Here is a 57671-nt window from a genome sequence, read left to right as displayed (position 1 = left end):
TTATCGCCTTTAAAGATTAATGTAGTGAATTAATTCCCTACAAATGAATAAGGAGATTATATATGGAAGAACGTTATTATCATCTCCAAAATAGCAGAATAAAAAAGAAACGTAGAAGAAAGTTTTTCTTCTTTCTTATTTTCGCATTTTTATTTGGTAGCGTAGGACTTTATATGTTAAATTCCTACACTTCTCTCATGGGGATGTACAGTGGATTTAACCGTGAAAAATCTAAATTACGAGCAGAAGATGTGGAAATCACAAAAAAACCTTTCACAATACTAATTATGGGTATTGAAGATTACGCAACAGATGGTCAAAACGGTCGAACAGATTCACTTATGTTCGCAACAGTTAATCCAAACTCAAAAAAGATTTCACTTATGAGTATCCCACGCGATTCTCGTGTTAAGATTGTTGGCAAAAATAAAGAAGACAAAATTAACGCTGCTCATGCTTACGGTGGAGAAAGGATGACAATTGACACTGTCGAAGGGTTTTTAAAAGTTCCTGTTGATCATTATATTAAAATTGATTTCCAAGGCTTTAAAGGTATCGTTGATGCTGTTGGAGGTATTACAGTTGATGTTCCTTTTGATTTCGAGGAGCGCTCCGATATAGATTATTACAAATTAATTCCATTTAAACAAGGTAAACAAGACTTAAATGGCGAAGAAGCACTCGCTTACGTCCGCATGCGAAAGCAAGATCCTAACGGGGACTATGGTCGAGCTGCGAGACAAAGGCAAGTACTGGCGGCTGTTGCCCAAAAGTTAAATTCTGCTTCAACCGTATTTAAAATTAAAGATTTAACAGCGGTAGTTGGGAAATATATAAAAACCGATATTCCTATTTCAGACGGACTTGCTCTTTACAATAAAATCTCTGGATTCGATCCTTCTACAATACAAACGTTAAAAATTGAAGGAGAAGACAGAAAAATTGGCGGTATTTATTACTTCCTTCCAGATCCAATCAGTGTAGAGACTGTACGTAACGAAATTGAAAAGGAAATAGGAGAAAAAGCAAGAGTCTCAACAGAAACTACAAAAAGTGAGAATACAAATTCCGATTCAAATTCTAACTCCAGCGCAAAAGCAAAGAAGGAACCGAGTGAGAACAAAACACCACCTCCTCCTCCCCCTTCTACAAATGCTCATGCAGAGTGGATTATGAGGAATCATGAATAAAAAAAGAGCCAAATCGTATACGATTTGGCTCTTTTTATTTCCCGCAATTGTTGTGGGCTAATAATAAATGGAAGATGAAAACCCCATTTATTAAAGTTTCACTCTACTTGTTGAAGTGTTGTAAAATCGCTTCTACAATACGCTCTGATGCACGACCATCGCCGTAAGGGTTAGATGCTTTCGTCATCTTATCATGAGCTTCTTTATCAGATAACAACTCATCAGCAAGACCAAAGATTGTCTCTTCATCTGTTCCTGCTAATTTCAGCGTACCTGCTTCGATACCTTCTGGGCGTTCCGTCGTATCACGAAGGACAAGAACTGGCACACCTAGTGATGGTGCTTCCTCTTGTACACCACCAGAATCAGTTAACATTAAGTATGAACGAGCTGCAACGTTATGGAAATCGATTACATCTAGCGGCTCAATTAAATGAATGCGGCTATGCTCGCCTAAAATATCATTCGCTATTTCGCGAACAACAGGATTCATATGAACAGGGTATACAACTTGTACATCTTCGTGCTTATCAACAAGACGCTTAATTGCACGGAACATATTGCGCATTGGTTCTCCTAAATTTTCACGACGGTGTGCTGTCATAAGTACAAGACGATCATTTCCAAGTTTCTCTAACACCGAATGGCTATAAGTTTCTTTTACAGTTGTCTTCAGTGCATCGATCGCTGTATTTCCTGTTACGAAAATACGTGACTCATCTTTATTTTCTTTTTGTAAGTTCGTTGCTGATTTTGTTGTAGGTGAGAAATGAAGATCCGCCATTACACCTGTTAGTTGGCGATTCATCTCTTCTGGATATGGAGAATACTTATCCCATGTACGAAGTCCTGCTTCAACATGTCCTACTGGAATTTGATTATAGAAAGCAGCTAAGCTTGCAATAAATGTCGTCGTTGTATCACCGTGCACAAGTACGATATCCGGCTTCGCTTCTTTCATTACTTTATCTAAACCTTCTAAACCACGTGTTGTAATATCAATTAACGTTTGACGATCTTTCATGATATTCAAATCGAAATCCGGCGTAATTCCAAAGATATTTAATACTTGATCTAACATTTGACGGTGTTGTGCTGTTACAGTCACAATCGATTCAATCTTCTCTGGGTGTTTTTGCAACTCTAATACAAGAGGTGCCATTTTAATTGCTTCTGGTCGTGTCCCGAAAATTGTCATTACTTTTAAACGTTCAGTCATTTCATTGCCTCTTTTCTTTCACTAGTTAAAACTTCTATTATCGCATATAAAAATATGCATGTGAAAATACATTTTTTAACGCGCCTGAGAAACATTACTATTACAGACGTCTTTTCGCCCAACTGAGTAATAATTTAATCCATACTTCCCGGCATCCTCATTAGTATAACAATTTCTCCCATCAAATAGAATAGGTTCCCTCATAAGCTGCGCATACTTTTCTAGCGGATAATTTCGAATTGATTCCCATTCTGTTACGATAAAAACTGCATGCGCCTCTCTAATCGATTCATCTATACACTCAGCGTATCGTATCGTATTTCCAAATAAACCTCTTACATTTTGAATGGCTTGTGGGTCATATAAAACCACATTCGCACCTATATTAATTAATTCTTCTATTATAATAATAGATGGCGCTTCCCTAATATCGTCAGTATTCGGTTTGAATGCTGCACCAAGAACCGCAATTCGCTTCTTCTTCATATCTATAATTTTCTTCGCTTTTTCAACTAACAACAACTGTTGTTTATTATTCACTTCAATGACTGCTTTCAACAAGCGAAAATCATGAGAAACATTCCCTGCAATTTGCACAAGTGCTTTCGTATCTTTTGGAAAACAAGATCCTCCATATCCGATGCCTGCATTTAAAAAAGATGCACCAATTCTCTTATCCATCCCCATCCCTGTAGCTACATCTACTATATCTGCACCCACTTGCTCACATATATTAGAAATTTCATTAATAAAACTAATCTTCGTGGCTAAAAAAGCATTAGATGCATATTTAATCATCTCAGCACTTCGAATATCTGTAATATACGTTTTTAAGCTTAATTTACTGTACAAATTCTCTACTTTCCTTGCCGCTTCTTCACTACATGATCCAATTACGATACGATCACCCTGAAAAAAATCATAAATACCAGAACCTTCCCTTAAAAATTCTGGATTCGATACAATATATAATTCATGTCTACCTTGTAGTTTCTCCTCAATCCATTTTCTCATTACATCATTTGTCCCTACAGGAACCGTACTTTTCGTAACAACAATAATATCGTTATTCACATATGTTCCAATATCATCACAAGCACTACGAATATACGTTAAATCTGCTGTTCCATCTAATAAAGATGGCGTTCCAACTGCAATAAATATAAACTCTACATCATTAAATGCCGTTGATTTACTTGCTGTAAAAGTTAAATGATTATTTTCGTATGCTTCATTTATTAATTCATTTAATCCACATTCATAAATAGGTAACTTGCCTTGTTTAATCCGTTCAATTTTTTCACTATTTATATCGAAACATGTGACTGAATGTCCCAATCTCGCCAATCCTACTCCTGTAATCAATCCAACATATCCGGTACCTATTATCGTAATTTTCATTTTCCTTTCGCACAGGAATATACATAAGAAAATATACGAATACATAGAATTCCCCTGTGCTTCCCCCTCTCACACTAAGAATGAGAAAACTCTTTCACTTCTTTATTATATGAATTGTTTTTTTATTATTTTTTAAGATTTTGTAAAGTTAAATGATGCAATATATACAAAATGTAAATTCCCACAATTTAACACGGAACTTACTCATTTTTACGTGCAACACTTATAATACTGAAACAAAAGTCATCGCTATATGAGAGGAAAGTACAATGTCATATTACAAGCCACAATATGAGATCAACCTTCTCAAAGGACACAACATTCCATATCCAATTGTCATATATTCTATTCACTCCCCTTTACAGCCAAAAGAAAAAAAGATTGAATTCTAATCTTTTTGTGATACCATATGTTATGAGCCTGTAAATAAACATCATAATTTTTAGATAAATACGATTGAAAAAATTACGTTAAACTATAAAGGGTGGGGTATTAATGGACTCACAAGTGATTTATGCCATTTTGGCATCTTTCATCACTGTACTCGTCGTTACTCCTTTAGTTATTAAATTAGCTTTCAAAATAGGAGCAACAGATAAGCCAAACGCGCGTAAAGTACACCAAAAAATTATGCCTCGTCTTGGCGGGTTAGCAATTTTCATTGGTGTAGCTGTAGGATTTGTTGTCGGTGGATTATACGAACAAAGAATGCTATCGATAACTTTAGGTGCTATCATCATTGTTATCATCGGGATTTTAGATGATATGTACGAACTATCTGCGAGGGTAAAATTCGGTGGACAACTATTAGTTGCCATCATGATTGTCAAAAGTGGATTATTAGTGCAAGTATTATATATTCCAATCCTTGGAGATACTGAACTCGGGTGGCTTGCTTATCCAATTACAGTATTTTGGATTGTCGGTATTACAAATGCCATCAACTTAATTGATGGATTAGATGGATTATCCGCAGGGATTTCATCTATCGTACTTGCAACGCTAGCATATATGGCCTTCACTAGCCCATGGGGTACTGGAGCAGCTATTATATTACCTCTAGCACTGATTACATTAGCAAGTACAATTGGATTTTTATTCTACAACTTCCATCCAGCAAAAATTTTCATGGGAGATACAGGAGCACTATTTTTAGGATACTGTATTTCTGTTATATCGTTACTTGGATTATACAAAAGCGTAACGTTATTCAGCTTTATCGTTCCAATTATTATTTTAGGTGTACCTATATTTGATACGACGTTTGCAATTATCCGCCGTATCGTAAATAAAAAGCCTATCTCAGCACCAGATAAGTCGCATTTACATCACCGTTTACTTGCAATGGGATTCTCTCATCGTAAAACGGTACTAATTATTTACGCATTTGGTATATTCTTTAGTGTAAATGCAATCATTTTCACTAGTGCGACATTATGGTTATCCATTATTCTTCTTTTCGTTTTAATCTTCTTTACAGAAATCATTGCTGAAGTAATCGGTCTTGTACACGAACGTTACAAACCAATTATTTCCTTCTATAAAAAAGTGAAAAAACGCGAAGACTAATTGTAGTATAGCCTTTACTATTATGAAATATTCAAATAGCATCCTCTTTTCATAAGAGGATGCTATTTTTTATTTTTTAATCCTTATTCCTCATTTCCAAAATATAGATTGTTTGAGAGTGCCTCTATTGGAGAAAGATATACGTATAACGAAAAAAGTATCAAATTTTCATTTTTACATCTTGATTGTCAAACTGAGGGTGAATGTTATGATCAAGCGATTACTTCAATGTATAATTTTATTTTTAACTATTACTATGTACGCATCATCGAATACAAAAGCAACTACAGACATTCAAGTAAAAGATTACGAAAGCACTCAAACTACCTCTCCTACAACAAAAATTGCGTACTTAACATTTGATGACGGACCAAATAAATACACACCACAAATTTTAAATATTTTAAAAGAGAAGAACGGAAAAGCAACTTTCTTCGTTATTGGCGGAAAGGTGCCACATTATAAAAAAACGATGGAACGATTGATTAAAGATGGACATTATATCGGTCTCCATAGTATGTCACATGATGTAAAACGTCTTTATACTGGCGATCCATCTGTTTTAATTGCAGAAATGGAGCAAACCCAAAACATTGTCCAGCAAGTTACACATTTAAATACACATCTCGTTCGTGTCCCATACGGTAGCATGCCTTACTTAAAAAAGAATTACCGTGATGCACTCGTATCTGCCCAATATAAAATGTGGGATTGGACAATTGATACATATGACTGGAAAAGCTATGATAATCCTTCCGCAATACTAGAAAGAGTACGAAATCAAAGCGATGAACAAGTAGAGGTTATTTTAATGCATGATTCTAGTGTCACAGTGCAAATACTCCCAAAAGTAATTGATTATTTGCACTCACAAGGATATAAACTACTTCCCTACAATCCATCTTCCCATCTCGAAGTGAATTTTTGGAAAGACACAAGATTGTAACAGCTTTAGTGCCTATGTACTAAAGCTGTTTTATTTTTCTCTTCCCACACTTCCCGTTTTTGTGTAAAATTCTAAATAGTGATGAAGTTTCGAGGTGAATAGAAATGAAACGAATAGATCTCATTTTTAACGCAATACAAAAAGGGAATTATACAGAAGGTGTAACAGCATCAGAACTCGCTACACTTCTACAGTTAGACCGTGCAAATGTTAGTAGCGATTTAAACAAGCTTGTGAAAGATAATCGTTTATTAAAAACGATTACACGCCCTGTCCGTTTTTATATAGAAACGAACACTTCATTGGAAACGCATTCAACAAAGGGCACTTCATTAGATACATTTGCTATTGAAAATACAAGCCTAAAAATTGCAATTGAAAAAGCAAAAGCTTCTATTCTCTATCCTCCAAACGGTATGCATACTTTACTACTTGGAGAAACAGGTGTCGGAAAATCGATGTTCGCTTCTTTAATGCACGAATACGCAATTGAAGTGGAACAACTTCCAAAAGATGCACCTTTTATCGTCTTTAACTGTGCTGATTATGCAAACAATCCACAACTACTACTTGGACAGTTATTTGGGATAAAAAAAGGAGCTTACACAGGTGCCAGTGATCAAAAAGGGTTAATTGAAAAAGCACATGAAGGAATCCTTTTCTTAGATGAAGTACATCGCCTTCCTCCAGAAGGACAAGAGATGCTCTTCACATTTATTGATCGCGGAGTATACCGCCGCCTTGGAGAAACGGAAAATGAACGTAAGGCACGAGTGTTGATTATTACTGCAACAACCGAAGAACCAAATTCATTTTTATTAAAAACATTTACAAGACGTATTCCGATGACCGTTACGCTTCCACCACTTCGTGAGCGAACACATAAAGAACGGTTTGCTTTACTACAGCTGTTTTTCACAAATGAAGCAATTCGTCTAAGGAAAGAGATTCATGTTAGTCCAAATACAATGCGTGCTTTCGTCTTTTACAATTGTCCAAATAACATCGGTCAATTGAAAACGGACGTACAAATTGCCTGTGCGAAAGCTTATTCTGATTTCGTGACAAAAAAACGTGATTCTGTCTGTGTTTCAAGTACAGATTTACCTTGGTATATGAAAGAGGGATTATTTATTGAAAGAAAGAGCCGTCATCTATATCAAATACCAAATGAAACATTTGTATTTACAGGTGATGAAGGTTGGAGTAAACATATAATAAAACCCGAAGGAAGTCGCTCTTCTATTTACGATTATATTGATTATAAATATGAAGAACTTCAAGCACGCGGCATTGAAGAGGAAGAATTAGAATTACTAATAGAAAATGATATTCAAAGCTTTTTCGTCCAATACTTTAACCAAATATCTAAAAAAACAAGTCATGAAAATGTTTTTAAAATTGTGGATCGTAATATCGTTTCCGTATGTGAAAAAATTGCGGAACTAGCTGAAAAATATTTATCTAAAACTTTCGATGAAAAAGTGTTTCTCGCTTTAAGTTTACATGTACAGACAACTCTACAACGTTTACAGGGCGGGAAACAAATTCACCACCCACAATTAAATCAAATTCGTACGAAATATAAAGAAGCTTTTTCCGTAGCTATGCAATGTATTCAGCTATTAGAAGAAGAATTACAAATAACAATGCCTATTGATGAAGCTGGCTTTTTAACAATGTTCTTCGTTGTTGATCCAATTCCTGCCTCACAAACAGAAGTAAAAGTATTAATATTAGCACACGGTAATGGCATCGCAACAGAAATGGCAAACATTGTAAACGAACTTCTCGGTATCGATGAAGTAACTGGTATCGATATGCCCTTGCATGAATCACCAAAAGACTTCTTAGAGCGTGTTAAAGTGTATATGAAAACACTTCAAAATGTAAACGGGCTTCTCTTACTTGTTGATATGGGATCTCTCGCTTATATTGGTGATATATTAGAAACTGAATTCCAAATCCCTGTCCGTGTTCTTTCAATGACGAGTACACCACACGCACTAGAAGCAGCTCGAAAAGCTCAGCTTGGCTACTCATTAAATGCACTATACGAAACAGTGAAGAACTTAACGCCGTTCTATTTAAACGTACAGGAAGAAAAGAAAAAGCCACTATCGCCAATGAAATCCGTGATTTTAACAGCTTGTTTAACTGGCGAAGGAAGTGCTTTAGCAATTCAAAAAATGTTAGAGAACTATTTACGCTTTGATAAAGACTTAATTGAAATTATTCCGATTAGCATCGTCCATGAAAAAGATTTAACGAAAATGATCGAGAACATAAAAAAAGAGCGTAATATCATTTGTATCGTCACGAATTTCGATGTGCAAATACCTTGCTTAACATATCATTTCCAAGACATTGTGAACTACACAGCTATTCAACCAATTCAAGAATTGATTACGTATGAAGAAACATATGCAAAAATGGCTGATATTCTTGAACAACAAATGCAGCGTAACGATGGGGCATTACTTATTAAAACGATTCGTTATGCATTAAATACAATTCAGGAATTGATTTCTTTACAGCTAACTCCCGACAGTTTAATGGGTGTGATTTTGCATATGAGCTGCATGGTTGACCGTCTTCAAAAAGGCGAAAGTCTCCTCCCTCATCCTGATAAAGAGAAACGAAGACAAGATGAGTACTGGATGTATATGAAAGTGAAAAAAGCATTGCAACCTATCGAAAATACATTTGAAATACAAATACCAGATGACGAAGTATTTTATGTAATGGACTTCTTCATCAAAAATCAACCTGTAAAAAGTTAAACTAGGTAATAGTGTAGCTTCTCTTTTCGAGTAGTACCCTAGTACGTAGTAAGTGAAATTATATTAGCGATTCTTAAAATATATCGATTTACCGACAATAATTAGCAATAGTAGCACTCTATATAATTAGAAAAGGCTGTTCCAAAATGTTTTTTTGGACAGCCTTTTCGCTTACTTCTTTACTTCCCTTATTCTCCCTCTTATTTCTCCCTTTTTATTAGATTTCGTATTAACATTTACATATACATTTGCTTGCATTATCTCTTGAAACAAACTGTCAAATGCTCTCCCCTGTAAAGGCCCTTCAAAATCCTCCACTTTAGCCACACCAGTAACGACTCCTTCATTCACACTAATTCCTTGCTCTAACGGACCAAACAAACTTAAAACAACTGGACCAATTTGATTCGCTTTTCCTAAATGAATTTGGCATGACGTGATTTTTTTTATGTTTTTTAATATGACCCGATATTGCAACTTCTTTAAATCTTCACTAAAAATGAGCTCTGTTACACCGTAAGCTTCTGTATTTACAGGAGGTACTTCCCTCTTCCCTGTTAACCTAGCAAAGAAATGTGTTGTCATACGGGCATTCTCCTCATATAAATTTCCCAGCACTACTTCTACTACTTTATGGTTTAGACATAATCATTTATGACTTTTCAATTTTTAATTACGAAGAAAAGGTTCACACAATCTTTACATTAGAATCATTTCTTTTGCTTGATGGCCTCTTGTATAATGCACTTAGAAAAACATTCTAGGAGAATTATACAGTAATCGAAAAAGCGAACAATCATAGACATATGTATTAAAACGTAATTATGTAACAATATGAACCAAAAGAATTTCCAGAAGTTTTCAACGTACCTATTAGACCATTGCAAAGTTGGGATAACCAAGTTGTTTTAACTGCTTACCAAAACCCAAAAGGTAAATGAAAAATGATCTCCACAAGAAGAATTTGTTCAAGATTTAATATCTATCATTCATATATATAGTTGTAGGATATATTGAGTGAGAAAATACAAAAAACGAATGTCGGAGGATAAAGAGGTATGCGAAGAGCGTATTTGATAGAGCTTAAACCGACAAATGAACAAATAACCAAGATCAATCAAACGATTGGAGTGTGTAGGCATGTTTACAATCTGTATCTCTCTAAAAATCAAGAGCTGTATGAATCCGAGGGAAAGTTTCTGAGTGGATATGACTTTTCTAAATGGTTAAACAATGTCTATACAAAAGAATATGACCAATGGATTAAAGGGGTATCTAGTAAAGCGGTAAAACAGGAAATTATGAATGGAGATACGGCTTTTAAAAGATTTTTTAAGGGCTTATCTGGATTTCCCCGTTATAAGAAAAAGAAGAATCAAGATGTGAGGTGCTATTTTCCTAAAAACAACAAAACGGACTGGGCAGTAGAAAGACATAGAGTAAAAGTCCCAACGATTGGTTGGGTGAGATTAAAGGAGTATGGTTATATCCCGAAAAATGGGATTGTAAAAAGTGGAACGATATGTAAAAGGGCAGGGAGATATTTTGTATCTGTGCTTTGTGAATTGGAAGAAAGAGCAACGAAGCCAACACTCAATGAAACAGGTTTAGGTATTGATTTAGGGGTGAAGGATTTCGCTACACGTAGCGATGGTATCGTTCATGAAAACATCAACAAAACAATAAGCGTAAAAAGGATAAAAAAGCGGTTAAAACGTGAGCAACGCTCTTTATCGCGTAAATTTGAAAATGTAAAAAAGAGAGGTGAAACATCTGCTACGAACAAAAGAGCGAATATAGATAAAAACATTCTTAGGGTGCAAAAACTACATGCTCGATTAGCAAATATTCGACTAGAGTATGTAAAGTCTATTGTAAATGATGTGGTGAAAACCAAGCCGACGTTTATTACAGTAGAAGATTTGAATGTGAAAGGTATGATGAAGAATAAACATCTATCTAAAACCATTGCCAAGCAGTGTTTCTATGCTTTTAAAACGTGGCTCTTGACTAAATGCGAGGAATACGGAATTGAATTACGTCAAGTAGATACATTCTATCCATCGTCAAAGTTATGTTCATGTTGCGGTCAAAAGAAAGCGGATTTAAAGCTATCTGACCGAGTATATACATGTGAGTGTGGAAATGTAATGGATAGAGATTTGAACGCATCAATCAACCTTTTACAAGCAAAAGAATATACAATACTAACGTAAATAGATTGTATATATGTACGGTGGGCTACATCGGAATTTACGCCTGTGGAGTGTTATATCAAACTGTAGTAGCGAATGATTGGCGAGACAGGACACATAGAAGCAGGAATACTCTAAAAATATACATTTGTCTATATCTTTAGTAGCAGGTAATTTTGAAAAACAAAAACTATTCTTTTCAATCATTATTAGAGATTTTTCTCGTCTCATTTAAATTAGGACTTACTTCATTTGGTGGTCCTGTCGCCCATCTCGGCTATTTCCACCATGAATACGTACAAAAAAGAAAATGGATGGATGAACGAAGTTACGGAGACTTAGTAGCACTATGTCAATTCCTTCCTGGCCCTGCTAGCAGTCAAGTCGGTATGGGGATTGGATTATTGCGCGGCGGATTATTAGGAGCCATTATTTCATGGATCGGATTCACTCTACCGTCTGTACTCGTTTTAGTTTTCTTCGCTTCATTCCTTAACCAATTCGAGCTTAGAAGTTCTGGTTGGATTCACGGACTGAAGCTCGTAGCGGTCGCAATCGTTGCTCATGCAATATGGGGGATGGCTCAAAAATTAACCCCGGACCGAAACCGGGCAACAATCGCTATCGTAACTGCTGCGATTGTCTTGTTGTGGCCAAGTAGCTGGACGCAATTCATTCTCATTATACTTTCAGGGCTTGTCGGCCGGCTTTTATATAAAGCTCCTCAGAACGCCCAATCATATAAAATACAAGTTTCTATTTCAAAGACGATGGCCAGTTCTTGTCTCATCTTATTCTTCGGACTATTATTATTGCTACCAATAATGCGACCGCTCTCTCCTTTCATCGCATTATTTGATAGCTTTTACCGCTCTGGTTCTCTCGTATTCGGAGGAGGGCACGTCGTACTTCCTCTTCTTGAAAGTGAGTTTGTACAAAACGGGATGATGACAAAAGAACAATTTCTAGCTGGATACGGATTAACACAAGCAGTGCCAGGGCCACTATTTACATTCGCTTCTTATATAGGAGCAGTGCTAAATGGAACCGTCGGGGCAGTTGTTGCAACGATCGCTATCTTTCTTCCTGCCTTCCTGCTCGTTGTTGGCGTTTTACCATTTTGGGACAGTGTAAGGAGAGTATCTTACATACAAGGTGCACTACTTGGAGTAAACGCAGCTGTTGTCGGTATTTTACTTGCAGCTTTTTATGATCCAATTTGGACGAGTACAATTATGAATTCTGTAGATTTCGTTTTTGCTTCTCTTCTATTTTGCTTACTCGCTTTTTGGAAAACACCACCTTGGGTTATCGTTATACTCGGGACCTTCGGTGGATATGTTCTATCCATTTTGTAAGCACAAAAAACGACGGCCCCATTTAGCCGTCGTTTTCCTATTAAAACTTCACAAGCTCCATTCCCTCAGGCAGCTCACTCTCCGTTAAAATACGCAGCTCTTTCACGCGATCCATTACGTAAGAAGAACGTTTCACAAGCTCTGGGTCAATATAAGCTGGATGCACCATAATTTCTACCGTTTGCTCGTCCTGCACTCTTTCCTTTAACTTCACAAAATAATCTTCCGTCACACCGTCAGCGTAAAAATCACTGTAAAACACATCTGAAAATGGGCGCACCGCTCGCTCTTCTTCACAACGACGAATCGGAACATTATATTTAATTGCTAATCTCTCAAGAACGTCGTGTAAAAGCGGTAACCCATGCACGTGATGATGACTATCTAAATGAGTTGGTATTAAACCGTAAGACAAAAATTTCTCAATTTGAGCCGTCCATTCTCTTTCTACCTCTTCTGGACTTATATTTCCTTCCCTTACGACGCTTTGTTTATGAAATGATCCATTGCTGCTTACAAGTGATGGTACGTCCTTGAGGAGCGGTTCTCCTGCCGTTAATACGAGATGAACTCCTACTCCTAACGTTTTATACTCCTTCGCTAAACGTACCGCATGCTCTGTCCCCGGCATATTCATCATCATCGTCGTTGAATTTACAAGTCCATTTATATGTCCATCAATAATGCCGTAATTTGTCCCTTCCGTAAGACCGAAATCATCTGCATTTACAATTAACTTAATCACCTTTATCCCTCCTACTGAAATAAAAAAAGCGGGCTAAATAGCGCCGCTTCTTATTTTTCTACCTTTTTAAAGAACTGTGGAAGATGTTCTTTATGCGCTTCCAACATTTCATCTAAAATTTGTTTTGCAACTTTATCTGATGGTACAAGTGGATTAATTGTCATAGCAAGCAGCGCTTTATGATAATCCCCTGTAACAGCAGCTTCAATTGTTGTGCGCTCAAATGATTTAATTTGCTGTACTAAACCGCGAACCGGTACTGGTAAGTCTCCAACCGCAATTGGTTTTGGACCTTCTTTCGTAATAATACAGTTCACCTCAACAGCAGAATCATGTGGCAAGCTTGCAATTGTTCCGTTGTTTCGTGTATTAACAGGCTGGATATCACCTTTATTATTGTAAATAGACGTAATTAAGCTACATGCTGCGTCACTATAATAAGCTCCGCCGCGTTTTTCTAATTGTGGTGGCTTAATATCTAAATTCGGGTCTTTATATAACTCGAATAAATCATCTTCTAATTGTTTTACTACTTCTGCACGTGTACCTTTTTCAATCGAAGCTTCTTTCTCTTCTTCTAACATTTCACGTGTTTTATAGTAGTAACGATGGTATGGACACGGAATTGCACGAAGACCGCGAATAAAGTCTGGCTCCCAGTTAAGCGCAGTAATGTTTTCCATCGTAATTTGCTTTTCTGGATCTGTTACAAGTTCTAGTACTCGATCCATTACGCTTACTCCATCTAAGTATACATCTAATCCGTATACCATATGATTTAAACCAGCGAAATCAACGTGTACCCGGCTTGCATCTACTTCAAGTAATCTTGCAAGACCCATACGAATTCCGATTGGAACGTTACATAGACCAACTACTCGTTGAATGTTCGTGTAGCGAAGTACAGCTTCTGTTACCATACCTGCTGGGTTTGCGAAGTTAATAAGCCATGCATTTGGACATAGTTCCTCCATGTCCTTACAAATATCTAAAATAACAGGAATCGTTCTCAGTGCTTTAAATAAACCACCAGGACCATTCGTTTCCTGGCCAATTACATCATATTTTAATGGAATTGCTTCATCTTTTGCACGAGCTTCTAATAAACCAACGCGAAGCTGCGTTGTTACGAAGTCAGCACCCTTTAATGCCTCACGGCGATCAAGTGTTAAATGAATATCAATTGGTAAACCTGATTTTTTCACCATACGCTTTGCTAAGTTACCAACGATTTCTAACTTTTCTTTTCCTGCCTCAATATCTACTAACCAAATTTCACGAACAGGAAGCTCATCATAACGTTTAATAAATCCTTCAATTAACTCTGGTGTATAACTAGATCCACCGCCGATTGTAGCAATTTTAATTCCAGTCATGCTTTATTCCCCTTTCGCTTCTAGCTTTTTATAAAGGTCAATAAATTCTGCTGCTAATTCTTTTACTGTAATAGAATTCATTAAATGATCTTGTGCATGAATTAAAAGAACACTAATCTCTGTTTTTTCCCCTCTTGCTTCTGATTGTATGAGCTCTGTTTGGAAATGATGCGCTTCATTAATCGCTTCTTTCGCCTTTACCATCGCTTCGTCTGCTTCCGCCATTTTCCCCTGTTTGGCAAATTGCAGTGCCTCCATTGCAAAGCTTCGTGCATTGCCACTATTTAAAATCAATTGGAATGGAATTTGTTCTGCTGTAGTCATCATAATTACCGCCCTCTCTATTATGGTTCAACCGATTTAAATACCCCTTCAGTTTGAACATGTCTATTAAATTATTATTTTATTAATGATAGTTTGGTGTTCTTGTAGATGTATTTCATCTTTTTGAACATGATATAAAAGTTAGTTGTTCTGACGAGCTATAAAAACTCGCCAGAACAATACTTTTTAAAGTGATACTGAATTGTCGCTTGCTTTTGCAGCATCTTTTGACGCTTGTACGTACGTACGGTCACACATTAATACGAATGGATAGTAAATAACTACCGCGATTGCAAAGTTTACTAGCTGCAATGCAGCACCAGCGATGCTTCCGCCTGCTACAAGATAACCACTAAAGATCGGTGGCATTGTCCACGGAACTAAAGCAACTGTTTTTGGTACCCACCCTAAGGAAATTGCTGTATAAGAAGTAATAACTAATACAACTGGTGTAAGTACGAATGGAATAATTAACGCCGGATTTAATACAATTGGCGTACCGAAAATAACTGGTTCGTTAATGTTAAAGAATCCAGGACCAATAGATACGCGGCCTACACCACGAAGCTGTGCGCTTTTTGCAACAAGCATTACTGCTACTAAAAATGCTAACGTCGCACCTGACCCACCGATATAAACGTATACATCAAAGAATGGTTTTGTAAAGATGTGTGGTACATCATATGCAGACATACCATCGTTAAATAATTTAATGTTCTTTTCTAGTGCTGGTAAATAGATTGGATCGATAATACCACCGATAATATTAGGACCATGTAATCCAAAGAACCATAATACGTGAATAAGTAACGCGATAATAATTGCACTTGGTAATGTACCTGCTAAACCTTGTAATGGTACTTGAATTGTTTCAAATACGAATTTATGAATACTTGTTCCTGCTAATTTCACTGCTAATTGAATGCCTGCTGTTACGATTAAAATAACGAATGCTGGTACTAACGCTGCGAATGACTTCATTACTGCTGGTGGAACACCATCTGGCATCTTAATTGTAATATCCTTTTGAACAAAGAATCGAAATACCTCCGTTACAAGAAGAGCAACAATTATGGAAACGAATAAACCTTGTGATCCTGTCCAAGCTAAATCAATACCGCCTTCTTTTGGCGTTGTCGGAGATATAATAATTAATGCACCGAATGTAATAATTGCTGCTGACAACGCGTCTACACCGTAAGATTTTGCTAAATTATAACTTATCCCAACTGCGGCTATGAGAGCCAATATTGCAAAGGATCCTGTCCACATACCACCGCCGACATCTTTCCAAACATCCCCAAATGCACCCTTCATAAGTTTCTGGAATGCATCAACTGGTAAATTATTTATAAGTACCGCAAACGATCCAACTAAAATAAGAGGCATAACTGCGATAAAGCCATCACGGATTGCAACTAAGTGGCGCTGCGATCCAATTCTACCTGCGACTGGGACTAAATACTTCTCCATAAATGCAATAAATTTTTGCATTTCGCTTCCCCCCTAATTATTTTTTAAGTGTTAATGCGTGATCTAAAACTGCTTCTCCATTCATCATGCCGTAGTGCATTGGATTAATAACATCGACTCCAACGTTTTTCTCATCGGCAAGCGTTTTCATTGAAGAAAGCATGTAACGAACTTGTGGTCCTAGTAATAATACATCTGCTTGATCGATATTGTTTTTTACTGCATCCCCAGATACAGCCCAAATCTTTCCTTCTAGACCGCGAGCTTTTGCAGCCGCTTCCATTTTTGTAACTAGTAAACTTGTAGACATCCCTGCTGAACAACATAATAAAATATTCATTTATAAATCCCCCTTGTGTGGTATAAAAAATTTATGTTTTTTATTTTTCTTTACGCTATTTATTAATGCAATTACCGTGCCAACTTTTAAAAACGCCTAAAATCAGCCTTTTTTCGAGTAATTTCTTTGTGTGTTACCGCTTTCAAACAGTGTGTCACCCGAAAAACACACAGTGTGTTATAAAACAACACGCTTTTAACACATAACTGTATGAAAATAGATTAGTGTTTAGCTGTCTAGTTGTATTCAAAACAAAAAAACACTAAAAATTTTTTTTCGCATGAAAATCTAGTAAAAAAATTAAAATATTTCGTCTCGATAAAAAACAACTCTCTCTTGAGTACACTCTTCTATCTATTGTCCAAACAAACTCTATTAAATTACATAGAATAGAATAAAACCATTCGAAAGGGGATTCCTATGCCAAAACATAGAAAAAAGAACAAAATGAAGATTTATAGAATAACAAGCTATAAAAAAGACAAGCGTTCTGAATTAGACTCTGACAAGTTTGAACTAGAACAGCAGGAAACAGAAAATAAGCAGGACAAACAAGATAGACACGATAAACAAGAAAAACAGGACAAGCCAACACAATTAGAACCTATAATAGAAACAAATTCACACAACTTAGATATATGGGATGAAATTTCTCTAAAAGAAATACAAGCTGGTGAACATACAAGTTTATTCGCAGAAAAAAGCAATTATCAAAATATTACTTTGCTACAAGTAAGTGATATCCGTCTATATTTGGACAAACAACTACAATTTAGTTCCGTTGATGAGCAAATTTATCATGAAGCACTTGTACATCCAATTATGTCGAAAGTAATTGATCCAAAACGTGTTCTCATATTAGGCGGTGGCGATGGTCTTGCCTTACGAGAAGTTTTGAAATATGAAACAGCGCTACATGTAGACCTTGTTGATTTAGACGAGGCAATGATTAATATGGCTCGTAACGTACCAGAATTAGTTTCTTTAAACGGAAACGCATTTTCTGATAAACGTGTGAATGTACACGTATGCGATGCAAAGGAATTTCTGAATTCTCCTTCCTCTTTATACGATGTACTCATTATTGATTTTCCCGATCCAGCGACAGAGCTATTAAGCACTTTATATACAAGCGAACTGTTTGCTCGTATAGCTACGTTTTTAACAGAAGATGGTGCGTTCGTCTGTCAATCTAATTCACCTGCTGATGCACCTCTTTTATATTGGAGTATCGGTAACACAATTGAACATGCTGGATTAACTGTGAAAAGTTATCATACAATCGTTCCTTCTTTCGGAACTGACTGGGGATTTCATATTGCCGCTAACTCTGCCTACGTACTCGATCAAATTGAACAATTATATGTAGTGCCATCTCCTCGAACATTGCCTTCTCTTCTTGCTCCTTTATTTCAATTTAAAGAAGAACATCTAGAGCAACGTAACCAAGCTCTTTTAAATTCAGAATCGAACCTTATCCTACATCAATGTTACAAAAAGGAAATGGAGTTTTGACGATATTATAGTAAGGAGTGCTACCCTATGGAATATTCTACTTTCGGTAAGCATATAATAGTAGATTTATGGGGAGTGGATTTTTCCCTATTAGATGATATTCACTTTTTAGAACGCCATTTAGTTGTCGCTGCCGATTACTCTGGTGCACATATTTTAAATGTAAGTACAAAAGAATTCCATCCGCATGGTGTTACAGTATTAGTGTTACTATCAGAAAGTCACCTTTCTATTCACACTTATCCAGAAAAAAACTTTGCAGCGATTGATTGCTATACGTGCGGTACAACCGTTGAACCGCAAAAAACGATTGATTATATCGTAAGTATATTAAAACCAAATGAGATGCATATTAAAAAATTAATTCGTGGTATAGGAGAAATTGTTACTATCGATTAAGTATCACTCTTATTCATTCGTAAAAAGGAGGATTGTAAATACCATCAGTGGAACGAACACTCCACTGATGGTATGGACACATACATAAAAAAACCTTGCATAAGCAAGGTTCATTCAGCTACTGACATCTTCTTATATAATTCTACAAACTCACTCGCTAATTCCTTCACCGTAATTGCGTTCATTAAATGATCTTGCGCATGCACCATCAGAAGGGTAACTTCTGTCTTTTCGCCACCAGCTTCCTTCTGGATTAAATCCGTTTGTAAGCGATGCGCCTCTTTTAATTCATCTAGCGCTTCTTGTAATTTAGCCTCTGCTTCTGTAAACTCCCCGCGCTTTGCGCAATCAATTGCTTCCATTGAACAACTTCTCGCATTTCCCCCATGCAAGATTAAATGAAAAACTTTCGTCTCTATCGTATCCATTTTAGTTCTTTACTCCCCCTTTTCTTCCGCTACTTTTTGCTTATCCCATATTTTTAAGAATGGCAAGTAAATAAAGAATGCAAGCGCAAAGTTAACGAGTTGCAAAACAACCCCTGAAATTTTCCCGCCTGATCCTAAATATCCACTAAAAAGAATAGGTGTAGTCCAAGGTACAGCAGCTCCGCTCGGACGTGCAACCCATCCCCATTCCATTGCAAAATAAGAAACAACCGTTAACACGACTGGAACCAGTATAAATGGAATAAGTAAAAGTGGGTTCATTACAATCGGCATTCCGAAAGTCACCATTTCATTAATATTAAAAATACCAGGTGCAATCGACAATCTTCCTAAACTTTTCAATTGCTGACTTCGCGCAAATAATAACATTCCTACAACTAAAGCAAGTGTTGCACCAGAACCTCCCATATAAATCCATAAATCAAAGAACTGTGCAGTAACCGTATTTGGTACATCTTGCCCAGCCTGAAAAGCAATTCTGTTTTGGTCCATTAACGACAACCAAATCGGGCTCATTACACCACCAACAATTGCAGCGCCATGAATTCCACACGCCCAAAGTACATGGACAATAATAACGGCTATTACCGCGCCCCAAAGACTGGCCCCAAGTGCACTAAGTGGTTCTTGTAAAATTTTCCCCACAATATTATGGATGCTGCCGAAAGAAGTATTTTCTATCATTAAGCGCAAGATCCAAATAACAGTTACAACAATAAATCCTGGAATAAGCGCAGCAAATGAACGTGTTACGGCTGGTGGTACCGTTTCTGGCATTTTTATAATCAGCTTTTTTTGTACAATAAATCTATAAAGTTCAGTAGATATAAGTGCTATAATCATCGCAACGAATAACCCTTGGCTTCCCATTAATACAGCTGGTATAGCCCCTTCTACAAGTACACTTTCCTTCGTACTTGGTATTATATATGCAACTTGAAACGGAGTTGCAAGTAAGAATGCCACAAGTGATAACGCCCCTGCCGCTAATGCATCGACCTTATAATATCCCCCAAGTCTGTAAGCGATTCCAAAAGTGGCTATTAAAGACATTATATTAAATGTTGCGCTAACTGGATACCCCAAAGCTTTTTGCCAACTCTCCCCAAACAATCCTGCCATAAAATCATTATATCCTGGTATGGGTAAAGCACTAATAATTAGAAAGAAAGATCCAATAATCAAGAAAGGCATCGTCAAAATAATTCCATCACGAATCGCTTGCAAATGTCTCTGCTCTGCAACCTTACCGGCCACTGGCATCACATATTTCTCTAAAAACTTTATCATCTATCCCACTCTCCTCATGGTTTCATTGACAAAGCCGCTTGTAAGATAGCTTCTCCATTACAAAGCCCGTAATGGATGGATTGAATGACATCAACAGGTATTCCTTTCTCCTTACATAATTCTTTCATTTTCGGTAATAAATAACGTACTTGTGGTCCAAGTAAAAGTACATCCACATCATCGATATGATCTCGCACTTCTGAACCTGATACAGCCCAAATCTTCACCTCTATCCCCCTTGCCTGTGCCGCTTTCTCCATTTTTGTAACTATCAAACTGGAAGACATTCCCGCTGCACAGCAAAGCAAAATATTCATCCTGTTTCCCTCCCTCTTTTTCTAAACCTAAGTTATGGTACAGCCCTTGCCACCACTAGGTTACAAATATATATGTCTAGATTTCTAACTGTATGCCGAGCTTAAAAACAAAATTTTCTCGGTTTTCACGCTATTCCATCTATCGGTATTTTCCTAGTAAAGAAGTCTCTAACTCGCTATAATGATTCAGTATGATTTTTTGTAATCGATAGGAGGGTATATTTATGAAGGCATATCGCTTTCCGCTTATTTTATTATCTTCTATCCTAATTGGTGGTTTCATTGGTTATTTCATGGGTGCCGATGCAGTTGCTTTAAAGCCGCTTGGTGACATTTTCTTAAACTTAATGTTTACGATTGTTGTACCGTTAGTGTTCTTTAGCATCGCGTCATCTATTGCTAATATGGATGGATTAAAACGTTTCGGTAAAATTATGTCTAGTATGGCTGGAACTTTCTTATTTACAAGTATTTTAGCTGCTATTTTTATGATTATTATCGTGAAAGTATTCCCGCCAGCACAAGGTGTTGTATTAGAACTAACGCAGCCTGATAAAGCTGAAAAAGCAGTTAGCGTTGCTGATCAAATTGTTGGTATCCTAACAGTATCAGACTTTTCAAAGTTACTATCTCGTGAGAACATGTTAGCCCTTATTTTCTTCTCTATCTTAATGGGGGTTGCAACTTCAGCAGTTGGTGAAAAAGGGAAACCATTCGCTACATTCCTACAAGCTGGTGCAGAAATTTCAATGAAAGTTGTATCTTTCATTATGTACTACGCTCCAATCGGACTAGCTGCCTACTTCGCAGCATTAGTTGGTGAATTCGGACCGCAACTTCTTGGAACTTACTTCCGAGCAGCAATGGTATACTATCCAGCTTCTCTTATTTACTTCTTTGTATTCTTTACATTCTATGCGTACCTTGCAGGTCGCAAACAAGGTGTACAAGTATTTTGGAAGAACATGGTCTCTCCTACAGTTACATCACTTGCAACTTGTAGTAGTGCCGCAAGTATTCCAGCAAACTTAGAAGCAACGAAGAAAATGGGTATTTCTTCTGACGTTCGTGAAACAGTTGTCCTTCTTGGATCTACACTTCATAAAGACGGATCTGTTTTAGGCGGGGTATTAAAAATTGCTTTCTTATTCGGTATTTTCAACATGGAATTCGAAGGACCGAAAACATTAGCAATTGCACTTGTTGTTTCTCTATTAGTAGGAACAGTAATGGGTGCTATTCCGGGCGGGGGTATGATTGGTGAAATGTTAATCGTTTCTCTATATGGATTCCCACCAGAAGCATTGCCAATTATCGCAGCAATTAGTACAATCATTGACCCTCCTGCAACAGTGTTAAACGTAACAGGAGATAACGCTTGTGCCGTAATGACAGCTCGTCTTGTAGAAGGTAAAAACTGGATCAAAAATAAATTTGCTTAATATATAGAAAGAGGATGTTCGTTTAGAGCATCCTCTTTTTGTCGTTATTTTTCAGTAAATCGATATATTGGAAGTTACGATAGATATATTAACAAAACCGTTAATATAATCCCATCCCGCCACAAATTTGTTATAATCTTCACAAATATTCCACACCTTTCATCCTTTCTCCGTACTATAATCATGTATGGAAAAGGAGATGGACACAATGACACAAAGCGCACCAGAATTTAAAGTTTTGCAAAGCATTGCATTTCTTGCTGTCGTTTTGCAAAGTTCCTTATTATATACAATGAATCAAGGAAATGTCTTACTCGAGCAATCCCTCATTATGGGCATGCTATTTAATCTTGCAAAATTTTCAGCACCTGCATTCATATTTATCGTCGGATTTCACTTAATTCGTCAATATACGAAACAACTCGTTTATACAGAATATATTTATGAAAAAGCCGCACATTTACTCATTCCTTATTTCTTCTGGTCTATTCTTTACTTAGTAACAACAAACGATATTATTACACTACAAGGCGGAATAAAAAGTTTATTACTCGGGACGGCTGCACCTCATCTTTGGTACGTTATTATGATGTTCCAAATTCACTTATTGTTCCCGTTATTATGCACACTATTTTATTGGTTTCAAAAACGAACAGAAAATAAAAAAGACATATATAAATATATGACCATTTTCGCTTGTCTATATTTCTTCTTAATGTGGTACTCTTCTCACTACATTTTTAATGGAGAGAAACTGACTAGTTCAACCATTTTACATTATACAGATCGTTCCTTCTTCTTCTACTCATTCTATTTCGTTATGGGAGGAATAGCTGCTGTAGCATTAAAAACTTGGCGTATATTTGTCATGAAACATATCCCGCTTATAACAATCTTATTCTTTATTTTATTTTTATTTATCAATTATGAGTTATTTAGTTTTTACGGCGTGAACTCTATTCATTTAACTGTTTCTACTTATTTAAAACCATCTATGTTTCTATATATCGTATGCGAAATTATCATACTATACGTGTTGTCTATTACAATTGTACAGCGACGTGGTTTCTTATATAAAGCTTTACGTTTTATCGGAAACTACACGTACGGTGCTTATTTAGCTCATTTTTTCTTCTTACAACTATGTACAAAATTTCTTTCCTTATTCACACTACAAGAAAACACAATATTATATAGCCTATTACTATTTATATTAACGGCCACAATCTCTATTTCAGCAATGGTCATTTGCAGCATACTACCATTTCATACATGGGTTACAGGGCCTTCCCCTACAACTAAGATGAAATGGGTGATTATTTCAATCCGAAAGAACCATGAAAAACTATTCAAACCATATCTTTGATATAATAGTATTTCATATAAGAAAAGAAAGCAGGAGACACCTATGATTAATCAAGTTGGACAAATTATGTTATATGTAAATAACCAAGATGAATCAGTACAATTTTGGACAGAAACAGTAGGATTCCAAATCGTTGCGGAAGAAAATAACGGACAAGGATTTCGCTGGATTGAAATTGCTCCAACAAAAGAAGCTGGAACAAACATTGTCCTTCACGATAAGGCGTTAATTGCGAAGATGCAACCTGAATTAAACTTAAATACCCCTTCACTTATGTTCTTCTCTAATAACTTAGATCAACTTTATAAAGAGCTTTCTGAGAAAAACGTCACAGTTGGACAAGTTGTAGATTTACCTACTGGTAGAGCATTCAACTTTGCTGACAATGAAAACAATTACTTTGCAGTTATGGAAAAGAAATAAGAAAAAAGTGCCACCCCTAGGGTGGCACTCTATTTTTTACTCTTCTCTAATTCCATTTCAGCTAAAAGCGGTAGTACATTATCGAATATATGCGTATTATTATTTTCACCTGTTACATATCCACCATAATATCTACTAAATACATTATCATTTCGGAATGTAGTCATTCGCTCATACAATTCCTTCGCAAACTTTGTATCACCTGTTTGTAGTACGTACAAAATTGTTAATCCGTAAGATGCTGGTGATTCATAGTTCACAGCTTTTTTTCCCGTTTCTAAGTTATAACGACCGTATAACTTTCCGTCCTCGCTAAATTTCTTCTTTATAAATTCCAAATAAGCATCTGATGAAAGACCGCCTAAACTACGATGATAAGCAACGTATGATTGATCAATAAGATTCACTTCTTTATCGTACGTAAATGTACCATCTTCTTTATACTCTTTCGGAAATGCCCAACCCTCTCTCGGATAATCAGCTAAAAACTGAACAACTTCCTGATACTGCTGTGCAGAAATTTTCCCGTACTTTTTCATATAAGAGAATGCATGAGGATTTATGTAAGATGTTGTTGCAAAGTTATTTTGTTTCCCTGCATCTGCATCATAATAATCCACGTAATAATTATCTTTTTTATTATAACGAAGTACAGCATTGCTCAATTGATCAGCAAGGTTTTTATAGCGCTCTTCCTTATACATTTCATAAGCACGATATAATTGTTCAATAATACGAAGATCATCTATAAGTGCATTTGTGGCTGACTGCATTTCTCCCTTTTCAGAGATTTTCCATATAACGATGCGATCCTTGTGTACAAAATTATTTTGAATAACCTTCACTTGTTCATCAAATAAAGCTTGATCATCTTTATCAAGCGTATATTGTAGCCATAACCCTGCAGATTCTGATAAAGCTTCACGGCCCTTCGCTTCACCCGTTCCCGCCTTTGTATCTGCTAAACGGTACGTTGCAAGTGTTCCATTTTCATTCACCATATGTCGTAAAATAAAATGCTCGGTACGATTTCCTTGTAAAGCTGACCAAAATACAATTCCGCCTAAAGCGATTAAGAGAATAACTCCAATCCCTATATATAAACGTTTGCGCAACCTTTTCACCTCCCTATTAAGGCTAACCTTAATTTTACCAGAACATACGCAAATATAAAAAAGACAATCTTTTAGATTGTCTCTCCCACCTTATCCTTCGCAAACCTCTTTAGAAGGTCTATATAGCGATTCCACAAGTCGATCGTATTCACGACGCGTAATTTCTTTATTATATAACTTTAATAATAAATCTCTATGCTCTTTTGAAAATGCCATCTTTTTAATAACTTCAGGATACATAAGACACCCTCTCCATTTCACATAAACTTCTTCATTTCATAAACGTAACACGCCGAGATAGAACTTATGTTCGCATAAAAGATTATAAAATATTCCTCCCTAAAAAACAAACAAAATATTACCTAATAAACATTTCTTTCTTTTTCAAATATTCAAAAACAACATTACCACAATCCCTTTTTTAAATGCATATATATTTTTGGCAGTTTTTTGAATAAATCTTCCAATTCAATCAGAAAATAATGGCAAAAAAGAAGAGGAGTATACATATGGATACCGTAACATTAGCAAGGGCATTTTTTGGTTCTTCATTAGCATTCCACATTATCTTTGCAACGCTTGGAGTCGGGCTTTCTTTAATGATTTTTATAAGTGAAATACTCTATCACTGGAAGAAAAATTCCGACTATGCCATTATGGCAAAAAGATGGACAAAGGCTTTTGCTATCCTTCTCGGTGTAGCAATTCCAACTGGAACAATTGTTGGTGTACAAATTTCACTTCTTTGGCCTGGTTTCGCCAAAATTGTTGGTCAAGTTATTTCCGTTCCGTTTCAAATTGAGATTTTCGCCTTCTTTTTAGAGGCTTTATTCATGTCTATTTATGTATATGCAGCTGATAAACTACCTCCAGTTATGAGATTAATCTCGCTATTTTTCGTTATGATTGGTGCCACTGCATCCGCCGTGCTTATTACATCAGCAAATACATGGATGAATACACCTGCGGGCTTTTCAATGGGGCCAGATGGCTCAGTTTTTAACGTTGATCCGTGGAAAGCTTTCTTTAATCCGAGCTTTGGCACAAGTGCATTCCATGTCGTTATTACAGCCTATACAACTGGAGCAGCTGTTATCGCTTCTATCGCTGGATTTAAATTATTAAAGAAAAATTTAAGTACGCGTGAAATTGCTTACCATAAAAAAGGATTACTGTTAGGGCTTGTCGTTACATTTATCACAGGTGCTACGATGTGGCTTTCAGGACACGAATCTGCTATTGCCCTACATAAACACTCACCTGAAAAACTAGCATCTGCTGAAGCTTTGTTTGAAACGACATCACACGCTCCTTTATCGATTGGCGGGGTTGTGGATCCTAACACACTTGAACTAAACTATGCCCTTGAAATTCCGAACATGCTTAGCTTATTAGTGGGACTAGACCCTAGCACCGTTGTAAAAGGTCTAAAGGAATTCCCGCAAGAAACATGGCCACCATTTTACACACATACACTGTTCAACTTAATGGTCGGCACTGCTGCCTTTACCTTTGCAGTTGCAGCTATTGCCCTCTTATATTGGTACTTTGTTTACCGAAAAAAAGGAGTAGAGTTACCGAAGTGGCTTCTTTGGGGAGCTGCCGCATGTGGACCGGTTATGTTGCTCGGTATTGAATTCGGATGGATTTTTAGTTGTAGTGGTCGTCAGCCCTGGACAATTTATGGCATGCAACGCACAGTAGATGCTTCTACACGCGCTGATTTCGTCGGTCCTTTATTTGTTTTATTCATCATTTTATATATTGGACTCGGTATTTTAACAGTCTTTGTACTACGGACATTCTTTAAGAAACATCCGTTAAAGAATGATTTACATCACGAAGGAGGCGATTCTCGTGCATGAGGAAAGCATTGCAATCATCATCTTATGGGCCCTTATTTTCGTATATAGCATACTAGGTTCTATTGATTTTGGAGCTGGTTTTTGGGGCATGGTATACGCTAAACACCCGACGCTTGCTGCCAAGCTTGCTAATCGGTACTTATCACCAACTTGGGAAGTAACAAATACGTTTCTTGTCTTTGTCGTTGTCGCTTTTCTCGGTTTCTTTCCAAAAGCAGCCTTTACCCTGGCAACCGTTATGTTTGTACCAGTTATGTTAATTTTAGTACTCGTTGCGATTCGCAGTACATTTATGGTATTTGCTTACTCCCTGCCAAAGTACCAACACCTTCTTCGGATTATTTCAGGTATTACGGGGCTCTTAATCCCCGCTCTATTAATTACCGTTCTGCCCGTTACAGAAGGTGCCTATATTACGATGTCTGAAGGAAAAGAAGTGCTCCTTTACGGAAAACTCCTTTCTAGTCCCGTTATTTATTGTTATATGCTCTTCGGACTAACTTCGGAACTATTTCTATCATCTCTCTTTCTTGCTGATTTTGCTAGGGAACAAGGTTCTGAAGATACGTACCGAATTTATAGAAGAAATGCCATCATACTTGGTCCTGCAACGCTCGTGACTGCTATTATCGCTCTCGTTGTAATGGACCCTGAAACACACTGGCTTATGCAAGGACTAATAAAGCAATTCCCATGGTTTACAGTCTCTATCATTTTATTTGTTATCGGATATTCCTCCCTTTGGTGGACAAATAAGAAGTATGGCACACTAGGCTTTCCTCGCATTGCAGTTTTAGCTGTCGTCGCTCAATATGCATTTGCAAGCTACGCTTACGGCGTCGCCCATTTACCTTATATCATTTACCCGGACGTAACTGTATTTACAAGCTTTACGACGGTCGAAACATTCTATGCACTTCTTATTCTTTACGCAATCGGGATTGCAATTTTACTACCAGGATTCATTTTCTTCTGGAATTTATTCTTGAAGGATCGCACTTTTTTGAAGGAAAAATAATAAATGAGGGGCATTCGTATATAGAATGCCCCTCATTTATTAGGCGTCTCTCCTAATAGTTATTACACTACCACTGATACTTGTCCTATAGCTCAAAAAACACATATTCACTCCACTCCATTATATGTCTAGTTCTTCTTATTTTCTGCTGAATATACTACCAATATAAACTTGAGACAAGCTACATTTGTTCAAGGAAAAATAGAAAGGTAGGTTAAATATGAGCATTGAAATATGGATTACTATTATTGTATTCTTCTTAACGATGATTGTTATCTTTTGGCGCCCTCGTGGTTTAAATGAGGCGTGGCCGGCAGCAATTGGCGCTGGCATTATCCTCATTACTGGACTTGTATCAAAACCAGACGTCATGGACATTGTAAGTAAAATTGGCGGTGCCTCCATAACAATATTAGCGACCATCGTTATGGCGGTTATATTAGAAAGCTTCGGCTTCTTCCACTGGTCCGCAGCAAAACTTGCAAATTTAGCAAAGGGCTCCGGTCGCCGTTTATACTGGTATATTCAATTACTTTGTTTTCTTATGACTCTTTTATTCAATAACGACGGTAGTATTTTAATTACAACACCGATTTTAATTTTACTACTGAGAAACCTTCAATTAAAACCTCATCAACAAATCCCTTATTTATTAAGCGGTGCTTTAATCGCCACTGCATCTAGTGCACCAATTGGTGTAAGTAATATTGTAAACTTAATTGCCTTAAATATCGTCCATATGACTCTTTATATGCATACTGCTATGATGTTTGTACCTGCAACACTAGGATTATTGTTTATGTCATGGCTCATGTACGCAGTTTTAAAGAAAAAACTCCCAGAAAGATTACCTGTTTCTTCATATGATATTGAAGAGATTTTCTTCACGAAAAACTTCCATCCGTTAAAAGGAAAAAGTTCTGTTGATACAAAACAAAAACGTACAAAATTCATGTTAAAAGTATTAGGCTTCGTCTTCCTTATGCGCTGTCTTCTATTCGTTGCATCCTTCTTATCGATTCCAATCGAAATTGTTGCTGTACTCGGTTCACTCGTTCTTCTTATCTGGAGATGGTACTACTTACGAACAAACCCAGTCGATATTTTGAAAAAGACACCGTGGCACATTTTAGTTTTTGCTTTCTCTATGTATGTAATTATTTACGGGCTTCATAACGCAGGATTAACAGCGGCACTTGTAAGTTGGCTCGAGCCAGTTGTAAGTCAGCATCTACTCTATGCCAGCTTTGCAATGGGCGGACTCGTTTCCCTCCTCTCTAACGTCTTCAATAACCACCCTGCACTTATGATTGGTACAATCACATTAACAGAAATGTGACTAGATCCAGTCACATTAAAAACTATCTATCTCGCAAATATCATTGGTAGTGACATCGGTTCACTATTATTACCAATTGGTACGCTAGCTTCCCTCATTTGGATGTATATACTAAGACAAAACAAAATTAAAGTGAAATGGAAAGATTATTTAAGCGTATCTCTCATCGTAATCCCACTCACAACAGTCGTCACATTATTCCTCTTATACTACTGGGTACAATTATTCTTCGCCTTATAAAGTGAAACTTTAATCAGTGGGGGGGGTGTTCATCCCCTACTGATTATTAGCCCGTACCAATCAGGCGTTTACGGGCAGCAGGGCTCCCACCTAACTTCTTTGCTCCAGCCGAATTTTGAGGTGGGAGTTTTACTGCCCACAAATAGCGGGATAGACAACAGAAGCCCCCTTTGCTACCGTCTTAGCAAAGGGGGCTTCTTCTATATTTAAGTTAGGTACAGTGTGATCAATCAAGTAAAGAGGTGTAACGTGTTATTGATATAAGTGACTACCAGTTTCTTTGAATTCTACCGCTTTCTCTTTCATTCCTTTTTCAATTGCTTCTGTCGTTTCTAAATCATTTTCTTTCGCATATTCACGAATATCATGCGAAATTCTCATACTACAAAACTTCGGCCCACACATTGAACAGAAATGCGCTGTTTTCGCCCCTTCTGCTGGCAACGTTTCATCATGATACTCCATCGCACGTTCAGGATCTAAAGATAAATTAAATTGATCGCGCCAACGGAATTCAAATCGTGCTTTTGAAAGTGCATCATCACGCTGATGAGCCGTTTTATGCCCTTTCGCAAGATCGGCTGCATGCGCAGCGATTTTGTACGTAATAACCCCCGCGCGAACATCATCTTTATTTGGTAAACCTAAATGTTCTTTCGGTGTTACATAACAAAGCATCGCCGTTCCAAACCAGCCGATCATCGCAGCACCAATCGCTGATGTAATGTGGTCATACCCTGGTGCAATATCTGTCGTTAACGGCCCAAGTGTATAGAACGGCGCGCCCTGACAAATATCAAGTTCTTTCTCCATATTTTTTTTAATTAAATGCATCGGTACATGCCCAGGTCCTTCAATCATAACTTGCACATCATGTTTCCAAGCGATTTTTGTTAATTCACCAAGTGTTTCAAGCTCAGAAAACTGCGCTTCGTCATTTGCATCTGCGATAGAACCTGGACGTAATCCATCTCCAAGAGAGAACGAAACATCGTACTGCTTCATAATTTCACAAATCTCTTCAAAGTGAGTATATAGGAAGTTTTCTTTATGATGGAATAAACACCACTGCGCCATAATCGAACCACCGCGCGAAACAATACCTGTCATACGCTTTGCAGTAATTGGAATGTAACGAAGTAATACACCAGCGTGAATCGTGAAATAATCAACGCCTTGCTCCGCCTGCTCAATTAACGTATCGCGATACACTTCCCACGTTAAATCCTCTGCAATTCCGTTTACTTTTTCAAGCGCTTGATAAATTGGCACAGTTCCAACTGGTACCGGAGCATTACGAATAATCCACTCACGTGTTGTATGAATATTTTTGCCTGTAGATAAATCCATAATCGTATCTGCACCCCAGCGAGTCGCCCACGTCATCTTCTCTACTTCTTCTGCAATAGAAGACGATACAGCAGAGTTTCCGATATTTGCATTTACCTTTACGTGAAAATTACGTCCAATTATCATCGGTTCCGCTTCAGGATGGTTAATGTTCGCCGGCAAAATCGCACGACCTTCTGCAATCTCCTTACGAACAAATTCAGGCTCTACCCCTTCACGAATCGCAACATATTCCATCTCAGACGTGATAATACCATTACGCGCATAATGCATTTGCGAAACATTTGCACCTTGCTTCGCTCTAAGCGGCTTACGATCCATTTGCGGGAAAACAGGTGTATGTTTCGAAGCCACTTTCACACCGTCATCCTCTGGTTTTACTTCGCGCCCTTCGTATCCTTCTACATCACCACGCCCCAACGTCCAAGAGTGGCGCGGCGTTGGAATCCCCTTTTCCAGCTCCACTTTATACTCAGGATCTGTATAAGGTCCACTCGTATCATACACACGGATTGGCGGATTTTGAACACCATTCGTATCGCTTAGTTCAATCTCGCGCATCGGCACTTTCATACCTTCACGTGGCCCATCCACATACACTTTCTTACTTCCTGGTAAACTCGATTTCAATTCAATTTGCTCAGCAGAAACAGACTGTTTCATAACCTTTATTGCCCCCTGTTCGTGACAAGGACGAGATATGGCCAGCGTATGCCAAAATAAAAAGAGCCAGGTCCATAAAAAAAATAAGGACCTGGCTCATAAAGACATAATTATGTAAAGCCGTTAACTTCCCTACGCTGGTACGAGCCAGATCAGGTCCAAAGGGTTAAGAAGTTCACACGCTTCTCTCTCAGCCTACGCATACATACGTTAGGCACCCCTAGTTTATCACTGATTTAATTTTCAATACTTTCCAAGTATACACGTTAATCTGAAAAATGCAAAGGTTATTTCTTTTGTTGTTTACGGAATCATCCAAGTTAAATAATAAGCCTGCACATATGTCATAATCCCAACAATAGTAACGAAGAATAAACTATGCTTTAATGTAAAGCGGAACAAATCTGACTCTTTCCCAGCAAGTCCAACTGCCGCACAAGCAATCGCAATCGATTGCGGAGAAATCATTTTACCTGTTACACCGCCAGTTGTATTTGCTGCAACGAGAAGCACTTCAGATACACCGACTTGCTGAGCTGTAATTGCTTGTAAATTCGAGAACAGTGCGTTCGCTGACGTATCTGATCCTGTTAAGAATACCCCAATCCAGCCTAAGAATGGCGAGAAGAACGGGAATAGTCCGCCAGTTCCTGCAAGTGCTAACGCTAATGTAGAAGATAAACCAGAATAGTTTGCGATAAATGCAAATCCTAATACGAATCCAATAGATAGAATTGGCATTTTTAGTTCGTTTAACGTTTCTTTAAATGTTGCTACTGCATCTTTTGCACTCATTTTCAAAATAAAGATAGAAATGATACAAGCAATTAAAATTGCTGTTCCAGTCGCTGATAAAATATCTAATTTCAAGATTGCTTCATAAGGTGTTGGTTTATTTACAATTGGCTCTGCTTTCATTACTAAATTGTGCAAGCCTGGAACTTCAAATTTAAATACGAGACTTTCTAAAGCACCACCTGGAGCGAATAATTCTTTAAAGAAACTTTGGCTCCAAATGACTACCATCACAGTTAAAATAATGAACGGAGACCATGCTTTTACTACTTTTCCTACCGTTAGTTTCGGCATAGTTGTCGTCGTTGCTGCTACTTCACTATTCGCTTCTTTAGACTGATAAATTTCTTTCGGCTGCCAAACTTTTAAGAATAGCGATAAACTTACTAAACTTACAAGTGCTGACGTAATATCAGGAAGTTCCGGCCCTAAAAACGTCGCTGTAATAAACTGTGTAATTGCAAATGAACTACCCGCTACAAATAAAGCAGGCCACGTTTGTATTACTCCTTTAAAACCATCCATTAAAAATACGATAAAGAACGGAACAAATAAAGATAAGAACGGTAATTGATGCCCAGCCATCTGTCCAATTTTATGTGGATCAATGCCTGTTACTTGTCCAGCAACTGTAATCGGAATCCCCATCGCTCCAAACGCTACTGGTGCAGTATTTGCGATTAAACAAAGACCTGCTGCATATAAGGGATTTAGCCCAAGACCTGCAAGAAGCGCTGCCGTAATCGCTACCGGTGCACCAAATCCTGCTGCCCCTTCCAAAAATGCTCCAAATGAAAATCCGATTAAAATAACGAGTAAACGATGGTCATTCGTAATTGATAATACAGATGCACGAATGACATCAAATTGACCTGTTTTCACAGAAATTTTATATAAAAATACTGACATAATGATAATCCACGCAATTGGCCATAATCCGTATAAGAAACCGTATCCGGTCGCTGCCATTGCCATTGTGAATGGCATTTTATACGCAAATAACGCCACCAAAATCGTTAATACAACTGTAATAAATCCCGCCACATACCCCTTCATGCGGAAAACTGCTAAAGCTAAGAAAAAAAAGATGATTGGAATAAGTGCGACTGCTGCCGAAATCCAAATGTTACCGAACGGATCGTAAACTTGTGTCCATGTGTTCATTGTTCTCTCCCCCTAAAGAATCCCCTTTTAAATAGATATAACCTTATCAATAGACTATCGGGTCATCATACCTTTAAGTCTAAAAAAATATAAAACATTTAAGAAAACGTTTTCACTAATTTTATCACAACAATTTCCATTTAAAAATATTTTTTTGAAAATTTTATCATTTAAACAGAAAATCTTACAAAAACGTCACGTTCTTGTAATGTTAATCGATAGGAAGATTGCCAAATTTATCGCATACTAAAAGTATAACAACGGACATTACTTATGAGGTGATATATATGAACGGAAACAAAATATTAGCAGCTTTATCATACTTTAGTGTATTATTTGCGCCTATCTTATTCCCTATTATCGTGTGGATTGTAGGCGATTCTGAAACGAAACCACATGCAAAACGTGCTCTATGGACACATATCATTCCAAGCATCGCTTCATTTATTGGATTAGTTATTTTAGGAATTATGGGCATCGGATCTGATCAACCAGACGTAACACTTGGAATTGGAGCAATTATCGTCTTATGTATTTGCGGAATCATTAGCTTATACTACTTCATTTGGAATATCGTGAAAGGTATTAAGGTACTGAAAGCTTAGTTTTAAACAAACGTTTGATTAAAAAGGACACTTGCAAATTGCAAGTGTCCTTTTCCCGATTCGTGAGGGCTAATAATCGGCGGGGGATGAACAGCCCACTAATTAAAGTTTCACTTTATCTTCTGCGTTTCTTCTTTTTTCTCATCATTTTCTTTCGGCGTGTATTCGCTTTATCCGCTATAATGTGGAGCGTACTCGCCACAACAATCCCCATTACAAACGTTACAATTTCAACCTCGTGTTCCTTCGCAATTTCTATTAAATTTCCGTCGAATGCTATTATATTTAATAGGAATAAAAACGGAGAAAACACGATTAACATGTATGCAATACGAATAATATCACCAATTATAATCGTATGTGTGAAGAAGGAACGATGGGGCATTACGCTCCTATATGGATACCAAAAAATGCGCAGGAATCCCCATTTATTATACGCATTACTGTACGTATCTAAATCCGGTGTTAAAAATGAAGTACCTACTAAAAAGCCAATTGCAAAAGTTAATAAAAAATCAAAATTTGTTAATCCATACGAAAAGAGCATAAACAAAACAACCGGAAGGGATATTAAGTTTATTTTCGTATGCGTTCTTCCTGATGGCATAATGCACTTCCTCGCTTACGTTCGCCCTGTCACCATATGACAGTTCTCACCTATTGATCTAATTTCTGATCGATAAATGATGTGTCTATATCCGAATCAAACCATTCTGCCAACTTCACTCGTGCCTTATCTTTCACATCTTCATTTACGTATAACGATACTTGTAATAGTGCGGCCGTTAACGCACCTAAATCATCCGTATAACCAATTCCCGCAATGAAATCTGGGATTGCATCAATCGGTGCAATAAAATAAGCAAGTGCTCCAATTACAATAATTTTCACTCGTTTTGGAACATCAGGCCTTTGCAAAACGTAAAACAACAATAAGCTCACATAAATTACAGACTGCCCAGCTTGCTTTGCAACATGTTTTATTTTCTTCCAAAACGCCTCAACTGAAAATTTTTGTTTCATTTAAAAGCCTCCCTATTTTCAAAAGAAATAAGCTACTTTATGTTATCAGTAAAAGTTCATCAAAATTACACAAAATTTATCAATAAATTTCATTGTAACAAACAAACCCAAAAAGAACAAGCGTTCGTTTTTTTTCTCATATTTCCCTTCATATAATAGTTTTCTAGAAAGCCAATTTAAGCTTTGCATTTCATATTTCTCAACCTTAAAATTTTCGATTTCACCTAACATTCTTTTCTATATTTATTATATTTTCTAGTTGACGAGCATATAAACGAATGTTAAAGTTTTCTCTGGTAGTGACAAGTCACATACAAAAAATGTAAAATGTTATAGTGTTTCTCAGAAATGAATTTTGTTGTATAATACAGAAATGACGTTATGCTTATGAGCAGCACAAGAAACCAAAAAGGGTATGCATAGTTAAAGTCGTATATGGGTGAATATAGAAACTCTAATTATGGCCAAGAAAACTATGTATTTTTTATTTTAACATTTTTCGCTCCAAAATCGAACAAGCCTGATAGAGAAAGGGTGGAAATGAATGAAAGAAACCATGAAATCACAATTTCAAAATGTGCGTTTCACTTTATTCGTAGCTTTGGCCGTATGGCTAAAAACCTACATCATTACACGCACAAGCTTCGATTTAAAACTTGAATCTTTTATGCAAGAATTCATTTTATTCATTAGTCCATTAGCAGCATCATTACTGTTTGTGGGTCTTGCATTATTTGCAAAAGGGAAAAAACGTAACTATATAGCACTAGGAATTAACTTTATCTTAACGTTCATCCTTGTTGGTAACGTAATGTTCTACGGATTCTACAATGACTTCGTTACTTTACCAGTACTAGGACAAACATCTAATTTCGGAAGTTTAGGTTCTAGTGTGAAAGAATTATTTAACTTCAAAATCATCCTTGCATTTGCGGATATTATCGTATTCTTCGTTCTATTGAAGAAGAAAAAGAAAGATTTTGCACCGACAGAACGTGTAGCACGTCCGATGCGTTCCCTATACTTCGTGTCAACAGTTGCTATTTTCTGCGTAAACCTAGGACTTGCAGAAGCTGAGCGTCCAGAATTATTAACACGTTCATTCGACCGCGTTATGCTTGTTAAAAACCTAGGATTATATGTACACCAAGCATACGATCTTGGCTTACAAGCAAAATCAAGTTCACAAAAAGCGTTTGCTGATAGTAGTAAATTGCAAGAAGCAGAAAACTATGTGAAAACAACACAAAGTAAACCAGATCCAAATATGTATGGTACTGCAAAAGGGAAAAACGTAATTGTTGTCTCTCTTGAATCATTACAAACATTCTTAATTGGTGCGCAAGTTAACGGACAAGAAGTTACACCATTCTTAAACCAATTTGCGAAAGAAAGTTATTACTTCGATAACTTCTTCCATCAAACTGGGCAAGGTAAAACATCTGATGCTGAATTCTTAGTAGATACTTCACTATATCCACTAGACCGTGGTGCTGTATTCTTCACACACGGTAACAACGAATATACAGCAACTCCAGAAATTTTGCGTCAGCAAGGGTATCACACATCAGTATTCCACGCAAACAACGCAACATTCTGGAACCGTAATATTATGTATCCGGCACTTGGTTATGATCGTTACTACAACGAGCTTGACTACAAGATTACGCCAGAAACAAAACTAAACTGGGGACTAAAAGATATCGAATACTTCGATCAGTCTATCGATATGTTAAAACAAGTGAAGCAACCGTTCTATACTCGCTTCCTTACTTTAACAAACCATTACCCATTCACTTATGATGACAGTACGAAATTAATCGACGAGTACAATTCTGGTGATGGAGTATTTGATCGTTACATGGTAACAGCTCGCTACTTAGACGAAGCAATGAAACACTTTATTGAGCGTCTAAAAGCAGAAGGTATTTATGACAACTCTGTTATCGTATTCTACGGTGACCATTATGGTATTTCTGAAAACCATAATCGTGCAATGGCACAGTTCTTAGGAAAAGAAGAAATTACTACATTTGACCATATGAACTTACAAAAAACACCGATGTTTATTCACGTTCCAGGTCAAAAAGAAGGTAAAACAATTTCAAAACCAACTGGTGAAATTGACATTAAACCAACAATTCTAAACCTACTTGGTGTAGATTCTACGAATCAAATTCAATTCGGTCATGACGTATTCTCATCAGACAATAAAGGATTCGTTGTTCTTCGTGACGGTAGCTTCATTACAGATAAGTACATGTACACAAACAGTACATTCTACGACCGTAACACAGGTGAAGTTGTACAATTACCGAAAGAAGAAGCTCAACCACTTATTGATCGTGCACAAAATGAACTGAACATGTCAGACAAAATCATTGAAGGCGACTTACTTCGCTTCTCTGAAAGCAATAAGATCAAAACTGGTGAAGTAAAAACAGCTATTAAAGAAGAAAAGAAGAGTGCTGAGTAATCTCAGCCTCTTTTTTTTATTCCTCTCTCTAACTTCTTCTATACATTAACTTTAAAATTACATAACCTTCACCGAATATTTACACTACATTAATGAAGTATCTTTATAATAAAATATGTAAACAAGGTTCCACATATTTCTTATCTCTCATCTTCAACAAGATCCCTTAGAGAAATATGCGCATCATTTGTTTTCAACTTTCTTATAATTGTCTTTCCAAGTGTTTTGTTTACATAAATGAAACCTTTAAAGACGATGTCCCTATGAATGATAGCTACCCTCCTTGTGCAACATTCCATACGAATGTTGCTTTTTTTTATTCAAAAAGCAGGATTCTTATTTCTCATTTTCGAATTTGTATATACAAAATGCTATAAAGTGAAACTTTAATCAGTGGGAGTTTTACTGCCCGTTAATGCGGGATAAATCACCACTACTGCTCTGTGATTTACAAATACATATACGTCATATGTAGAGAATTGCTTACATAAAAATTACTATAGTGATTTTTATTCATGTACTAACGAAAGGATGGGACGAAAATTGGCATACGAAAGATTTGTACTATGGAATGATGCAGTTATTGATACAACAAAACATCGCGCGTACATAGAACTTGAAGAAAGAGGTTTACAATTTGGCGATGGCGTCTATGAAGTTATTCGCCTTTATAACGGAAACTTTCACTTATTAGACCCACATTTAACAAGATTATATCGATCCCTGGAAGAAATAGAATTATCACTTCCTTTCTCAAAAGCCGAACTCATCATCTTACTCTACAAATTAATTGAAAATAATAATTTCCACGAAGACGGAACAATTTACTTACAAGTATCTCGTGGTGTACAAGCTCGAGCACATGCATTCTCATATGACACATCTCCGACAATCTATGCTTATATTTCAAAAAAAGAAAGACCATCTTTATGGATTGAATACGGTGTACGTGCTATATCAGAACCTGATACACGCTGGCTCCGCTGTGATATTAAATCGCTAAATTTATTACCAAATGTATTAGCTTATACGAAAGCTGAACGCAAAGGTTGTAAAGAAGCACTTCTCGTACGAAATGGTATTGTAACTGAGGGTAGCCACTCTAACTTCTTTCTCATAAAAAACGGAACACTATATACGCATCCAGCTAATCATCTTATTTTAAACGGAATTATTCGTCAGTACGTCCTTTCTTTAGCTAACACTCTTCAAATTCCTGTGCAAGAAGAGGTTTTCAGCATTCGCGATGTTTATAACGCAGATGAATGCTTCTTCACAGGAACGACTATTGAGATTTTACCAATGACCCACCTTGATGGAACTGCGATTCAAGACGGGCAAGTTGGGCCTATCACCAAATTACTACAAAAATCATTTTCTCAAAGCCTTTTAAAATCCAACATTTCATCTTCTTAAATACGAATAATCTCCTCTCTTTCTACAACAAATATATGTATTTAAATGGAAATCAAGGTGTGAATTTATGCCTTGATTTTTTCTTGTAATCTTTTTGTCATATTCAGATTACCGCATAAGTCTTGACAGTAATCGACATGCTCTTTAGAATTTTTAACAGTTGGTAAATATTTCTTCACTACATTACAGACAGAAAGGAATCGACAAATTATGAAAAAATACCTTGCCGGTCTTGCGGCAGTTTCTGTAGCAGGAGGAGCAGCACCTACACTTGATAGTGTTCAAGCTGCCCCGGAACAAAATACACAAAAAGCTGCTACACAAACTGTCCAAGCTTCCGCATCAAACACTTCATCTTATAAGGTAACTGCTGACGTATTACATGTTCGTGCAGGATCAAGTACTTCTCACGACGTCATCTCTCGCGTTTATAATGGTCAATCATTAAACGTCATTGGAGAAGAGAATGGTTGGTTCAAAATTAACCATAATGGAAAAACAGGCTATGTGAGTGGCCAATTTGTATCAAAAAACGGAGCAACAAATAACAATGTAAGTACAGGTGGCAACAATAAAGTTACTGCTGATGTATTACGTGTACGTACAGCTCCTAACACTTCTAGCTCTGTTTCAGGACGTGTATATGAAGGACAAACTTTAAACGTTATCGGTCAAGAAAATGGTTGGGTGAAAATCAACCATAACGGACAAGTAGGTTATGTGAGTGGCCAATTTGTATCAGGCGCTTCTTCAAATGGGGGCTCTACAAACGATAACAATCAAACAACTGTACAACCAGCAAGTGGAAACTATACAGTAAACGTATCTTCCCTTCGCGTTCGTACAGGTCCTAGCACTTCTCATACAACTATAGGTTCTGTTAAGAAAGGACAAGTAGTACAAGTTGTAGGCGAAGTTCAAGATTGGTTCAAAATCAATTACGCAGGACAAACAGCTTACTTAAGCAAAGACTACGTAACAAAAGGCGGTTCTAACGAAAACGTCACGCAAGGTAACAACCAAGAACAAAACAATAATGTAACTGTTCAAACTGGTGGCACTTACGTTGTTAACGCCACATCACTACGTGTTCGTACGGGCCCTGCTACTTACCATAGCGTAATTGGTGGCGTATTAAATGGTACGAAATTAAACGTAGTTGGATCTGAAGGTAGCTGGTTTAAAGTTAATTATCAAGGAAAAACAGGCTACGTTAGTAGCGAATTCGTAAAATTCGTTAAAGGTGGCACTACTACTCCTGAACAACCTGAGCAACCTAACCAAGGTGCAATTGGCGAATACTACATTAATGCTTCTGCACTAAATGTACGTAGCGGTGAAGGTACAAATTATAGAATCATAGGCGCACTTCCATATGGACAGAAGGTTCAAGTAATCTCTGAAAACTCTGGATGGAGCAAAATTAACTACAACGGTCAAACTGGTTACATCGGAACACGTTTTCTATCTAAAACACCAGTTGGTGGTGCAGTAGATAATAAGCCTAACGACAATCAAAATAACAATCAAAATAATAACAACAATAATAATAGCGGTGACAGTTCTTCTCTGCTTGCATACGCGAAATCTATGCAAGGCGTACCATACGTTTGGGGCGGTACTTCTGCTAATGGTGTTGACTGCAGTGGTTACATCTACCACGTATTTAAGAAATTTGGTCATAACATTAGCCGCCAAAGTGTTGCTGGATATTGGAGCAGCTTACCAAAAACTTCAAGTCCACAACCAGGTGACTTAATTTATTTCCAAAATACTTATAAAGCAGGTCCTTCTCACATGGGTATCTACCTTGGTGGCGGATCATTCATCCAATCTGGAGATAAAGGTGTAGCAATCGTTTCATTAAACAACTCTTATTGGAAAAGCCATTTCTTAGGGTATACGAAAGCACCTTAAGTTATAGTTTCAGAGCCTTCTAGTTTACTAGAAGGCTCTTTTTAAAGGAATCAATATAGTAATCCCCTTTCATTCTCTCTACGAAAAAATTATGCGTTCATTCTCCTATTTCATACACTATATTCTATAAAAATTGTCCAAAACGTTATCATAATGAATATATTTCCACAAAAAACATAACCTATTTCGTGTCTATTCATTTTATATGTGTTTTTTCAAAGAATTTTCTTTTTATTTAAACTTTTCGTTAGACGTTTGACCTCCGATGTCCATTATGATAAGTTACTTAAGATGTTATATTCGCAAAAGTATAGACAACTGGTTTATACACTTTTTTACTATGAGGAAGGAGCATACACTGCATGAATGTTTTATGGGGAATTGGCGGCGTGATTGGAGTATTAGCAATTGCTTTCTTACTATCTTCCAACCGCAAAGCTATTAATTGGCGCACAATTTTAATCGCGCTAGCATTACAAATGACATTTTCATTTATCGTATTGCGATGGGATGCTGGAAAAGCAGGCTTAAAAGTTGCTGCTGACGGCGTTCAAGGATTAATTAATTTTTCTTACGAGGGAATTAGGTTCGTTGCTGGGGATTTAGTCAACGCAAAAGGCCCTTGGGGATTTGTTTTCGTTATTCAAGCACTACTTCCAATCGTATTTATTAGTTCATTAGTAGCAATCTTATATTACTTAGGTATTATGCAGAAATTCGTTAGTATCATTGGTGGTGCATTAAGCAAGCTTCTTGGAACTTCTAAAGCAGAAAGCTTAAATGCAGTAACAACTGTATTTTTAGGACAAACAGAAGCACCAATTTTAATTAAACCATACTTAGCACGTTTAACTAACAGTGAATTCTTCACTATTATGGTAAGTGGTATGACAGCTGTTGCCGGATCAGTTCTTGTCGGATATGCAGCAATGGGAATTCCATTAGAACATTTATTAGCGGCAGCAATTATGGCAGCTCCATCAAGTTTATTAATTGCAAAATTAATTATGCCAGAAACAGAAAAAGTAGATAATAATGTTCAACTTTCAACAGAGCGTGAAGACGCAAACGTTATCGATGCAGCTGCACGCGGTGCATCTGAAGGTATACAACTTGTTATTAACGTAGCTGCAATGCTAATGGCTTTCATCGCATTAATCGCTTTATTAAATGGCTTATTAGGATGGGTTGGTTCTTGGTTCGATATTAAACTTAGCCTTGATTTAATCTTCGGTTACTTATTATCACCATTTGCAATCTTAATCGGGGTTTCACCCGGCGAAGCTATACAAGCAGCAAGTTTCATCGGTCAAAAACTTGCAATCAACGAATTCGTTGCATATGCAAACTTAGGACCACACATGGCAGAGTTCTCTGCAAAAACAAATATGATTTTAACATTTGCAATCTGTGGTTTTGCAAACTTCTCTTCTATCGCAATTCAATTAGGTGTAACAGGAACGTTAGCTCCTACTCGCCGTAAACAAATTGCACAATTAGGGATTAAAGCAGTTATCGCTGGTACACTAGCGAACTTCTTAAACGCAGCAGTTGCAGGTATGATGTTCCTATAAATTTATGTAAAGTCTCCTCTTTCTAAAGAGGAGACTTTTTTCATATAATCCAAATGCACTTTATATATTGAATACCTCATTCTAAAATATAAAAACATTATGCTACATTAATAAGTCTGTTTATTTTTTTTATAAAAGAGGGATATTATTTTTGATGTTACTCGCTCCAAAAAGAATTCCAGTTACATGGTCCATTTCTTAATAATTGTACATACTACAAATACCTTGTACGAATTATCTTTAAGGAGGAAAGTTTCGTGAAAGATAAGTCCTATAAAATCCTAGCTATTTGGATTTTACAAATTTTATTCTATTTTACTACTGTACACGTGACGAAATATGAGCACGCACTCGTTTTTACGATTATATATGTCATCATAAATGTACTATTCCTATTTTTAGCTGATAAAACAGCATTTGTTTTCTTCATATTGGGAACCATTATTTCAGTATTCTATTTATTTTATGAAGCGTGGCTTCACTTATGGAGTACATCAGATCAATGGGAATATATTATTACCCACTTTCTGATGGCAGCTAACTTCTTCATTGTTTATATCTCAACCCATCTATTAAAAAAGGTTGTTCTTGAAAATAAAAAGTTAACTGAACGAGTGAAAGTGTTGGAGCAATACATTGGAGAATCAAAATTATTGACGAGACAAGAATTCGACAGAAGACAAGTATTATTAACAACTGCAATGAATCGTCGTAATGAAACGGGCATTATCATTCACTTTGATTTCGCTTCCTTTAGTAAATACACGAAGGAAAGTGTTATGAATCGTGTAGCTTCATTATTAGTTGATACGGTAAGAAATGACTTTGACCTTGCTGCTGAATACGATAGCAATACACTAGTTATTTTACTACAAAACACAAATGAAGCCGGCGCTAATATTGTAATGAACCGTCTGCAGCCAAAAATGGAGCAATGGCTTGCAGCTTAAGCAATCCAAGATATAAAAATTTCGCGAGAGCAAATTGGAAGAAAAGGACAGACATTATTATGATGATACTCGTTATACTTCTTTTATTCCTTCTGTTCTGCGTACTCGTTTTTTGGATTAGCATCACATTTTCAATTAAATATGTACTTATCTTTACTGCCTTTCTATTCTCTGGCCTACTCGTTTACTACTCTCTCTTAACACTCGCGGGCTTAATTCATCGAAATAGTAAACGAAAAGATCGTACACTATCACATTATCCTAGTGTAGATATTTTAATACCTGCCCATAATGAAGGGGTCGTTATGAAAGATACATTAGAATCGATGGCAAAGATTGAATACCCAGGCAAACTAACTGTTTATTTATTAAACGATAACTCTCAAGATGAAACACCTGAAATTGGCGATGATTTTGACAAAGCTTATGCTCATATTCGACACATTCGTGTACCACCTGGTGAACCGAAAGGAAAATCACGTGTATTAAACTATGGTCTTAGCATTTCGGATGGTGAATATTTCTGTGTATACGATGCAGATAATCAACCTGAACCAGATGCTTTACGAATGCTCGTAGAACATGCTGAAACAATTGAAGATGCTGTTGGAGCAGTTGGACATGTTCGTACAGTAAATGAGAAAAGAAACTGGCTAACACGCATGATTTCATTAGAATTTCAGATTTTCCAGCTCCTTATGCAATCCGGGCGCTGGTTACTATTCCAAACAGGTTCATTGACAGGAACAAATATGCTTCTGCGTCGCTCTGCATTAGAAGAACTTGGCGGCTATGATCCTTATGCAATTGCCGAAGACGCTGAGTTAACATTACGAATTACACAAAAAGGCTATCTCTTACCAATCGTCCCGGAATCGATTACATGGGAACAAGAACCTGAGCATTTAAAGATTCTTATTAAACAGCGTACACGTTGGCTCCAAGGAAATCTATACATTTTAGAAAAAATGTTTTCTTCATTAAGTTTCTTTAAAGGGAAACTTCTCGTTCATTCCTTACAGCAAGTTTTAGTATATGTCGTATTTTGGCTATTCCTAATCATTTCAAACGTTTGGTTTGTAATTGGACTGCTCGGGATATTCCAAATTCAATATAGCATTCCATTACTATTTATGTGGTATGTCGCATATATTACATATGTTTCTCAATTATTTAGTGCCCAGAGCGTCGAACGAATCTTTACACCGACCAATATTTTCATAAGCGTCATTATGTACTTTACGTACGCACAGCTCTTTACGTATTTGTTTATTCGCAGTCTCATTCTTTACTTACGCGCAAAGAGCAAGAAACAAGTAATTGGCTGGGATAAAACAGTACGATTTAAAAAGGAAAAATAAAAAATAAGCACAGAGCGCCGTAAGCTCTGTGCTTATTTTTTACCGTAATACTATATATCAGACAATACCCCTTAGCTGAAAGTAATTTCACGTCCATCCCCCAACGAACGATCGACCTTCATTTATATACGAAAAAGTGATTGCTATTTTTGTAGAACCAATTGCTTTTCTTGCTTCTCTTTGCGCGTTTCAGTCTTTGGTTCCGTGCTTTCTTGGACATTGCGATGTGCCACACGTTTCAAACAAATATGCTTCCACTTTCTTTCGTAACGTTTCATTATTCTAGATGTCCCCCTTGAATGCGATTTAAAACTATTTGAAATCGCTTACAGGAAATAATATAGCACATATACATAAAAGTGACAACACATTTCCGACAATTTTTTGTCACTTTTATGTATATACTTTACACAATATCGGATATTGTCGAAACATATCGATTTTCCTTTTTAAATTACCGATATCAATATTATTCCGCAACAAAGTAATGCTTTTCCTGCAATAGTATAGAACATTGAAAAAGGACTGCCGATATTCGGCAGTCCTCATGCTACTAATAATTTTTTCCTTCTATTATTTATGTTGCTTCATACGTCCTTCTTTTTGCAACTCTTTAAACAACGCTGCAATCATAAAGAAAATAACAAATACAAATGGGAAGGCCGCAATAATCGACGCAGTTTGCAGCGCCTCTAATCCACCAACATACAATAAGATTGAAGCTATCGCCGCTAAGACGATACCCCAAACCATTTTAATGCGATTTGGTGGGTTTAAGCTACCATGTGTCGTTAACATCCCTAGAACAAACGTAGCAGAATCTGCCGATGTAATAAAGAATGTTGAAATAAGTAAAATAGCTAACACGCATAAAGCCGGTCCCATACTACCCATCTGGTCTAACATAGCAAACAATCCTACTTCTGTGCCCATTTCTTTAATTTGGCCATATATATTCGCTCCGTCGAACAATTCCATGTGAATACCCGTTCCTCCGAAAACAGAGAACCAAAGCGCACCGATTACTGTTGGTACGAGTAACACACCAATAACAAACTCACGAATTGTACGCCCGCGTGACACACGAGCAATAAACGTACCTACGAATGGTGACCATGCAATCCACCATGCCCAGTAGAAAATTGTCCATGACTGAATCCACTGATTTCCGCCTTCATTTAATGGACTTAAACGGAAACTCATACTTGGCAATTCTTGAATGTATGATCCGATTGTTGAAGTGAAATAATTCATAATAAAGTTTGTTGGACCTGCAAATAATACAATTATCATAAGTGCAAACGCTAAAATAATATTCGCATTACTTAAATATTTAATTCCTTTATCGAGTCCCGTTTGTGCAGATAGCATATAAAGAACAGTTACAATTCCGATGATTACTAGCTGTGTCGGTAATGAGTTTGGAATGGATGTTAAATAACTAACACCACCCGCAATTTGCTTTGCCCCAAGTCCTAATGATGTCGCCACACCAAATACTGTCGCAAATACAGCTAGAACATCAAACATATGGGCAATACGGCCATGTTCACCGCCCTTAAATAGCGGACCCACTGTCGCACTAATTGTACTTGCTCTTCCTTTTCTAAATGTAAAATACGCAATACATAATGCTACAAGTGCATATAATCCCCACGGATGTAATCCCCAATGGAAAAATGAGAAACGAAGTGCAAGACGTGCACTCTCTTCAGTCGCACCCTCTCCAAACGGAGGTGTGTATAAATGATTCAACGGTTCTGCAACGCCCCAGAAAACCAAACCGATTCCCATGCCGGCACTAAATAACATAGCAAACCATGTCATATAACTATAATCAGGTTCATCATCATCTTTACCTAAACGAATCGAACCGTACTTAGAAACAATTAAAAAGATAGCAATTCCTAAGAAAATAGAAACGGAAATAATATAGAACCAGCCAAACTTACTAACTAGCATAGCTTGAATTGCAGTCGTTACATTTCCTAAGCTACCCTTTCCAATAATAGATTCAGGAATAATCCCCCAAATTGTAAATGCAATACATAATGTTAATGAGACAATAAATGTTTTCGTCAGTTTCCTCATCAAATCCCCCTTCGTAAGTTTCATTTCTTGTGAATAACATAAATTCCGATCTGTTAAATCGGATAAAAAACCATAGTTTTTTGTGGTGATTTTCTTTCGGCTCTCTTAGTTTTGCCTTCACCAATTAGAGTTCTTATGGACAGCCTTACCTTCCGTACAACCTTTTCACTCTGCAAGAGCTACAAGATTGGAATACTACTGTCAAATTGTGTGAGAAAAATGCGGATGGGAAGAGATTTTCCCAAAAAAGGATGTGTTACAGTTTTAAAAAAGGGCAGATTTATTCTTTACAACCCTTTCTTCTTGTAACAATTATGCGGTTTTTTGCTAGTATATAGCGCGTGTTTATAAATTCACAAACGAAATGTTTATGTTTATATAACTATATTACCCATAAAACGGTAAAATACTCAAGTATTGTAATTGTATAGTAATCACTTTGTAACACATTCGTAATACTTTTATCTCCACTGAAAAAAATATGTTGTATTAAAAATTTTGACTATAACTATAAACCTACTAAAAGTACGGAGTGAAAAACGCTTCCCTTCATTTCTCGCTATGTTACAAAGTGTTAACGACTTATTACGAATGGTTTGTAATTGTGTGTTTTCCCAAAATCCGAAAAAATCTGTTGCTATAATGAGGACACGAAAACAAACGCAATGGAGGCTATCATGAAAAAATTAATTGGAATAGCAACAGCAGCAGTTTTTGGTCTTGGGATTTTCACTTCATCTGCTAACGCAGAAACTGTTGTAACAACAGACGTACTAAACGTACGAGAAAACCCTACTACTGAATCAAAAGTTGTCGGTAAATTACAGAATGATCATAAATTAGATGTTCTAAATACAGAAAACGGATGGTCACAAATCAAATTAGATGGTAAAGACGCATTCGTAAGTACAGAGTTTACAAAAAACTCTTACTATGTAACAGCTAACGTATTAAATGTACGTGCTGAAGCGAACACAAACTCAGAAATTCTTGGAACGCTTAAGAAAGACGATATGATCGAAACAACGAACCAAGTACAAAATGAGTGGTTACAATTTGAATATAACGGAAAAACGGCTTATGTTCATGTTCCTTTCTTAACAGGTACAGCACCTGTTATTGAGAAACAAGAAACGCCTGCTCCTGCTAAAGCTGCAGCACCTGCGGCATCAAAACCAGCTGCTAAGCCTGCTGTGAAAGCTGCTGAAACTAGCGAACCATCTGGTGGTCGTGAGTTAACAGTTGTAGCTACAGCATATACAGCTCATCCGAGCGAAAACGGTGGCACATACGGCGGCCGTGTATTAACTGCAATGGGTCATGACCTAACAGCGAACCCAAACATGAAAATGATCGCTGTTGACCCGAAAGTAATCCCGTTAGGATCTAAAGTATGGGTAGAAGGTTATGGAGAAGCAATCGCTGGTGATACTGGCGGTGCAATTAAAGGTAACCGTATCGACATTCTACTTGGATCAGATAGCGCTGCTAACAAATGGGGACGCAAAACTGTTAAAGTGAAAATTTTAAAATAACCAATGACTGCTAAATTACAGCCGGTTCTCTTTATTGAGAGCTGGCTTTTATTTTTTTATAATAGCTATAAGGAGGTTATGTCCATGAATGTGCAAGCAAAAGTAGACTGGGTCGGTACACCAAAACCGTACATATATAAAGATGATGTAACATATGATGCAATCGCAATTGACTTCTCACTAACAAACGATGACAATCGCTATAAATTAATTGTGCTCTATCATGAAGAAAATACACATTACAAACTCGTACAATACGGAATAAAACCAGGCTCTCAAAAGCCATTCCCTATTGATATTCCATTCGAGCAAGAAATGCTACCGCTCATAGAACAAATATTAAATGATCCATATGTACAAGCGATATTAAAGAAAACACGCTTTTAATCGAAAAAAAGACTATCTCTATAATTGAGATAGTCTTTCTTATATTAACGAGTCGGACCAGATACTTCCTCTGATTTCAGCGTATTATTCGCGCCAAGAGAATGGTACAATATCTTTCCATTTCCATTAACAGTAACGATATGGTCATTATTAAAGCTCTTGAATTTTACAGAGCCATCACCATAACGAATATGATATTCTTCATATGTCGTTACTTTATATTTCGTCGCACTTTGACGTTCTACATTGCGAATATTCATTGTCAATAAATCTTCTGTAATTCCTTTTTTCTGTAGGTATTGTAAGTAATCACGGTCTTCCTTATACGATTTCCCGCTCTTATCATAATCATTTTCAATTAAACTAAAATCGTTTAATGCAATTGCACGCACGTTATTATAAATATGATTTTGTACAAAATCTCCAACCGCTGAACTAGAAGCTTCTTTTGGGAACTTTAAGTAATATGTACTTTGATCTCCAACTTTAATACTTTCAGATTTCATCACACCAAATTCAGCGTTTTTCTCTAAATGTACTTCTACCGTTTCATCCGTCGGTACAGGACCAAGTTTATAACTTCCGTAATTTAACTTTCCGCGTTTCTTGCCATTAACAAATACAGTTGCATCGTTTTCATCAGATGAAATGGTTACATAATTTCCTTCAAGTGATAAATTTACTTCTACTGTCCCATTCTTTTCATCTGCTAAATCCACTTCTTTTTCTGTCTCTAATTCAGCAAGTTCCGTCTTCGCCTTTGCCTTTACAACATAAGTACCCGGGAAGTATGGACCTAATTCTTTCGAAGTTTTATCACTAGAAAGCTCTGTTTCTTTTTTATCATTCACATATATTTCAGCATTCTTTGCAGTTGTGCTAACATTCATGTAATACGATTTCACGCTGAACTTATACTTCGGATATAAGAACCACTCTTTCCCGTCTTCTATAATTTTCCCATCTCGAAAAGATGCTGTATCACTTGCTGAATTTTCATCTACTTCCTCTTTTTGTAAATAGGACAATAATGCCTTATTGTACGAAGGATTATCTTTTAAATAACGTATGTATGCTTTAATATCTTCTGGCTTAACCTTTAGGCCTGGATCATCTACTTTCACAAACTCATCGATTGCACTAACATCTTTATTTTGGAATGCCTCGATCATTACATTTACTTGCTTTTCTTTTGAAAACTTATTTGCCCCAAATAATAAAGCAACAATTACGATGAAACCAATGATCAAAAATATATTTTTATTAATTTGCACTGGTCTCGTCTCTAATTGTATCTCCTCACTAGAAGCAGCCGTATCGCCCGAGATTTCTTCTAATTTACTGCGGCACTTAGGACAAAAGTTCAAATGGCCTGCAACCTGCTTCTTACAAGTTCCACAAAACTTCAATATGCTCTCCCCAAATTTTCCACTAATTTCATTCCGGCATACGCTACAATAAAACTTATGCTTTTTCTATATTACACTTGCATTCCTTTTTGTAACTGCGCAATATGTAACTTCAGCTTGCCTTATTCATTTCACTACCTAATTCCGACTATTTCTCTCCCTATAAACATTTTATATATTGCCATGATTTCCGATTATTGTAATTAGAATTTCATTTTTTCTGTTTTGAGCATTTTTTGTTTATAATGGTAAAGGAAAGAAATCTGTGTACGGAGGAATATTATGCTGCAACACTCAATTACGAAAGATGAAATTATGATGATTGCGAATGAGTTCGTTCAAGGGCTTGATCCACAGCAAGTTGCTGATCAGGAGCATGTCGCTACAGCTCGGCACCTATATCGTAGTGGTGTTGTCTATAACGTTGACTTTGATGGCTATACGCTATCCGGAACTGTAAATGCTGAAGGCAGTGTATATAGCGTTCACATCCCGATTCGTAATGTCACTGAAAGCTATTGCGATTGCTTCGCGCCAACGCAATGTGAGCATATGCTTGCTGTGTTACTATCTGCAGCTTCTAGTTTTGGGCAGGTAGGAGATGTATTAACTTTATTCAAAAATAATACAAAACCTTCTCTTCCTCCTATTCGAACTGCACGACAAGTATTGCAATCATCAGCTTTTGAAGAAATGGATTATAAAAGTTGGCAAACATACTTTGAAAATGAATATGAATCATTTAAAAAAGAACAAGCGCGGCTCACTTATAAACAAATGTATTTTCTTATGAGTCTTTTTACAGACTTCTATACAAAATTAGAACGGAAAGCTCCGCGCATCGTTGCTATTCATGAATTATTTAAGTTGCACGCGGCACTTTATTGCTTTCAAAAATTATTAGAAGAAATTCAAGAATTTGAAGCAAACAAACTATATTCTTATCACCAACCAGTTAACGTCGTTCGCCTATTCGTTGATAAAGTTGAATCTACCGTTAGGGACCTAAAAACAGAAGCGATTCCAGAAGAATCCAAACCGATTTTACAAGAAACAGCGCGGCTCATACATGAAGTATTCTTCTCTACCGATGCCTATACACAAGAGCGATTCTTCATTTATCGTCACGTATGGGGTGAACTGTTAAGAACAGAAGAGCAGCTACAAGAAGAAGAAAAACGAATCGATACTAAAATCAATCCACTTTCCAAAGCATTAGCATCTTCTCATCTGCTCTTTTTAAATAATGAAGATTTATCGGCAATGGAATTACTCAAAAAACAACCTGCTTCTGTTGTGAGCCTTTACTTCTATTGGTTAGAAGAGTTATTAAGTGCGATGCAATGGGACCGTGCTAAAAGCTGGCTTTCCTTTACTTATAAACAAGTAAAGGAAACGATAATGGAACAAGAGAATACCGTCTTCATACAAGATATCGTTCGATTATTTGTGATGATGTATGAGACATATGCAACGCATACGAATGAACAAGCGGGATTAGAAATGATTTTACAAGAACTATTACCATATAGTTTCACGAACTATGAGCAATACGTACTAGCGAAGAAACAATACCATGCTTGGACGGAACTTCAACTCTTATATGGATTCGAAGTAATCGAACTTTTGAAAGAACCATTGAAAGATATTGAAAAAGAAGCGCCCGAAGCAGCACTTCCTCTTTATCACCATGCCGCAATTGAAGCAATTGAAGAGCGAAATCGCAAGTCATATAAACGTGCCGTTCGTTACTTAAAGAAATTACGTATGCTTTATAAACGACTAAAGCGAACTGATGAATGGGATGCTTTCATTATTCATATCGCTAACTTACATTCACGTCTGCGTGCACTACAAGAGGAATTACGGAGAGGAAAATTAATCGATGATCATACAAACTGAAGTAACAATTAGGCTCCAGCACGTTAGTCAAGGTTGGTTCCTTTGGGGAGAAGATGATAGCGGTACGCTCTTACCCGTAGCAACTTGGAAAAAAAACGCATTCGCATGGCACTCTACTTCCTTCTACGGAACGTTTTTAAAAGAAGCAACATATGAGGGGAAACAAGGCGTTATGTTAACGAATGCACAGGCATTTGAATACATCGCAAATAAACCGATGAATTCATTTGCAAATATGCAAATGAACGGTCCTATTACGGCGCTTACAAAGGACGCAAGTGAATTATGGGACGCCTTCGTCAGCGGCAGCTTCACACCTGACATGAAGTATTGGTCTCAGCAGCCATCTTGGAAAGTTCAGAATACCTCAATTGAAGATAACATGTTAGCATCTCTTTTCTCTGCTGCTGTGAACGAAAGTATTTTGCAAGATGCCCGCTCAAATGACGGATGGGAAGATGCAAAGAGACTATATGAACATTACGACTTTACGAAAAGGCAATTGGAAGCAGCACTACATGAAGAAGATTGGCTTCGAAAAATTGGTTACATTGAAGATGATCTTCCATTTACAGTCGGCTTAAGACTACAAGAACCGCAAGAAGAATTTGAAATGTGGAAGCTTGAAACAATCGTTACACCAAAACGTGGTGCGCATCGCATATATGTATATGAAAGTATCGATTCCTTGCCAAAACGATGGCACGATTACGAAGAACGTATTCTTGAAACACAAGAAGGATTCAGTAAACTCGTACCGTGGCTAAAAGAGGACGACAAGTTCCGAGAAGAACTCTTTGAAACGGAAGCTTGGAACTTCTTAACCGAAGCAAGTAATGAATTACTCGCAGCAGGTATTACAATTTTACTACCATCATGGTGGCAAAATTTAAAAGCAACAAAACCGAGGTTACGCGTACAGCTGAAGCAAAGTACAGCACAAACACAGTCTTTCTTCGGCATGAATACGCTCGTTAATTTCGACTGGCGCATTTCAACGGACGGTATTGATTTATCAGAAAGCGAATTTTTCGAACTCGTTGAGCAGAACAAACGTCTTTTCAATTTAAATGGTCAATGGATGAGACTTGATCCTGCCTTTATTGAAGAAGTAAAAAAACTAATGCACCGTGCAGATAAATATGGACTAGAAATGAAAGACGTTCTACAGCAACATTTATCTAGCGCGGCGGAAACAGAAATTGTAGCAGACGATAGTCCGTTTAGCGATATTGAAATCGAACTAGATGGATATTATGAAGAGCTTTTCCAAAAACTTCTGCACATTGGAGATATTCCAAAAGTAGATGTACCATCTTCGCTACAAGCAACACTCCGCCCGTATCAACAACACGGTATTGAATGGTTGCTATACTTACGAAAGCTTGGATTTGGAGCATTATTAGCCGATGATATGGGACTCGGAAAAAGTATTCAAACGATAACTTACTTACTATACGCTAAAGAAAACAATCTCCAAACAGGTCCTGCATTAATTGTGGCACCAACATCAGTCCTTGGAAATTGGCAAAAAGAATTTGAGCGTTTCGCACCAAGTTTACGTGTTCAGTTACACTATGGAAGTAACCGAGCTAAGGATGAGTCATTTAAAGATTTTCTTCAATCAGCAGATGTTGTATTAACTTCTTATGCATTAGCTCAGCTTGATGAAGAAGAACTTAGTACGATATGCTGGGACGCTGTTATTTTAGATGAAGCACAAAACATAAAAAACCCACATACGAAACAGTCGAAAGCAGTAAGAAACCTACAAGCAAATCACAAAATTGCTTTAACCGGTACACCGATGGAAAACCGACTTGCTGAGCTTTGGTCTATTTTCGACTTTATCAATCATGGGTATCTCGGAAGCTTAGGACAATTCCAGCGCCGCTTCGTCACACCGATCGAAAAAGACCGTGATGAAGGAAAAATCCAGCAAGTACAACGATTTATCTCGCCATTTTTACTGCGTCGTACGAAGAAAGATCAAACAGTCGCATTAAACTTACCAGATAAACAAGAACAGAAAGCTTACTGCCCACTAACTGGTGAACAAGCTTCCTTATACGAACAACTTGTTCAAGATACATTGCAAAATGTAGAAGGATTAAGCGGAATTGAAAGACGCGGATTTATATTACTTATGCTGAACAAGCTAAAACAACTTTGTAACCATCCAGCCCTTTATTTGAAAGAAGAAGAGCCACAAAACATAATCGAACGTTCTATGAAAACAAGAACGTTAATGGAACTCATTGAAAATATAAAAGACCAAAATGAAAGTTGCTTAATCTTTACTCAATACATTGGCATGGGGAACATGCTAAAAAGTGTGTTAGAAGAAACATTCGGTCAGCGTGTCCTCTTCTTAAACGGTAGTGTACCGAAGAAAGAGCGTGACAAAATGATTGAGCAGTTCCAAAACGGAACGTATGACATCTTCATCTTATCTTTAAAAGCCGGCGGAACAGGATTAAACTTAACTGCTGCCAACCATGTCATTCACTATGACCGTTGGTGGAATCCAGCTGTAGAAAACCAAGCAACAGACCGTGCATATCGTATCGGACAAAAGCGCTTCGTTCACGTTCATAAACTCATTACAACAGGAACACTAGAAGAGAAAATCGATGAAATGTTGGAGCGAAAACAATCATTAAACAACGCCGTCATTACAAGCGATAGTTGGATGACTGAACTATCAACAGACGAACTAAAAGAATTACTTGGTATATAAAGTGAAACTTTAATCAGTAGGGGGCCATCCCCCACTGATTATTAGCCCTCACCAATCTGTTTTTTTACGGGCAGCAAGGCTCCCACAAATAGCGGGATAAACAAAAAAGGAGCAATCTCTAAATGAGATTAGCTCCTTTTTCTATGCCAAAACCAATTACTTATTATAATTCCTGTTAACCCGCCGCACGTATCAAGCAATGAATCCTGCCACATCGGTGTACGGCCTCCTGTTAACCCTTGATGAATTTCATCAAATATTGCATATCCCGCAACGAAAAGAAGTGCATATATAAAGCACCTTTTTCTCGAGTAACCAGATTTATAAAAAGCATAATACGTCAATGAGCCGAGTATAAAGAACACCGTAAAATGAGCACCTTTACGAAGGAAAAACTCGATAAAACCACCTACACCTTTATTTGCGATACTAATAGGTGTACCTCCGCCATAATCGATAGATACCCCTGAAAAATGCTCTTTCACAAACTCAACATTTGCGGATTGCTCAATATCCGAGCGCATATCCTGTTTTTTATATGGCTGTGCTGAGGAATAGAAAATAATCCCCATCCATACTAGTACAGGAATCCAAAATAACCATTTACGATTCATTCTTCCGTAAGCCCCTCTCTTGCTCTATTAAGAGTACCAAAAAAAAGAAAAAATTTCACGCCAAAACATGACATTTCCTCCCTATTTATAAAGTGAAAGGGGGTGATAAACATGGCAGTTGAAACAATCGTAATGGATTTAACTTTACGCCTTGTATTAAACGGAGGATTAGACAAAAACGGTAAAACAGTTTTAAAGAACAAACAATTCAAACGTGTAAAAACAAATGCAGATTTAGGCAAAGTGCATGAAGTAGCACGTGCTCTTGCTTCACTACAACAACCATCACTTCAAGCTGTACAACTTGTAAGCAATTCAGATCTTTCTAATCTATAAAGCGAGACTTTAATCAGTGGGGGGGCCCCCATCCCCCACTGATTATTAGCCCGTACCAATCGGGCTTTTACAGGCAGTTAATACGGGATAAATAAAAAGGAGTGAATAAAGTATGCAAGTACTTGAGTTGATTTTCGCGAAAGAAGATGAAAAAACAGTTGTTTTTTCTATCGATAATCCCATCACATCCATAAATGCACAAGTAGTAAATCAAGTAATGGATACAATTCTTTCCTCATCAGTTTCTTCATCTATTGGTGCAAACAACCGTAAAAAAGGTGCACGCCCCATAGAAAAAACGTTTCTGTTTCAAGAAAAATATTACCAAATGAACGGATTTCTAAGTGTCTTAGATTAGTGAATAATAAAACCAACGTTCAGGTTTGGGAACATCAAAAAACTAAAAAGGCTTTTTATAACGGCCTATTGGTTTGTGGAATTGTTTGGAATTGTCCGGTTCGCGCAGCGAAAATTAGTGAGAAACGACGTAAGGAGTTACAGCAAGCTTTTAATATACATAAAAGTGAAGGTGGTTATATTGCTTTATTAACCCTCACATTTAGTCATAATACAGCTGATAGATTAAAAGAAATGTTAGAAAAATTCGGAAATGCTACGCGAAAATTTATGAGTGGAGGAGCTTATAACAATATTAGAGGTGAGTTAGGTTTGATTGGTAGGCTTCGAGTTTTCGAGGTTACATACGGTCAGAATGGATTCCATCCACACGTACATATTGCGTTGTTCTACACGAATGACGTTGAATTGAAAAGTATAGAAAAAAAGATGTATTTTTTGTGGGAAAAGGCTTGTAAAAAGTCCGAATTAATTACGAGTTTTAAATATGGTTTGGATTTGCAAGATGGAGACGAAGCTCAAAATTATTTGAGTAAACACGGTACTTGGGGTCTGGATCAAGAACTGAGTAAATCGCATATTAAAAAAGATACAAATGATTTAATGACACCCATTCGATTTTCTATAGAGATATCCTGAGGAAGATGATAAGAAGTATTTAAATCTGTTCCTAGAATATGCTGAGTGTTTCAAAGATAAACTTCACTTGCAACGGTCACAAGGTTTGAAAAAGCAATTTATATTAGAAGATAAAACAGATGAGCAAGTTGCAAAGGAAAAGATCGAAGAAGCAGATTTGTTAGGATTATTAAGTTACGATGTTTGGAAGAAAATTTTAAAATATGAAAATTGTTCTTACTTCTTAGATTTATGTGCGAAATATGATTTTGAAAAAGCAGTGAGTATTGTGTCTGAGTATAAATTTGATAAAAATAAAAAAGACAAGTCCCTCTCAAGAACTTGACTTTAAAAAATAATTAGCGAAAAAAAATATAACTATATTCAATCCTTTTGGTGCGACCAACACCGAGAGGATTTTTTGATTTTTTTGACGGAATTATTGTACCATAAGTTTAGTTTTTTGTTCAATTCAATGTAGTTATAGTTTTGTTTTATCATAAGGTTTTAATTTTTGTCCACAGTTTAGCGAAGTATTAGCTTAGTCTCATGAAGTATCAGCTTAGTCTCATGAAGCATCAGCTTAGTCTCATTAAGCATCAGCTTAGTCTCATTAAGCATCAGCTTAGTCTCATTAAGCATCAGCTTAGTCTCATTAAGCATCAGCTTAGTCTCATGAAGCATCAGCTTA

48 protein-coding genes, 3 pseudogenes and 1 riboswitch are annotated in these 57671 nt (G+C 36.9%); of the genes and pseudogenes, 30 read left to right on the top strand and 21 right to left on the bottom strand.

Features of this window, described 5'->3' with window-relative positions; translation table 11 throughout:
* Nucleotides 1-62 precede the first annotated feature (62 nt).
* On the top strand, nucleotides 63-1190 hold the full coding sequence (locus MR071_RS00250) for an LCP family protein (RefSeq protein ID WP_105585635.1): 1128 nt from the start codon (nucleotides 63-65) through the stop codon (nucleotides 1188-1190).
* A 103-nt stretch (nucleotides 1191-1293) separates the two neighbouring features.
* Here MR071_RS00250 and wecB read toward each other — a convergent pair whose 3' ends face one another.
* Both wecB and MR071_RS00240 read right to left on the bottom strand, forming a co-directional pair.
* On the bottom strand, nucleotides 1294-2409 hold the full coding sequence (gene wecB, locus MR071_RS00245; protein ID WP_002112886.1) for a non-hydrolyzing UDP-N-acetylglucosamine 2-epimerase: 1116 nt from the start codon (nucleotides 2407-2409) through the stop codon (nucleotides 1294-1296).
* Nucleotides 2410-2484: 75 nt separating this feature from the next.
* Nucleotides 2485-3855: a UDP-glucose dehydrogenase family protein gene (locus MR071_RS00240; RefSeq protein WP_105585636.1), complete on the bottom strand. Its 1371-nt coding sequence runs from the start codon at nucleotides 3853-3855 to the stop codon at nucleotides 2485-2487.
* A 450-nt stretch (nucleotides 3856-4305) separates the two neighbouring features.
* On the opposite strand from MR071_RS00240, the gene MR071_RS00235 reads away from it, so the two are divergent.
* The 3 genes from MR071_RS00235 (at nucleotide 4306) to MR071_RS00225 (ending at nucleotide 9108) form a co-directional block, all read left to right on the top strand.
* On the top strand, nucleotides 4306-5379 hold the full coding sequence (locus MR071_RS00235) for a glycosyltransferase family 4 protein (protein WP_105585637.1): 1074 nt from the start codon (nucleotides 4306-4308) through the stop codon (nucleotides 5377-5379).
* A gap of 208 nt (nucleotides 5380-5587) precedes the next feature.
* Nucleotides 5588-6325: a polysaccharide deacetylase family protein gene (locus MR071_RS00230; RefSeq protein ID WP_105585638.1), complete on the top strand. Its 738-nt coding sequence runs from the start codon at nucleotides 5588-5590 to the stop codon at nucleotides 6323-6325.
* 104 nt (nucleotides 6326-6429) lie between these two features.
* The gene (locus tag MR071_RS00225; RefSeq protein ID WP_242234566.1) at nucleotides 6430-9108 is read left to right on the top strand and encodes a sigma-54-dependent transcriptional regulator; all 2679 of its coding nucleotides are present in this window, start codon (nucleotides 6430-6432) and stop codon (nucleotides 9106-9108) included.
* 171 nt (nucleotides 9109-9279) lie between these two features.
* On the opposite strand, the gene exsM is transcribed toward MR071_RS00225, so the two are convergent.
* Nucleotides 9280-9693, bottom strand: coding sequence for an exosporium regulatory protein ExsM (gene exsM, locus MR071_RS00220; protein ID WP_002016152.1), 414 nt, complete (start codon nucleotides 9691-9693; stop codon nucleotides 9280-9282).
* A gap of 363 nt (nucleotides 9694-10056) precedes the next feature.
* Between exsM and MR071_RS00215 the strand changes: the two are divergent.
* The 3 genes and pseudogenes from MR071_RS00215 to MR071_RS00205 form a co-directional block, all read left to right on the top strand.
* Nucleotides 10057-10125, top strand: a pseudogene (locus MR071_RS00215) (IS607 family transposase); the annotation flags it as partial.
* Nucleotides 10126-10166: 41 nt separating this feature from the next.
* Nucleotides 10167-11324 (top strand): RNA-guided endonuclease InsQ/TnpB family protein, encoded by a 1158-nt coding sequence (locus tag MR071_RS00210; RefSeq protein ID WP_242234564.1) that lies wholly within the window; start codon nucleotides 10167-10169, stop codon nucleotides 11322-11324.
* A gap of 155 nt (nucleotides 11325-11479) precedes the next feature.
* Nucleotides 11480-12661: a chromate transporter gene (locus MR071_RS00205; RefSeq protein WP_242234562.1), complete on the top strand. Its 1182-nt coding sequence runs from the start codon at nucleotides 11480-11482 to the stop codon at nucleotides 12659-12661.
* A gap of 40 nt (nucleotides 12662-12701) precedes the next feature.
* Here MR071_RS00205 and chbG read toward each other — a convergent pair whose 3' ends face one another.
* From chbG to MR071_RS00180, 5 genes are all read right to left on the bottom strand, one after another.
* Entirely contained in the window at nucleotides 12702-13406 is a 705-nt protein-coding gene (gene chbG / locus MR071_RS00200) for a chitin disaccharide deacetylase (protein ID WP_105585642.1), read from the bottom strand.
* Nucleotides 13407-13456: 50 nt separating this feature from the next.
* On the bottom strand, nucleotides 13457-14782 hold the full coding sequence (celF, locus tag MR071_RS00195) for a 6-phospho-beta-glucosidase (protein WP_105585643.1): 1326 nt from the start codon (nucleotides 14780-14782) through the stop codon (nucleotides 13457-13459).
* 3 nt (nucleotides 14783-14785) lie between these two features.
* Nucleotides 14786-15109, bottom strand: a complete 324-nt coding sequence (locus MR071_RS00190; RefSeq protein ID WP_000989054.1) for a PTS lactose/cellobiose transporter subunit IIA — start codon at nucleotides 15107-15109, stop codon at nucleotides 14786-14788.
* Nucleotides 15110-15292: 183 nt separating this feature from the next.
* Complete coding sequence (gene celB, locus MR071_RS00185; protein ID WP_070145495.1) at nucleotides 15293-16600, bottom strand: PTS cellobiose transporter subunit IIC; 1308 nt, start codon at nucleotides 16598-16600, stop codon at nucleotides 15293-15295.
* A gap of 16 nt (nucleotides 16601-16616) precedes the next feature.
* Nucleotides 16617-16919: a PTS sugar transporter subunit IIB gene (locus MR071_RS00180; protein ID WP_001023564.1), complete on the bottom strand. Its 303-nt coding sequence runs from the start codon at nucleotides 16917-16919 to the stop codon at nucleotides 16617-16619.
* A gap of 420 nt (nucleotides 16920-17339) precedes the next feature.
* Between MR071_RS00180 and MR071_RS00175 the strand changes: the two genes are divergently transcribed.
* Nucleotides 17340-18434, top strand: coding sequence for a polyamine aminopropyltransferase (locus MR071_RS00175; protein ID WP_105585644.1), 1095 nt, complete (start codon nucleotides 17340-17342; stop codon nucleotides 18432-18434).
* Nucleotides 18435-18461: 27 nt separating this feature from the next.
* Complete coding sequence (gene speD, locus MR071_RS00170) at nucleotides 18462-18833, top strand: adenosylmethionine decarboxylase (protein ID WP_105585645.1); 372 nt, start codon at nucleotides 18462-18464, stop codon at nucleotides 18831-18833.
* 110 nt (nucleotides 18834-18943) lie between these two features.
* Here speD and MR071_RS00165 read toward each other — a convergent pair whose 3' ends face one another.
* Genes MR071_RS00165 through MR071_RS00155 form a run of 3 tightly spaced genes read right to left on the bottom strand, consistent with a single transcriptional unit; the run spans nucleotide 18944 to nucleotide 20889 of the window.
* Nucleotides 18944-19261, bottom strand: a complete 318-nt coding sequence (locus MR071_RS00165) for a PTS sugar transporter subunit IIA (RefSeq protein WP_105585646.1) — start codon at nucleotides 19259-19261, stop codon at nucleotides 18944-18946.
* 9 nt (nucleotides 19262-19270) lie between these two features.
* Complete coding sequence (celB, locus tag MR071_RS00160; protein ID WP_105585647.1) at nucleotides 19271-20572, bottom strand: PTS cellobiose transporter subunit IIC; 1302 nt, start codon at nucleotides 20570-20572, stop codon at nucleotides 19271-19273.
* 14 nt (nucleotides 20573-20586) lie between these two features.
* Nucleotides 20587-20889, bottom strand: a complete 303-nt coding sequence (locus MR071_RS00155) for a PTS sugar transporter subunit IIB (RefSeq protein ID WP_105585648.1) — start codon at nucleotides 20887-20889, stop codon at nucleotides 20587-20589.
* Between the two features lie 224 nt (nucleotides 20890-21113).
* On the opposite strand from MR071_RS00155, the gene MR071_RS00150 reads away from it, so the two are divergent.
* The 3 genes from MR071_RS00150 (at nucleotide 21114) to MR071_RS00140 (ending at nucleotide 24120) form a co-directional block, all read left to right on the top strand.
* Nucleotides 21114-22331 carry a dicarboxylate/amino acid:cation symporter gene (locus MR071_RS00150; protein WP_105585649.1) on the top strand — a complete coding sequence of 406 codons (1218 nt, stop codon included), beginning with the start codon at nucleotides 21114-21116 and terminating at the stop codon, nucleotides 22329-22331.
* Nucleotides 22332-22539: 208 nt separating this feature from the next.
* Complete coding sequence (locus MR071_RS00145) at nucleotides 22540-23697, top strand: acyltransferase (RefSeq protein ID WP_105585650.1); 1158 nt, start codon at nucleotides 22540-22542, stop codon at nucleotides 23695-23697.
* A 42-nt stretch (nucleotides 23698-23739) separates the two neighbouring features.
* Nucleotides 23740-24120: a VOC family protein gene (locus MR071_RS00140; protein WP_242234558.1), complete on the top strand. Its 381-nt coding sequence runs from the start codon at nucleotides 23740-23742 to the stop codon at nucleotides 24118-24120.
* A gap of 29 nt (nucleotides 24121-24149) precedes the next feature.
* Here MR071_RS00140 and MR071_RS00135 read toward each other — a convergent pair whose 3' ends face one another.
* Both MR071_RS00135 and MR071_RS00130 read right to left on the bottom strand, forming a co-directional pair.
* Nucleotides 24150-25235, bottom strand: coding sequence for a transcriptional regulator (locus MR071_RS00135; RefSeq protein ID WP_242234556.1), 1086 nt, complete (start codon nucleotides 25233-25235; stop codon nucleotides 24150-24152).
* A gap of 90 nt (nucleotides 25236-25325) precedes the next feature.
* Nucleotides 25326-25475 (bottom strand): hypothetical protein, encoded by a 150-nt coding sequence (locus MR071_RS00130; RefSeq protein WP_000283176.1) that lies wholly within the window; start codon nucleotides 25473-25475, stop codon nucleotides 25326-25328.
* A gap of 269 nt (nucleotides 25476-25744) precedes the next feature.
* Here MR071_RS00130 and cydA point away from each other — a divergent pair, with 269 nt between their 5' ends.
* From cydA to MR071_RS00115, 3 genes and pseudogenes are all read left to right on the top strand, one after another.
* Entirely contained in the window at nucleotides 25745-27100 is a 1356-nt protein-coding gene (cydA, locus tag MR071_RS00125; RefSeq protein WP_242234553.1) for a cytochrome ubiquinol oxidase subunit I, read from the top strand.
* Nucleotides 27093-28118, top strand: coding sequence for a cytochrome d ubiquinol oxidase subunit II (locus tag MR071_RS00120; RefSeq protein ID WP_002089640.1), 1026 nt, complete (start codon nucleotides 27093-27095; stop codon nucleotides 28116-28118). The genes cydA and MR071_RS00120 overlap by 8 nt, the downstream gene beginning before the upstream one ends.
* A 220-nt stretch (nucleotides 28119-28338) precedes the next feature.
* A pseudogene (locus MR071_RS00115) lies at nucleotides 28339-29697 on the top strand (arsenic transporter).
* Nucleotides 29698-29949: 252 nt separating this feature from the next.
* On the opposite strand, the gene thiC reads toward MR071_RS00115, so the two are convergent.
* Complete coding sequence (thiC, locus tag MR071_RS00110; protein ID WP_242234552.1) at nucleotides 29950-31710, bottom strand: phosphomethylpyrimidine synthase ThiC; 1761 nt, start codon at nucleotides 31708-31710, stop codon at nucleotides 29950-29952.
* A gap of 112 nt (nucleotides 31711-31822) precedes the next feature.
* Nucleotides 31823-31942, bottom strand: a riboswitch (TPP riboswitch).
* A 71-nt stretch (nucleotides 31943-32013) separates the two neighbouring features.
* Nucleotides 32014-33669 (bottom strand): L-lactate permease, encoded by a 1656-nt coding sequence (lldP, locus tag MR071_RS00105; protein ID WP_105585655.1) that lies wholly within the window; start codon nucleotides 33667-33669, stop codon nucleotides 32014-32016.
* Nucleotides 33670-33956: 287 nt separating this feature from the next.
* On the opposite strand from lldP, the gene MR071_RS00100 reads away from it, so the two are divergent.
* Complete coding sequence (locus tag MR071_RS00100; RefSeq protein ID WP_002159844.1) at nucleotides 33957-34274, top strand: magnetosome magnetite crystal formation protein family; 318 nt, start codon at nucleotides 33957-33959, stop codon at nucleotides 34272-34274.
* 115 nt (nucleotides 34275-34389) lie between these two features.
* Here MR071_RS00100 and MR071_RS00095 read toward each other — a convergent pair whose 3' ends face one another.
* On the bottom strand, nucleotides 34390-34881 hold the full coding sequence (locus MR071_RS00095) for a metal-binding protein (RefSeq protein WP_070145518.1): 492 nt from the start codon (nucleotides 34879-34881) through the stop codon (nucleotides 34390-34392).
* A 50-nt stretch (nucleotides 34882-34931) separates the two neighbouring features.
* Nucleotides 34932-35297, bottom strand: a complete 366-nt coding sequence (locus tag MR071_RS00090) for a YkvA family protein (RefSeq protein ID WP_105585656.1) — start codon at nucleotides 35295-35297, stop codon at nucleotides 34932-34934.
* A 544-nt stretch (nucleotides 35298-35841) separates the two neighbouring features.
* On the opposite strand from MR071_RS00090, the gene MR071_RS00085 reads away from it, so the two are divergent.
* From MR071_RS00085 to MR071_RS00060, 6 genes and pseudogenes are all read left to right on the top strand, one after another.
* On the top strand, nucleotides 35842-37773 hold the full coding sequence (locus tag MR071_RS00085; RefSeq protein WP_105585658.1) for an LTA synthase family protein: 1932 nt from the start codon (nucleotides 35842-35844) through the stop codon (nucleotides 37771-37773).
* Between the two features lie 531 nt (nucleotides 37774-38304).
* Nucleotides 38305-39189: a D-amino-acid transaminase gene (locus MR071_RS00080; protein WP_105585659.1), complete on the top strand. Its 885-nt coding sequence runs from the start codon at nucleotides 38305-38307 to the stop codon at nucleotides 39187-39189.
* Nucleotides 39190-39399: 210 nt separating this feature from the next.
* Nucleotides 39400-41106, top strand: a complete 1707-nt coding sequence (locus MR071_RS00075; protein ID WP_105585660.1) for a C40 family peptidase — start codon at nucleotides 39400-39402, stop codon at nucleotides 41104-41106.
* 362 nt (nucleotides 41107-41468) lie between these two features.
* On the top strand, nucleotides 41469-42680 hold the full coding sequence (locus MR071_RS00070; protein WP_105585661.1) for a NupC/NupG family nucleoside CNT transporter: 1212 nt from the start codon (nucleotides 41469-41471) through the stop codon (nucleotides 42678-42680).
* Nucleotides 42681-42937: 257 nt separating this feature from the next.
* Nucleotides 42938-43693, top strand: a pseudogene (locus tag MR071_RS00065) (dGTP triphosphohydrolase).
* A complete protein-coding gene (locus MR071_RS00060; RefSeq protein ID WP_242234550.1) occupies nucleotides 43690-44991 on the top strand; it encodes a glycosyltransferase family 2 protein in 1302 nt (433 codons plus the stop codon). Before MR071_RS00065 ends, MR071_RS00060 begins: the two are co-directional and overlap by 4 nt.
* 143 nt (nucleotides 44992-45134) lie before the next feature.
* Here MR071_RS00060 and MR071_RS25440 read toward each other — a convergent pair whose 3' ends face one another.
* Nucleotides 45135-45269, bottom strand: a complete 135-nt coding sequence (locus MR071_RS25440) for a hypothetical protein (protein WP_105585664.1) — start codon at nucleotides 45267-45269, stop codon at nucleotides 45135-45137.
* Nucleotides 45270-45564: 295 nt separating this feature from the next.
* Nucleotides 45565-47082, bottom strand: a complete 1518-nt coding sequence (gene opuD, locus MR071_RS00055) for a glycine betaine transporter OpuD (RefSeq protein ID WP_105585665.1) — start codon at nucleotides 47080-47082, stop codon at nucleotides 45565-45567.
* 677 nt (nucleotides 47083-47759) lie between these two features.
* Between opuD and MR071_RS00050 the strand changes: the two genes are divergently transcribed.
* Both MR071_RS00050 and MR071_RS00045 read left to right on the top strand, forming a co-directional pair.
* Nucleotides 47760-48617: a cell wall-binding protein EntA gene (locus tag MR071_RS00050; protein ID WP_142395823.1), complete on the top strand. Its 858-nt coding sequence runs from the start codon at nucleotides 47760-47762 to the stop codon at nucleotides 48615-48617.
* A gap of 84 nt (nucleotides 48618-48701) precedes the next feature.
* The gene (locus tag MR071_RS00045; protein ID WP_105585667.1) at nucleotides 48702-49004 is read left to right on the top strand and encodes a DUF3910 family protein; all 303 of its coding nucleotides are present in this window, start codon (nucleotides 48702-48704) and stop codon (nucleotides 49002-49004) included.
* 44 nt (nucleotides 49005-49048) lie between these two features.
* Here MR071_RS00045 and MR071_RS00040 read toward each other — a convergent pair whose 3' ends face one another.
* Nucleotides 49049-50413 carry a zinc ribbon domain-containing protein gene (locus MR071_RS00040; protein ID WP_242234548.1) on the bottom strand — a complete coding sequence of 455 codons (1365 nt, stop codon included), beginning with the start codon at nucleotides 50411-50413 and terminating at the stop codon, nucleotides 49049-49051.
* A gap of 282 nt (nucleotides 50414-50695) precedes the next feature.
* Between MR071_RS00040 and MR071_RS00035 the strand changes: the two genes are divergently transcribed.
* Complete coding sequence (locus MR071_RS00035; protein WP_105585669.1) at nucleotides 50696-52315, top strand: SWIM zinc finger family protein; 1620 nt, start codon at nucleotides 50696-50698, stop codon at nucleotides 52313-52315.
* Entirely contained in the window at nucleotides 52299-55055 is a 2757-nt protein-coding gene (locus MR071_RS00030; RefSeq protein WP_242234546.1) for a DEAD/DEAH box helicase, read from the top strand. The genes MR071_RS00035 and MR071_RS00030 overlap by 17 nt, the downstream gene beginning before the upstream one ends.
* A gap of 128 nt (nucleotides 55056-55183) precedes the next feature.
* Here the strand turns inward: MR071_RS00030 and MR071_RS00025 are convergent, their stop codons facing one another.
* A complete protein-coding gene (locus MR071_RS00025) occupies nucleotides 55184-55669 on the bottom strand; it encodes a VanZ family protein (protein WP_105585671.1) in 486 nt (161 codons plus the stop codon).
* A 111-nt stretch (nucleotides 55670-55780) separates the two neighbouring features.
* On the opposite strand from MR071_RS00025, the gene MR071_RS00020 reads away from it, so the two are divergent.
* From MR071_RS00020 to MR071_RS00005, 4 genes are all read left to right on the top strand, one after another.
* Entirely contained in the window at nucleotides 55781-56005 is a 225-nt protein-coding gene (locus MR071_RS00020; protein ID WP_105585672.1) for a DUF1659 domain-containing protein, read from the top strand.
* A 112-nt stretch (nucleotides 56006-56117) separates the two neighbouring features.
* Nucleotides 56118-56363: a DUF2922 domain-containing protein gene (locus MR071_RS00015; protein WP_105585673.1), complete on the top strand. Its 246-nt coding sequence runs from the start codon at nucleotides 56118-56120 to the stop codon at nucleotides 56361-56363.
* The gene (locus MR071_RS00010) at nucleotides 56363-57001 is read left to right on the top strand and encodes a protein rep (protein WP_242234544.1); all 639 of its coding nucleotides are present in this window, start codon (nucleotides 56363-56365) and stop codon (nucleotides 56999-57001) included. Before MR071_RS00015 ends, MR071_RS00010 begins: the two co-directional genes overlap by 1 nt.
* A gap of 67 nt (nucleotides 57002-57068) precedes the next feature.
* Nucleotides 57069-57326 carry a Rolling circle replication protein, Rep63 protein gene (locus MR071_RS00005; protein WP_242234543.1) on the top strand — a complete coding sequence of 86 codons (258 nt, stop codon included), beginning with the start codon at nucleotides 57069-57071 and terminating at the stop codon, nucleotides 57324-57326.
* Nucleotides 57327-57671 lie beyond the last annotated feature (345 nt).

The sequence above is a fragment of the Bacillus cereus group sp. BfR-BA-01316 genome (assembly GCF_022664195.1).
Taxonomy (GTDB): domain Bacteria; phylum Bacillota; class Bacilli; order Bacillales; family Bacillaceae_G; genus Bacillus_A.
This window is presented reverse-complemented; position numbering and strand designations above follow the sequence as displayed.

Excerpts from the sequence above, each read along its gene's own strand:
- MR071_RS00250 (WP_105585635.1), top strand. The coding sequence starts at position 63 with ATGGAAGAACGTTATTATCATCTCCAAAATAGCAGAATAAAAAAGAAA.
- wecB (WP_002112886.1), bottom strand. The coding sequence starts at position 2,409 with ATGACTGAACGTTTAAAAGTAATGACAATTTTCGGGACACGACCAGAA.
- MR071_RS00240 (WP_105585636.1), bottom strand. The coding sequence starts at position 3,855 with ATGTATTCGTATATTTTCTTATGTATATTCCTGTGCGAAAGGAAAATG.
- MR071_RS00235 (WP_105585637.1), top strand. The coding sequence starts at position 4,306 with ATGGACTCACAAGTGATTTATGCCATTTTGGCATCTTTCATCACTGTA.
- MR071_RS00230 (WP_105585638.1), top strand. The coding sequence starts at position 5,588 with ATGATCAAGCGATTACTTCAATGTATAATTTTATTTTTAACTATTACT.
- MR071_RS00225 (WP_242234566.1), top strand. The coding sequence starts at position 6,430 with ATGAAACGAATAGATCTCATTTTTAACGCAATACAAAAAGGGAATTAT.
- exsM (WP_002016152.1), bottom strand. The coding sequence starts at position 9,693 with ATGACAACACATTTCTTTGCTAGGTTAACAGGGAAGAGGGAAGTACCT.
- MR071_RS00210 (WP_242234564.1), top strand. The coding sequence starts at position 10,167 with ATGCGAAGAGCGTATTTGATAGAGCTTAAACCGACAAATGAACAAATA.
- celF (WP_105585643.1), bottom strand. The coding sequence starts at position 14,782 with ATGACTGGAATTAAAATTGCTACAATCGGCGGTGGATCTAGTTATACA.
- MR071_RS00190 (WP_000989054.1), bottom strand. The coding sequence starts at position 15,109 with ATGATGACTACAGCAGAACAAATTCCATTCCAATTGATTTTAAATAGT.
- celB (WP_070145495.1), bottom strand. The coding sequence starts at position 16,600 with ATGCAAAAATTTATTGCATTTATGGAGAAGTATTTAGTCCCAGTCGCA.
- MR071_RS00180 (WP_001023564.1), bottom strand. The coding sequence starts at position 16,919 with ATGAATATTTTATTATGTTGTTCAGCAGGGATGTCTACAAGTTTACTA.
- MR071_RS00175 (WP_105585644.1), top strand. The coding sequence starts at position 17,340 with ATGCCAAAACATAGAAAAAAGAACAAAATGAAGATTTATAGAATAACA.
- speD (WP_105585645.1), top strand. The coding sequence starts at position 18,462 with ATGGAATATTCTACTTTCGGTAAGCATATAATAGTAGATTTATGGGGA.
- MR071_RS00165 (WP_105585646.1), bottom strand. The coding sequence starts at position 19,261 with ATGGATACGATAGAGACGAAAGTTTTTCATTTAATCTTGCATGGGGGA.
- celB (WP_105585647.1), bottom strand. The coding sequence starts at position 20,572 with ATGATAAAGTTTTTAGAGAAATATGTGATGCCAGTGGCCGGTAAGGTT.
- MR071_RS00155 (WP_105585648.1), bottom strand. The coding sequence starts at position 20,889 with ATGAATATTTTGCTTTGCTGTGCAGCGGGAATGTCTTCCAGTTTGATA.
- MR071_RS00150 (WP_105585649.1), top strand. The coding sequence starts at position 21,114 with ATGAAGGCATATCGCTTTCCGCTTATTTTATTATCTTCTATCCTAATT.
- MR071_RS00145 (WP_105585650.1), top strand. The coding sequence starts at position 22,540 with ATGACACAAAGCGCACCAGAATTTAAAGTTTTGCAAAGCATTGCATTT.
- MR071_RS00140 (WP_242234558.1), top strand. The coding sequence starts at position 23,740 with ATGATTAATCAAGTTGGACAAATTATGTTATATGTAAATAACCAAGAT.
- MR071_RS00130 (WP_000283176.1), bottom strand. The coding sequence starts at position 25,475 with ATGTATCCTGAAGTTATTAAAAAGATGGCATTTTCAAAAGAGCATAGA.
- cydA (WP_242234553.1), top strand. The coding sequence starts at position 25,745 with ATGGATACCGTAACATTAGCAAGGGCATTTTTTGGTTCTTCATTAGCA.
- thiC (WP_242234552.1), bottom strand. The coding sequence starts at position 31,710 with ATGAAACAGTCTGTTTCTGCTGAGCAAATTGAATTGAAATCGAGTTTA.
- lldP (WP_105585655.1), bottom strand. The coding sequence starts at position 33,669 with ATGAACACATGGACACAAGTTTACGATCCGTTCGGTAACATTTGGATT.
- MR071_RS00100 (WP_002159844.1), top strand. The coding sequence starts at position 33,957 with ATGAACGGAAACAAAATATTAGCAGCTTTATCATACTTTAGTGTATTA.
- MR071_RS00095 (WP_070145518.1), bottom strand. The coding sequence starts at position 34,881 with ATGCCATCAGGAAGAACGCATACGAAAATAAACTTAATATCCCTTCCG.
- MR071_RS00090 (WP_105585656.1), bottom strand. The coding sequence starts at position 35,297 with ATGAAACAAAAATTTTCAGTTGAGGCGTTTTGGAAGAAAATAAAACAT.
- MR071_RS00085 (WP_105585658.1), top strand. The coding sequence starts at position 35,842 with ATGAAAGAAACCATGAAATCACAATTTCAAAATGTGCGTTTCACTTTA.
- MR071_RS00080 (WP_105585659.1), top strand. The coding sequence starts at position 38,305 with ATGGGACGAAAATTGGCATACGAAAGATTTGTACTATGGAATGATGCA.
- MR071_RS00075 (WP_105585660.1), top strand. The coding sequence starts at position 39,400 with ATGAAAAAATACCTTGCCGGTCTTGCGGCAGTTTCTGTAGCAGGAGGA.
- MR071_RS00070 (WP_105585661.1), top strand. The coding sequence starts at position 41,469 with ATGAATGTTTTATGGGGAATTGGCGGCGTGATTGGAGTATTAGCAATT.
- MR071_RS00060 (WP_242234550.1), top strand. The coding sequence starts at position 43,690 with ATGATGATACTCGTTATACTTCTTTTATTCCTTCTGTTCTGCGTACTC.
- MR071_RS25440 (WP_105585664.1), bottom strand. The coding sequence starts at position 45,269 with ATGAAACGTTACGAAAGAAAGTGGAAGCATATTTGTTTGAAACGTGTG.
- opuD (WP_105585665.1), bottom strand. The coding sequence starts at position 47,082 with ATGAGGAAACTGACGAAAACATTTATTGTCTCATTAACATTATGTATT.
- MR071_RS00050 (WP_142395823.1), top strand. The coding sequence starts at position 47,760 with ATGAAAAAATTAATTGGAATAGCAACAGCAGCAGTTTTTGGTCTTGGG.
- MR071_RS00045 (WP_105585667.1), top strand. The coding sequence starts at position 48,702 with ATGAATGTGCAAGCAAAAGTAGACTGGGTCGGTACACCAAAACCGTAC.
- MR071_RS00035 (WP_105585669.1), top strand. The coding sequence starts at position 50,696 with ATGCTGCAACACTCAATTACGAAAGATGAAATTATGATGATTGCGAAT.
- MR071_RS00030 (WP_242234546.1), top strand. The coding sequence starts at position 52,299 with ATGATCATACAAACTGAAGTAACAATTAGGCTCCAGCACGTTAGTCAA.
- MR071_RS00025 (WP_105585671.1), bottom strand. The coding sequence starts at position 55,669 with ATGAATCGTAAATGGTTATTTTGGATTCCTGTACTAGTATGGATGGGG.
- MR071_RS00020 (WP_105585672.1), top strand. The coding sequence starts at position 55,781 with ATGGCAGTTGAAACAATCGTAATGGATTTAACTTTACGCCTTGTATTA.
- MR071_RS00015 (WP_105585673.1), top strand. The coding sequence starts at position 56,118 with ATGCAAGTACTTGAGTTGATTTTCGCGAAAGAAGATGAAAAAACAGTT.